This window comes from Mucilaginibacter achroorhodeus (assembly GCF_007846095.1).
GTDB lineage: Bacteria > Bacteroidota > Bacteroidia > Sphingobacteriales > Sphingobacteriaceae > Mucilaginibacter > Mucilaginibacter achroorhodeus.
The window spans coordinates 1,210,452-1,268,122 of sequence record NZ_VOEI01000001.1 but is presented as its reverse complement, the minus strand read 5'-3'; the positions used below and the strand labels follow the sequence as shown (position 1 = coordinate 1,268,122).

The window sequence follows — 57,671 nt, the reverse complement described above, 5'->3', positions numbered from 1 at the left end:
TACTGCGGATTTTGGGGTGCATTATTACCGCGTTCCTGGTTGCCACCGCCACCACCCCGGTTGCCGCGGTGCCGTCTATTACGGTTGCGGTTACCGCCTTCAGCTCTTTGCGCCTCATTTTGTGCACCATCAGGTCTTTCGGCCTGGTTTGGCTGCGGGCGATTAGGCCTATTTTGCTGTTGTGGCTTGTTGCCGCCATCATTCGGTTTTACCTCGGGCCTTGGCTGGTTTTGCGGGCGGTTATTGCCTTCAGTTCGCTGCGCTTGCTGCTCGCCACCCTGGCGGGTTTTATTGCGGCTTTTTTGTTTTTGCTTGTTTTTGTTGCGGCGCTCGTCCAGGCGGGTAAGGCTGTCCTGCCCAACAACGTTCTCATAGTCGAGCACTTTTGCGGGCTTGGTTTCTACCTCTACTACCTCACCTAAATTCTCTACCAGTACACCTTCTCTGTTAAGCTGCTGTATCTCTTTAACCCGTTTTATAGGCAGCGGTATCCATGATTCTGCACCAGGGTAGCTAAACCACATTACACGTTTAAAGATGTCTGTTTTTTGCAAGCGGGCATCACCGTTTTCGGTTTTTAGCACATTCACATTATCAGGGATGTGTTTCAATGCATCCATGTAAGTGTCTAACTCGTAGTTGAGGCAGCATTTTAATTTACCGCACTGGCCCGCAAGCTTAAGGGTATTTAAAGATAGATTTTGATAACGCGCAGCAGCAGTAGAAACCGTTTTAAAATCGGTTAGCCAGGTACTGCAGCAAAGTTCGCGGCCGCATGAGCCAATACCGCCTAAACGGCTTGCCTCCTGGCGCATACCTATCTGGCGCATCTCAATACGGATGCGAAAAGCCTCAGCCATTTTTTTGATCAGTTCCCTGAAATCTACACGGCCTTCGGCGGTGTAATAAAAAGTAGCTTTGGTTTTATCGCCCTGGTAATCTACGTCGCTTATCTTCATAGATAAGTTTAGGCTAAGTGCCAGCGTGCGCGATTTGTGCATGGTTTCCCATTCCAAACCCTTTGCAGCCTGCCACTTATCCACATCAGCAGGTGTTGCACGACGGTAGATCTTCTTCACAACATCGGCTTCTTTAACATGGCGCTTGTGCATTTGCATGCGCACTAACTCGCCGGTTATGGATACGTTACCAATATCGTAACCGCCCGTGTTGGTTTCAACGGCAACCAGGTCGCCGGCCTCCAGGTAAATATTGTCGTTGTTATGATAAAATTCCTTTCTCGATCCTTTAAATCTTACTTCAACTATCGAAAAAGGCTTATAATTAGTTGGCATGTCCATGTGCGACAGCCAATCGTGTACATCAAGTTTGGCGCAACCATTAGTAAGGCATGAGCCATTACTTTTGCAGCCTGCCGGCGTACATCCGCCGGATGAGCAACTTCCGCATCCCATAATTAGTTCGGTATATAGTGATTCCCCTGGGGGACAATTTTCAAATGTAATATTTTTATAATCTGCAAAGATACGTCTAAAAACAAGATTTTTGGATTGGCGTTCCTTTCGATGTGGTAATGTGCAGTTTCTAACTCAGCTATTACCGCCTGCCCCATCGACAGATTGATAACGCCCGACATTTTTTTCGCAATCTCCATCTCATGCTCGGGCAGCTTAACAATGCGCTCGGCACCGGCACGCAGCAGGCAGCATTCCCTTAAAAAACTTATACCGTATCTTATAAAATTCTTTTGATTCTCCCGCCCCATCTTGGCTGCCTGGTCTACAAAGCTTAGTACCTCAAGGCCTTTATTGCTAACGCACAGGCGCAACCATTGCACAAAAAGTTCATGGTAGCTTTTGGTGTCCTGCTGTAGCATAGCCAAAGCTTCGGTCATGTTTCCGTTTGCCAGGTAGGCTATTTCTGAAGCCGCCGTTTCTGTTTGATGGTGGCGCGTGAGCATCTCGGTTTTAATGTCCTCGAAATTTAAACAAGGAATTTTCACCAGTTGCGTACGCGAAAGAATAGTGTTCAGTATCTGGTCCTGGTTTTGCGCCACCAGCAAAAACAACGTATTTGGTTGGGGTTCTTCAATTACCTTAAGTAAAGCGTTGCCTTCTTTGTCCAGATACTCGGGCAGCCACAGGATCAAGATCTTGTAAACAGACTCGAACGGCTTAAAACTTAGCTTCTTGATGATCTGGTGGCACTCGGCAATGTTGATGTTAGCTTGTTTGTTTTCGGCATCCAAATAACCCCGCCAGATATCAAGGTTTAAGTAAGGATTAGCCGTAAAAGCCTGGCGCCATTGCTCAATAAAAGTAAGGGCGTTGTCATCTTTGTGCTTGGCAAAAAAAGGATAGGAAAAATGCAGATCGGGATGCATCAGTTTATGGTACTTGCGGCATGATGAACATACACCGCATGAATCATCTGGCTGCTTATCCTCACAAGAGAGATACTGCGCATAAGCCACGGCCAAAGCCAAAGAACCAGAGCCTTCCGGACCTAAAAACAGCTGCGCATGGCTTACCCTGTTCTCAGTTACCGAATTGATCAGTCTTAGCTTTACCTCCTGCTGCCCTATGATCTCCTTAAACTGCATTTGGTGCAAGGTAATTATTAGATGCGAGATTTGAGATATGAGATTTGAGACCGCAAGCCGTTTCCTGTATCTTTGACTTATCTAATTTAATTAAAATGACAATTCATCTCTTATCTCAAATCTCACATCTCATATCTGCGAAGTCATGAGAGTCATGGCTTTCGACTATGGTACAAAGCGAATTGGCATTGCCGTTACTGACCCTATGCAGATCATTGCAACAGGGCTGGATAACGTGCACCCCATGCACATTGTTGATTACTTGAAAAAATACCTGCAGGCAGAGCAGGTGGAGCGTTTTATTGTAGGCGAACCCAAGCAAATGGATAACACCCCATCTCAATCGGCTATTCATGTTAGGGGTTTTGTGAATTTGCTGAAAAAGACCTTTCCTGAGATCCCTGTCGAAATGTTGGATGAGCGATTTACCTCGAAAATGGCATCAGCAGTAATAGCCCAAAGCGGCATGGGTAAAAAAGCAAGGCAAAATAAGGAGCTCGTAGATACTGTGTCGGCGGTGATATTGTTGCAAAGCTGGATGCAGAAATTCTGATTACCTGTTAAATGATGTTAAACCTGTTGCAAGCGAAGGTTAAATAGATAGTTTTGGATTAAACTCCTTTCCTAAATGAAAACTTTAAGCGCCTTACTTTTCGCATTGTCATTTTCCCTGCGCCTGTTTGCCCAGACTCCGGTAGCGGATACTACGTATAATTTTGGTTTTGAATCTCGTACAGAAGGCAAAGAGCTTCCTGACAAATGGCTTGATTTCCACAAAAGCGATAAATATAAATTAGCACAGGTAGGCGATGAAAAACATGGCGGTAAAAGTTCGGTGCTCATACAACAGGTATCGCCCGGCGATGAAAGATCATTTGGTAGCGTAGCAGAGAAAATTCCGGCAAAATTTATTGGCAAAACCATCACGTTTAAAGCCTGGATGAAGATAGCTGATGTTAAGGATGCAGCAATGCTAATTATAAGGGTAGATAACGCGATACCGCGAATGTCGGGTTATAAGAATAACTATGATCAAAAAATAAACGGCACCCGCGACTGGGCGGAGTATTCTGTTACGGTTGATATTCCTATAGACGCGCAAACTATTTACGTGGCAGCGGTATTAAACGGCCCCGGTAAACTTTGGATGGATGATGCGCAGGTTCTCATAGATGGGCAGGATATTTCAAAGGCAAAGATAAATCCTGATTATGATCCTAAACCGATAGCTTATGGTTACAATAAAGCAGCATCGGGGACTGTAAAATTAAAAGATGCCACGCTTTACTACGAAACTTATGGGCAGGGTGAGCCATTGCTTTTATTGCATGGCAACGGGCACGAAATTTATGCCTTCAATTTCCAGATAAAGGATCTTGCAAAGAAATTTAAGGTGATTGCTGTTGATACCCGTGGGCATGGTAAAAGTACAGATGAATCTACCGGACCATTGACCTATGACCTATTCGCCGAAGACATGAAGCAACTGCTTGATTCATTACATATAAAAAGGACAAATATTTTAGGGTGGAGCGATGGCGGTAATACCGGGCTAATAATGGCTGTAAAATACCCGCAGTATGTGAATAAACTTGCTGTAATGGGCGCAAATCTTTTCCCGACAACTGATGCCTTGCCGAATACTGTACTTAATGAGGTTAAACAAAGAATAGCGTATTACAAAGACAAGACAGACAAAGCATCGCAATTTAAACTACGCTTAACAACGTTACTATTACAAGAACCGCATTTAACCTTTGATGACATCCACAAGATCAAATCGCCTGTTTTGGTAATGGCCGGGGAACACGACCTGATCCTGGAAAAACATACCCGCGCTATTGCTCAAAACATACCTAATAGCAAGCTTATAATATTTAAAGGAGCATCGCATTATGCGCCGTTTGAGATCCCCAAAGTTTTTACGGAGACAGTAGTAGCGTTTATGAAGTAAATCCTTCTCACAATGATGGGGTTTGACGTCAAAAAGCGATAAAAAATAAAATCCTTATCTTTGGCGCCATGGAAATTCTTGACGCGGCCCTGCAAGGCTACCTTGATAACCATTGCGACCCCGAGCCGTTAGGGTTGCAAAAGATAAATCGGGTTACTCATCTGAAGATGCTGAAAGCAAATATGCTGTCAGGTCATTATCAGGGCCGGGTGCTGAGCATGCTCAGTAAAATGATGCAGCCTAAACTTATTCTTGAAATTGGCACTTTTACCGGTTACTCCGCCATTTGCCTGGCCGAGGGATTGGTTGATGGAGGCATTTTGCATACCATAGAAGTAAATGCAGAATATGAAGAAATGCTTAATTCACACTTTGAGTCAACAAATGTGGATAAAAAAATAAAGCTTCATATTGGCCCTGCAGAGGCCGTAATAGCTGATTTACAAGAAAATAACTTTGATATTGTATTTATCGATGCTGATAAACGGAATAATTTTAAGTACTTTGAGTTAGTACTTGATAAGATAAGACCCGGAGGGTTAATAATAATTGATAATGTTTTGTGGAAAGGGAAAGTGTACGATGACTATCAGAAAGACGCCGACACAGAAAGTTTTCGCAAACTAAATGACCAGATAGCTGTTAACAAACAGGTTGAAAAAATCATACTACCTGTTCGCGATGGCTTATTGCTCATCAGAAAAAAGTAAATTATGAAGAAACTCTTAACTATTGCTCTTCTTTCAGTTTCAGCATTAATTGCATCAACTTCAGCAGCTTCGGCTCAAAGTACCTCACAATCTTACATAGAGAAGTTCAAAGATAATGCCATTCGTATTATGCATGAGACCGGTGTACCAGCAAGTATTATACTTGGTGTGGCAATGCATGAGAGCGGAAGCGGTAAAAGTGCCATCGCAAAAAATTTAAATAACCAGTTTGGTGTTAAAGGCGGCGGCGGCGCGGTGTACTATAAAGGGAACAAAAAGGTTCGCTCGTCTTACAAAAAGTACGATAGCGTTATGGATTCTTTCAAGGATTTTGCACGCATCATGACAGAGCGTAAGCAGTTTAGCCATCTGGCTGATAAGTTTACTCAATATGACTACAAGGGTTGGGCTAAAGGTATACAACGCAGCGGTTACTGCAGCAGCAAAAAATGGGCGTCGCAAGTAATGGGTATTATCAAAAGATACAGCCTTAATGAATTTGATGACGATGCTGCCCCGGATACTACAGCTTCAAAAAAGCCCGAATTGGCAAACAACAATTAACCAGTTATTTAAAACCTTAAGTTTGGCTAAGCTATAAGCAAACTCATGCGTAAATTACTATTCCTGTTAATTGCTGCCTTCTGCTTTACTTCCTGTTCTGCTAAAAAAGGCACCATCAGCGCCAGCAAGGCCCGTGCAAACAACAAATACATACAGAAGCGCAACCGCGAAAGTATAGCTGCCCATAAAGACCTCACATCGCTTGAGTATATCGACAGGTTTAAGACCATCGCCATTGAAGAAATGAATGCGTATGGTATTCCCGCGAGCATTACGCTGGCGCAGGGCCTATTTGAAAGCGGCGCAGGCAACAGCGATCTGGCAAAATTTGCCAACAACCATTTTGGTATTAAATGCGGCAGCACCTGGACAGGTGAAAGCTATTACAAGAACGATGATAATGAGAACGATTGCTTTCGGGTTTATGTAAATCCCGAAGAATCGTTTAGAGATCATTCAACCTTTTTAAAGAAAAAGAACTACGCAAGGCTTTTTGAGCTGGATAAGAATGATTACACCGGCTGGGCTTATGGCCTAAAGGCTTGTGGCTATGCTACAAACCCTAAATACCCGCAGCTGCTTATCAACCTCATCACCAAATATCAGCTCGATCAGTACGACCGCCCTGAGGGCGAGATAGCCAAGATAAAACGCGAAGACCGGGTGCTGGAAGAGATCAACAACAAAGCTAATACTCCCCAACAGGACAGCATCAGCAAAACTCCCCCCGACGATAAAATTTACACTGTAAAACAAGGTGATACACTATACAGCATCTCCAAGCGTTTTGGTATCACTGTTGACGACCTTAGGGAACTCAACAAATTGCCTGATAACGGCATACGTATAGGCCAGAAGCTGGTAGTTGTGAAATAGTGTGTTAAAGATTGTTAAAGCATAATTTATCGTTAGCCAAAACCGTAACTTTAATCTCGCAAATGAAGTTATGGCTTGTTCCTTGTTTTTTAATGTTGCGTGCTGCCGGCTTTGCGCAATCAACCGTTAGCGGGATAGTATTTGATAAAAACAGCAGCGCGCGCATTGCCAGGGTGGGCGTAAAAAACCTTACATCAGGCAAATCGGTATACAACTCACTCAAGGGCGAATTTTCTATTGACGCAAAGGTTGGCGATAAACTGGCTTTTTCCCAGCCAGAGCATTTCAGCGATACCATCAGTGTAAAAGATTTTGAGCCATTAGCCGTATATCTTAAACCGGTAGCCATTCAACTGATGGAAGTTACCATCAAAGGCAAAAATCTATCGCCCGATAAACAGCTGGAAAATACTAAACGCGAGTACAATAAATTATATGGCCCATCCAATAACCCCGACCTTTTAAATTTAGGCCCTGGCGGTGTAGGTTTAAGTATTGACGCCCTGTATAATATGTTTAGCAGAAGCGGCAGGAACGCCGAAAAGTTGAGAGGCATTATTGATGCCGAATACAAGCAAAAGGTGATTGATTATCGGTTTAATAAAGCCTTTGTACAAGGTATAACCCACCTGGAAGAACCAAAGCTTACCGATTTTATGCAGAAATACCGCCCCGGTTATTACCTGGTTACCACAGCGGGTGATTATGAATTTATCTCCTATATACGCAACAATCTGAAACGCTATCTCCGCAGGCCAAGAGCCTATGAGGTACCGCCACTGCCCGAAATTAAATTAGACGTAAATTGATCATCGTAGTTCCATTTATGCGTGTGGCGGGAATGGCATTGTTCCCATTTATTTTAGTGAAGGAACAAACCTCCAAAAATGATCAAGTGCTCATTAACCATGAACGCATACACCTGCGACAGCAGGCGGAATTGCTGGTACTGCCGTTTTATGTGTTGTACCTTTTAAATTATGTAATTAATTTGATACACTATCGAGACCATAATTCTGCCTACCTTAATATTATTTTTGAAAGAGAGGCGTTTAAAAACGAAGCTGATCTTGAATACCCGGGCAAGCGTAAGTTCTTTGCTTTTCTTAGGTATTTTTAATTAATAGGATGAAATAACAGATTTTTACTTTTTATTTGTGCCATGTTGAAAACTGGTATTAAGCTTTTTTTACTGTCGTTTACTATCGCGATAGGTGCTTCAGCTCAAACTACCGATACAATTGCAAAAAAAGACACGGTTAAGATAGATACTGCTCTTCTTAATAAATACCGCATCAACACCAGGAAGAACGCCATTCCCGTACCACCAACATCATTGGAGATAAGGCAAGAGCTGATACCGGTAACCATGTTAGATTACAAGGTGAGTTACTGGCGAAAGGCCATTACCTTTGGCTTAAACTTTAATCAGGCCGCATTTACTAATAATTATGCTGCGGGTGGTGTATCATCTATTGCCATCGGTTCAACATTCATCTACCATACCGAATATAATAAAGCACCATTCAGTTACGTATCAGAGCTTAATCTGCAATACGGTAAATCGAAAAGTAAAGGTGTAGGATCGCGCAAAACCAATGACCGTATTTTTTGGGATAACAAGCTTGCTACCCAAATGTCTAAACATTGGTTCTTCTTCGGTTCATTAAGCTTTGAATCGCAGTTTGATAAAGGGTACAATTACGACCCTAACAACCAGTTGCCACCAACACAGATATCAAACTTTATGGCACCGGGTTATTTAACAGAGTCGGTAGGTTTTGAGTACAAACCGGTTTCTTATTTCGACCTGCGCTTAGGTACCGGTACCGCCCGCCAAACTTTTGTACTGGATGATAAGGTATTTGCGCCAGACCAAACCGATGCTTATGGCGTAAAGCGCGGAAGTACTATACGTAATGACATTGCATTCCAGGCAGTAGCCATATTTGATAAGGATATTGCACAAAACATGCACCTTAACACCCGTTATGAGATGTTTGTGCCGTACGGCCAACCGCTTAGCTACACCCGCCACCGTGTTGACGCGGTGCTTGCGGCCAAGGTTAACCGCCTTATAAATGTATCATTGAACGGCACGCTGCTGTTTGATAAAAACACCGGTATAAACTCGGTACAGGGTACTGAAGGCCTTGCGCTTGGCGTGCTGTATAAATTCCCGTGATACGGGGTTGTAATTGCCTCATAACAAGTTTGCAAAAGTGTTGATTGCTGCGGGCAAAATGTATTCACTTGCATTTAAAAAATCAAAAGCTATATTTGCGCATTAATATTCTCAAGGGGTGCCTTGCTTTGAGTAAAATCAAACTGAAAGACAGGCTGAGATCATACCCATGATCACCCGGACCCCCTGAAGGGGAGCAATTAAAACTCTAAAGTCGACTTAGAGTTCTTCTGCTCCCCCTTTAGGGGGCCGGGGGGCGACACCTGATCCGGATAATGCCGGCGTAGGGAGAGGTAAAAGTTAATTATGCTGCAGCTTTACCCTGACTGTGGTTAGTTTAACTAATTTATTGTTCAACACATTTTGAAAAACTTATTTGTGGCCATTGCGGCCCTGTTGTTGCCTTTTATGGCATCAGCTCAATTTTCCATCAAAGGGAAAATTACCGATCAATCCGGGCAGGCTTTGCCGGGCGCTACTGTTTCTATCAGCAATCCGAACGTTAACACACAAACAGACAATCGCGGCCTTTACACCATTGATAACCTAACTGCCGGTACTTATGTAATTAAAGCAAGTTTTGTGGGCTTTCAGCCGGTTACCAGATCTATTGCTGTAAATGGCAACCAAACCATTAACTTCTCATTAAGCAGTAACGTTTTTACCACCGAGGAAGTAACCGTGACAGCAACCCGTGCTAACAAAACATCGCCAACAGCCTTTACCAACCTAAGCAAGAAAGACCTGCAGAAAAACAATTTTGGCCAGGATCTGCCTTATTTACTTAATCAAACCCCATCGGTAGTTACCACATCTGATGCCGGTGCAGGGGTTGGTTACACAGGCATCCGCATCCGTGGCAGCGACGCAAGCCGCATTAACGTAACCATCAACGGCATTCCGTATAATGATTCGGAAAGCCAGGGCTCGTTCTTCGTTGATATCCCGGATATTGCCTCATCAGTAAATAACATCCAGGTGCAGCGTGGCGTAGGTACATCAACCAATGGAGCGGGTGCCTTCGGCGGTAGCATCAACATACAAACTACCACCAGGAGAGATACCGGCTATGCCGATATCAGCAGTTCGGCAGGGTCATACAACACCTTTAAGAACACCCTCAATTTTGGTACGGGTTTAATGGGTGGCAAGTTTGCTGTTGATGGTCGCCTATCGCAGATCACATCTGACGGCTACATTGATGCTGCATCGTCAAATTTAAAGTCTTACTTTGTGAGCGGTGCTTACTATGGAAATAACAGCACTTTAAGAGCTAATATCTTTACAGGAAAGGAGCGCACCTTCCAGGCTTGGAATGGTATTCCGGATTACATTATCAGCGATAACGCTATTCCCAATCATCGTACTTATAACGAGTTGGGCCTGATGTCTAACGGGCAACGTTATCGCGACCAGGTGGATGATTATCTGCAGAACCATTACCAGTTATTATATGACCGTAAGTTATCAGATAAATTATCTTTCAGTGGTGCATTACATTACACGCGCGGTAAAGGTTATTATGAAGAATACAGGAACAACGACCTGATCGCCAATTATGGTTTAAAAGCGCCGTCACCAGCAAGCGATACTACCAATCTTGCACGCCGCCGCTGGCTGGATAATTATTTTTATGGCGTTACCTACGCGTTGAAATATACGCCGCAAAGCAACCTCAACGTTACTTTAGGAGGTGCCTATAACCAGTACAAAGGCGCGCATTACGGAAATATTATCTATACAGAAAAAGGAGAAGGCATACCACCAAACTATCAGTACTACCGGGATGATGCAAAGAAAAACGACTTCAACATATTTACCCGCGGCGAGTGGCGACTGGGACAAGTGGTGCTAAACGCAGATCTGCAATATCGTCGCATTGATTATTCATTCCTTGGTTTAGACCGTAATTTAAATAACGTTCAGCAACAGGTCACCCTTAACTTTTTTAACCCTAAGGCGGGTATAACCTATGTGCTTGATGAGAACAGCAACGTATATGCATCGTATGCCGTTGGTAACCACGAGCCTAACCGGGATGATTATACGAACTCGACACCCAGTACCAGGCCAAAGCCAGAAACCCTGCATGATTTTGAAGCAGGCTACCGCACCTCCGGCGATGTTTTTAAAGGCGGCATAAACGGGTTTTACATGCTGTACAAAAACCAGCTGATATTAACGGGGGCACTTAATGATGTTGGTACACCTATCCGTGTAAACGTTGATGATAGCTACCGCGCCGGTGTTGAATTTGACGGGCGCGTGCAGGCTACAAAGCAGCTGAGTATTGCTGCAACTGCCACTTTAAGCGCTAATAAGATCAAGAATTACACGCAGCTGTTAAGCAACTATGACGACAATACCCAAGTACCGTTGTTTTTAAAGAAAACGGATATTGCCTACTCCCCATCGTTTATCGCCTCGGGCGAGATCGCTTATTCGCCGATCAAAGGTGGCGAGATCGCTTTGCTCAACAAATACATCAGCAGCCAATACCTGGATAACACTTCCAACACCAATCCGGCAGGCTTTACGTCAACAGGTAACAACCGCTTCGTGCGCGACCGCCTGCTGAAGAATTACTTTGTGAGCGACCTGCGTGTGCGATACAATTTTGCTGTAAAGCATGTTAAAAACATAGCTCTCGGCTTGCAGGTGAACAACATCTTTAATAAAGAGTACGAGGCAAACGGAGCAACCTATCCTGATATTGAAGGCGGGCAGGTGGTTAACTATAATTACTTTTTTGCGCAGGCTAAACGTAATTTCATGACATCGGTAACCATAAGTTTTTAAGCAATGGAAACCTGGGCACATATATTTTTAGAGCAGGTTAAGGCTACATCCTTATTAGAGTGGCTGGCTGTACTATTAGGTGTTGCCGAGGTTTTACTGGCGCGTGCCAACAAAGTGGCGCTATACCCCACCGGTATAGCGGCCACTTTGATATCGATCTACCTGCTGCTAAATGCACATCTCTTTGCAGAGAGCGCCCTCAATGTTTACTACGTAGTAATGAGTGTTTATGGCTGGTATCATTGGGTAAAAAAGCGGAACGAACCGCCTGTCAAAGTAAGCTTTGCCACCAGGCAGGAATGGATCATAACGCTGTTGATCTCATTTGTTGGCTGGGGGCTGCTCTATATTTTGCTGGTGAAATATACGCCATCAACAGTGCCGATAATGGATGCCTGGGTATCGTCAACTGCCTGGGCGGGTATGTGGCTGCTGGCGCGCCGGAAGGTTGAGAACTGGGTGCTGCTCAACGTAAGTAACCTGTTCGCTATTCCGTTGCTGTTCCATAAGCACTTGGTGATGTTTTCGGTATTAACGCTTATCCTGTTCATCGTAGCTATTTTCGGTTATGTGGATTGGCGTAAAATTGCGAAAGGAGAAAAAGCATGAGCGCAATTCATCATCCCTCGCAGCTGTTAGATGCTGCCTGGGTAAAACAGATAAGGGATAACGCGGCCGAGGCGGAAGCCTTAGGCATGCTGCATCCAAAGCAGCTGGAGTTAGTTTATCAACAGCAATGGTTTAATATGCTGGTGCCTGAGGCATACGGCGGATTGCAATATTCTTTACCAAAACTGATTGAAACGGAAGAAGCGCTGAGCTGGGCCGATGGCAGTTTGGGTTGGGTAGTAACCCTATGCAGCGGGGCCGGTTTCTTTGGCGGATTTATAGTGCCGGAGGTTGCCAAAGAGATATTTGCAGATAAAAAGACTTGCCTTGCCGGTAGTGGTGCCGATACCGGAACAGCTACTGAACATAACAATGGCTTTATCATCAACGGCAACTGGAAATATGCAAGCGGTGTTCATCATGCTACGCACATCACCATCAACTGTCGTATTGTTAATGCTAAAGGAACTCCGTTAACTGTTGATAGTGCCCCGATTATCCGGTCTTTTGTATTAGACAAAGCGGATGTACAACTGCAAAGCGGCTGGAAATATATGGGCATGGTTGCCACAGGTAGCGATGCTTATACTATAGATAACGTATATGTTGATAAGAACTGCAGTTTTGAAATAAAGCCGGAAGCGACGGTAATTGATGCAACAATTTATAAGTACCCATTTCTCCAGTTAGCAGAAGCCACGCTGGCAGCAAACCTATCCGGCCTGGCTGTTAATTTTGTAGACCTGTGCAAAGATGCTTTTGTATTTAAGGCAACCAATGTGCGCAGGGTAAGCGAGGCCAACGCCGCTTTGATGATGGAAGAGCGAGAGTCGGCGATCATATTGTTGAACGATGCCCGCACTGCTTTTTACAAGGCCGTGAACCTTTCCTGGGAAGACATCGCTAATGAGAATTATCTGAAAGATGTAAGCAGGGCCAGCAGAATGCTAGCCCGCGTTGCCCGTGAAACCGTTGACGGGCTCTATCCTTATTGCGGCCTTCTGGCAGCATCGCCCGACACCGAACTTAACCGCGTTTGGCGCGATATCCACACGGCAAGCCAGCATGCCTTGCTTACATTTTTGGAGTAAAAGGTTTTAGTTTGCTTTAGCTGCCGGGTTATCAAATGTAGCTTCATATACAACCCTGTTAGTGTTTGGGAAATCAAGTCTCCTGTTGGGTTGTCCTTTAAGCTCCGCTTTGTCATCGACAGTGAATTTGATTTCAGTAAAATTATACCCGGTTTTTGTGGTATAGGTAACCGTATACAGAGAATCTTTTATAATGGGGTTCATCGGCAAGCCTTGGTCCCAGCTCAAAGGCTTATCGTTGCCCTTTACACCAACCCGCTGCACATCTTTCATACCTTTCAAATGCAGTTTAAGGGTTATGTTAATGTTTCTGGTTGGCTGAACGCAGCTGCTTGTGAATAAAACAATCATAACAAGCGTTGATATATAATACTTTTTCATAAGCTATTTTGTTACTAAGTGATCAATACCGAAGCGGCCGCTTCCGATAACAGAGGTATAAAGAGCTACCCAGGCAAAACCCATTGCAGGCAGCATGTTCCATAAGCCGTTTTGCCACTGCTGCATAAACATGGCAACAAGCATGGTCAATAAAATGAGTGTGCTGAAAAGCCGGGTTTGATAACCTGCCAGCAGAAATATCCCGCCGACGGCTTCACTAAAAGCGCCCATCCAGGCAAAAAACACGGGGAACATTTTAAATATCCCGCCGTAGGCAGCTACATCGTGCGGAAACCAAAATGCAACCTCAAATAAATGTAGGTTATTATCTTTTGGGCTCCATGGGAGCCCGAATTTAGCCGAGCCAAAGTCGGCTGTCAAAAGATATCCGCAAACCAAACGCGGAATAGCCAAAAGTAGGTCCTGGTACCAATGCGGTAATAACAGCGGCTTGGTTAACTTTTTAATAAGAGTGATCATATAGGCGATTTTTTAGCGCAAATTGCCACAACTCCTAAGCATAAGCGCTTCAGAACATGTTATGAGGCAACATTTAGTTTATCGCTGAAGCCTGGTTTGGTAATCAGATGGATTTTCTCCGGAGAAACGTTTAAAGGCCCGGTTAAAAGTAGCCTTCGAATTAAAGCCGGCTTCAAAGGCAATGGCCAGCATGGTGAAGTGCTTGTGAGCAGGGCTTGCCATCAGCCTTTTCGCTTCTTCAACCCTATGATTATTTATCAGATCGTTAAAAGAAATGCCAAAACCGGCATTGATAACTTTGCTTAAGAGCGATGTGTTTGTGCCCAATTTTTTGGCGAGGTCGGTAAGCGTTAATTCCGGGTCAAGAAATATCCGTTCATGGTCTAATTGCCGTAGTACGGCGGGTTTCCATTTTTGGACAAGCTCGTAATTTAAATTGGAAGGTTCCTCAAAATCATCCGTTTTTAATGGAACAGTTCGGTTTACATCCCTTGCCGGCTCTTGTACAGGAACGTAATGAAGCTTAGCCAAGATACGGCCTTGTTGCCCATAGGCACTAACAGCAATGTAATAGCCAACAACAGCAAAGCCCATAAAATAGTACCACGAAATAACATAATTTGATTCGTGGAAAATAGCCACAAATTGTTCTACAACAACGATGACCGCCAGGCACAGGTAGGCCAAAAGAAAATTCCTTAACCACCTGAAACTTGCCTGATCGGCAAATGATAGTTCGTCGATGATATAGGTCCGATAGCGTTTGTAATACCTGTATGTAAGGATCAAATAAACCACTATACTTATCGACCAAAGCCAGGAATACCAGTTATCGAAATCGGGATCGTTGCGGCCGTTCATTAAACTATAATGATGTACCACTAAATTATCGTAGACAAATACGATCAGCGCCCAGATCACAAATAAACAGCCGGGTATAAAATGCAGATAATCATTGTAAGCGATTTTATAATCGATGTTCAATAAGCTTTTTACGTACAGGTAGATCAAAGGGCCAAAAAATAAGGCATGAATAAACGGGGTGTAAAATAAAATATCCCTGTACGGCTGATTGTCATACCAACCGGCAAAACCAACCATCCAGGGGAAAACAAATAACGCTGATAGCAGCAAGAATATGCCGAGCAACCTTGATGACAGAAGTTGATCTTTTAAACCAAGGTACAGCAGCAAAAACCCGAAGATCATAAGCTGGCTAAAAAACACCAGTAAAACAGAGCTGTAAAGGTTAAATTGAAAAAGCATAATCTGGATTAAACTTACTAAAAGGAAATGGATGGCTCATATAATAAAGCAAGCTTTTCGGCAGTGGTATTTATAATACGGCCGGCATTAACTCCTGTGCTTTGTAACACCTTTATAACATAAATATCACGTAGGATATATATGTAAAATGTGATATTTGCCTTTTACCCATTTTGATGTTATGACGAGAAAATTATTGCTTTTAATAGGTTTTGCTGCTGCCACACTTATTTCATCGGCACAAACAAAAAAAGCGCAAACAACAGCGCAAAGCACGCTGCCGCGGCCGAAATTGGTTGTAGGTATAGTAGTTGACCAAATGCGTTGGGATTATTTATATCGCTACTTTGACAGGTACCAGGCCGGAGGTTTTAAGCGCATGCTTAACGAGGGTTTTACCTGCGAGAACACGTTGATCCCTTACATACCAACCGTAACTGCTGCTGGCCACACCTGCATCTATACCGGTTCGGTGCCCTCCATACATGGTATTGCCGGTAACGATTTTATTGTACAGGCAACCGGTAAATCAATGTATTGCACAGATGATAGCACGGTTGTAGCAGTTGGTAGTAACTCAAAGGCCGGCAAAATGTCGCCGCGTAATATGCTTACCAGCACAGTTACCGATGAGTTGCGTTTTGCAACAAATTTCCGTTCAAAAGTTATTGGTATCGCGCTTAAAGATCGAGGCGGCATTCTGCCTGCCGGTCATGCTGCTAACGCGGCTTATTGGTTTGATGATGCAAATGGCAGCTGGATAAGCAGCACTTATTACATGACAGACCTGCCCGCGTGGGTTAAAAACTTTAATGCCGGTAAACCAGCCGAGAAGTATTTGAATCAGGATTGGAACACACTTTATCCTATCAACACCTACGTACAAAGCGAACCGGATAACACCCCGGGGCACGAAGGTAAATTCAGCGGTACCGAAGCGCCAACCTTCCCGATCAAAACATCTGCGCTTTACAAAGGTAATGCCGGGCTTATTCGCTCTACACCTTACGGTAACAGCATGACGCTTGACTTGGCCCGCGCTGCCGTAGATGGTGAGAACTTAGGCAAAAATGTAGTGACAGATTTCCTGGCAGTAAGCCTTTCTTCTACAGATTACGTCGGTCACCAATTTGGGCCTAACTCTGTTGAGGCAGAAGATACATATTTGCGCCTTGATAAAGACCTGGCTGCTTTCTTTACTTACCTCGATGGCAAAGTAGGCAAAGGCAACTATACGGTATTCCTTACGGCAGACCACGGCGCTGCACATAACGCCAACTTCCTGATAGATCATAAAGTGCCTGCCGGTGTTTGGAATGACGGACCAGCGTTGACAGGCCTAAATAAAATGCTGGAAGAAAAATACAGTGTTAAGAGAGCTGTTTTAAGTTTCAACAATTACCAGGTGAACTTTAATAACACAGAACTACGTAAGCAAAAAGTTAGCGATGCAGCCATTAAGCTTGACGTGATACAATACCTGATGGAGCAACCTGCTATAGCTTACGCCGTTGATATGCAGCGTGTAGAAGAAGCGAACATTCCGGCGGCCTTGAAGGAAAGGATCCAGAATGGTTACAGCCCCGAGCATAGTGGTACTATTCAAATAGTATTGAAACCGGGTTGGTACAGTGGCCATGGCCAAACGGGTACAACCCACGGTACATGGAATCCTTATGATGCCCATATCCCGTTGGTATTTATGGGTTGGGGTGTTAAACATGGCAGCCTCACCCGCGAAACGCATATGACGGATATTGCACCAACCGTAGCACAACTCTTGCATATCCAGGCACCGAACGGCAACGTTGGTACCGCCATTGGCGAAGTGTTGAAATAAAAATTTTTAGAGTGATATAGAAAGGTCGCAGTTAACCCTGCGGCCTTTTTTATTTTACAGAAAATCCAGGTGTCAATTTTTAATTCCCTCCCATAGGAGGGGGCGGCTGTATAATGTAGTGGCAGGAAGGGGTTTTAGTCGCCATGAAACTCCTCCCTACCGGAACGTGCAATCGGCGCTCTTTAGCGCCCGGAGAAGTTTCTCGTTATTTTTCCTTTGGATAGGCTGCATAAATATGCTCGTCCATCACCACACCGCGTTTGATCACCGATTGCCTGATAATACCTTGCTTTTGATATCCGGCTTTTTCAAGCACCCGCATAGATCTCGTGTTTTCGCTGAATACAAAGGCTTGTACACAAATGGCATCAAGTTTTGTGAAAGCGTAATGTGTTAAGATTTTCACCGCTTCCACCATAATGCCCCTGCCCCAATGCTCCTCACTTAGCCAGTAGCCTATCAGTGGCGAATAGCGGTAAACATCACGGCGCAGTTCCAGCCCAATGCCGCCGGCTGCTTCACCATCCACCTCAATTGCAAAAGTGGTTAGCCGCTCCTGGCGGGTAATATGTTGCAGAAATTCTTCAGCATCAATAAGGGTATACGGATAAGGGAACCGATTAAGCAGGTACTTGCTTACGCTGGGGTTATCAGCGTGTCTCTGTAACGACGGTGCGTCTTGCATTCGCCATGGGCGAAGCTTGAAATTTGTACCTTCTAATTGCATATTTGTAACAATTACGGCAATAAAAATAGCAATCTTAGGTAAAGTGCTAAATTGCAGCGGCTAACTTACTCACATGAAACAGATATTTACCCTGTTGTTAGTTTTAACAGCATCAGGTACCATGGCGCAAAACCTTGCGCCGCTTACAGTAGAAAAAATAATGCGCGACCCAAAATGGATGGGAATCTCTCCCTCAGATATCCATTGGAGTGCTGATAGTAAAAAGATCTATTTCGATTGGAACCCCGACAAGGCAGTCCGCGATCAAACTTACGCTGTAACACCAACTGATCTAAAGCCTCAAAAGGTGAGTTTAACGGAGCGCCGGGATATGCCTGCAGATGGTAAATGGAACCGCTCGCACAGCATGGAGGTATTTGAAAAGGGCGGCGACTTGTACCTCTATCAGCTTTCAGGAGGCAAAACCATGCAATTAACCAATACCACAGAACGGGAGAGTGCGCCAACCTTTAATACGGATGAGACAGCGATAATTTTCACCCGTGAGAATAACCTTTACTACTTAAAACTTGCCAAAGGCGAACTGATACAACTTACAAACTTTGTAAAAAACGCAAGCGACAAGAAGCCTGCAAAAGATAACGAGCAAATTGCCTGGTTAAAAAAGCAGCAACTGGAGTTGTTTGATGTAATAAAGAAAGAGGCAAAAGACAAGAAGCTGGATTCAGTTGAGCGGGCAGAAAACGACGGTGACAAATTAAAAGAGATTGTTATCGGCGATAAACGCGTAAACTTTCAGCAGGTCAGTCCGGATGGCAGGTATATTACCTATCGTTTAACACAAGCTGCGGAAGGCGCAAAAAGTACCATTGTTCCTAACTATGTAACGACATCAGGTTTTACAGAGGACATCCCAAATCGTACAAAAGTAGGCGCACCGCAGCAATCAAGCGAGTTATTTATTTTTGATGTAAAGCGCGATAGTGTTTATAAAGTGATCACTAAAGACATCCCCGGAATAAAAGACATTCCTGATTTTTATAAGGATTACCCTAAGGAGTTAGCAGCTCTGAAAAAGGCCGATGCCGACCGCAAAGTTGACCTGGTAGGCCCTTACTGGAGCCCCGACGGAAAATACGCCATTGTTAACGTAGATGCACAGGATAATAAAGACCGTTGGCTGATGAAGCTGAATGCCGAGACCGGTAAACTGACCTTGTTAGACAGGCAGCACGATGATGCCTGGATAGGCGGACCGGGCACCGGTGCATGGTTCGGCAACAGTACCTTAGGTTGGATCGACAACACGCATTTTTATTACCAAAGCGAGGCAACGGGCTACTCACATTTGTACGTTGCCGATGTTGCCAACGGCACAAAAAAACAGCTGACAGCAGGTAGATGGGAAGTGCAAACGCTGCAGATCTCTAACGATAAAAAATCGTTTTACTTCACCGCTAATATGGAGCATCCGGGGATTACCCACTTTTATCGTATCCCGGTAACAGGTGGTGCCCCGGCAAAACTCACAGGCATGAAGGGGGGTAATGAGGTTACCCTATCACCAGATGAAAAATGGCTGGCCATACGTTACTCTTTCTCCAGCAAACCATGGGAGCTTTATGTGCAGCCTAACAAGGCTGGTGCAAAAGCGGTACAGGTTACCCGTTCAACCTCGCCTGAATTTGACTCTTATGCCTGGCGCGAGCCGGAAGTGATCAGCTTTAAAAACCGCAGCGGTAAGGATATTTATGCCAGGGTTTACGTACCTAAAAACGCCGATCCTGCCAAGCCTGCCGTAATATTCGTACATGGTGCCGGTTACCTGCAAAACGTGCATTACTGGTGGAGCAGCTATTTCCGCGAATATATGTTCAATAACCTACTGGCAGATAATGGGTACACGGTGATGGATATCGACTACACTGCCAGCTCGGGATATGGCCGTGATATTCGTACAGGTATTTACCGCCACATGGGTGGCGCCGATCTGGACGACCAGGTAGATGGCGCTAAACTACTGGTTGAGAAATACGGTGTAAATGCTAAGCACATCGGTATGTACGGCGGCTCTTACGGTGGGTTCATGACGCTGATGGCTATGTTCACCAAGCCGGATGTTTTTGCTGCAGGCGCAGCGCTCCGTTCAGTTACCGATTGGGCACATTACAACCATGGTTACACATCAAATATCCTTAACGAGCCATACACTGATGAAAAAGCCTACCGCGAAAGTTCTCCTATTTATTTTGTGGATGGCTTAAAAGGCCGCCTGCTGATGTGCCATGGCATGGTAGACCAAAACGTGAACTTTCAGGATATTGTGCGTTTAAGTCAGCGGTTGATAGAGTTGCACAAAGAAAACTGGGAATTAGCCCCTTACCCGGTTGAGGACCATAGCTTTGTACAACCCAGCAGTTGGACGGATGAGTACAAACGTATCTTTAAATTATTCGAAGAAACTTTAAAGAGTAAATAACAGCAAAGCCGCAATCCAAATTGCGGCTTTGCTGTTTATGAATTATATACTTGCCCCTGCCGAAGTATTGGTTTTCTTCATGGAGAGAATAAATACCGTTGCAATGATGAGCAGCGCACCAATCCAATCCATAAATTTAAAAGACAGGCCCAATATTACTACAGAAATGAGTGTTGCCGAAAGCGGCTCTGCCGAAGTAAGTACGCTGGCTTTTTGTCCGCCAATAAGGTGTACAGCTTGCAGATACAAGTAAAAAGGGAACAATGTGCCGAATATCACTACAAATAACGTGTTGGCATAAGTATAAATGTCCCACACGCCATCCGGCCTCCAGGGCGCTTTAACAAACGAAATGGCAACGCCGCCAATGAACAGTCCCCAGCCGATAACACTTACCGCGCTAAACTTTTTAAGCAGTGGCACGGGTAATAGTGTATAAGTAGCCAGGCTCACCGCCGATGCCATACCCAAGCCAAAAGCCAGCGGCGAAATATTTAAAGCCCTTAGGTTACCGTGCGTTACTAACAATATTGTCCCAAGCACGGCTAATGAAATGGCAAGGTACTCCTGCTTTACCAGGCGTTGCCCGTGGCGTATGGCAAGATAGATAGCGATCATCACCGGGGCAGAGAATTGCAGGATGGTTGCCGTAGCTGCATTAGAAAATTTAATGGCAGCAAAGTAGGTGTATTGTACGGTGAGCATCCCAAAAATGCCAAACATCAGCAGTTTGCTGCGCGATGGCTTATCCAGCCAGATGTTACGCACATCTTTGTCCTTCTTAGCAAGAGCAAATACCAATAACAGCCCGCCTGCCCCTAACATCCTTACAGACATTAGCCATTCAACGCTTATCTCTCTTTGCTGAAATAAAAATTGTCCGCATGTACCGGATATACCCCAAAGCGTAGCTGCTACCACAGCCATCATTATCCCTTTGCGGGTGTTGTTAGTTTCAATTGCCATGGCGCAAAAATAAATTGACAAACGTGCATTTTTTCATCAATTTTGAACTGTTTATGCAATTTTATTTCATATTTTAGCGGTTAAATGGAACTTTTAGACTCTTTAGATCATAAAATACTCGAAATACTGCAATTGAATAACTTAACATCGCAGCGCGAGATAGGCAATAAGATAGGGCTTTCTGCACCAGCTGTGCAGCGGAGGATAACCCGCATGCGCGAACTGGGCGTTATAAAAAAAGACATCGCCGTACTCAATCCGGAACACCTGGGGCAACTTATTACTATTGTTGTGCAGGTAGAGATGGAGGCCGATAAGGTAGAGATGGTCACCAAAACCAAACGCAAGTTTGAGCAAACGCCGCAGGTGCAGCAATGCTATTATGTAACCGGAGAAGCAGATTTTATGCTGATAGTAGTGGTAAGCAATATGAAAGAGTATGAAAAACTTACGCACGAATTGTTTTTTAATAACCCCGGCATACAGCGCTTTAAATCATCTATTTGTATGGATATTGTTAAAAGCGGCTTGGCCCTGCCGGTTCCCAAGTAATTATGATATGAAGATCTTTTGTTTGTTTTTGTTGATCTTATTAACCGCTTGTTCCCGGCCACAGCCGTCAACATCGAGGATCAGCTTATTGCTATCGCCCAATCACCGGTCTGTACAGTTTAATGGTTTAGATAAGTTGGTCATAGGAGAATTATCGAGAGATACCAATACCAAGGTATGGCAAAGCCTTGTGCCGGTTTACGCTATGCCCGCAGATACCGATCTCAAAAGTTATCAGCCGATACAGCCAGGTAGATACGAGGTAAAGGATTCGATCATTACTTTTACACCGGATACGCCTTTCGTAAAAGGAAAAACATACTTTGTGCGTAACTATCAGCTTGATGCAGCCAATCATCTGTCAGACTATATACGGGGCGGTGCCAAAGTTGGCTCGCGTAAATACATCGATTTGATTTTTAAGCCCTAAGGCTTTGAAATTATCTTGAAACATGTTATATTTGCATTGAAAATTAAAAAAGAGGGGGCGATTAGTCCCCTCTTTTCTTTTATCGATCAATTTTTCCTGGCGTAAAAACGGGACGAAAACACAACGATAATGAATATTGAAAAGCGAGTAACAGAGCTGGTTGAAGAGAAGTTAGCAGAGTTGCCCAACATCTTTCTGGTTGATGTAAAGATGCACCCGAACGGTAAGTTGATGGTGTTGGTAGACGGAGATAGCGGTGTAGGAATTGCCGATTGTGCAGCCATCAGCCGCCATGTTGGCTTTCATCTGGAAGAAGAGAATGTAATAGAAAATGCCTACAACCTTGAGGTATCATCGCCCGGAGTAGATGCGCCGCTGAAGTTGACAAGGCAATTTACCAAGAACATTGGCCGCAACCTGAGTATAAAAATGGATGACGGCACTAAACGTGAGGGTAAACTAATTGCTGCAGGCGATGAAGCTATACAGATAGAGGAGACCATAAAGCAAAAAGGAAAAAAAGCAGAAATTGTGGAAAGCACAATCCCGCTTTATAAAATAACAGAAACAAAAGTTTTAATATCATTCAAGTAATAAGAGAAGATGAGCAATATTAATTTAATTGATTCTTTTCAGGAGTTTAAAGACTTCAAGAATATTGACCGCCCAACCATGATGAGCGTACTGGAAGACGTTTTCAGAAGCATGATCAGGAAAAAATACGGCACAGACGAAAATTGCGACGTAATTGTAAACACCGACAACGGTGACTTAGAGATATGGCGCACGCGTGCCGTAATGGAAGATGGTTTTAGCGAGGATGATGACCTTGAAATTGAACTGGCAGAAGCACACAAAATTGATCCTGACCTGGAAGTTGGCGACGATTTTATTGAGCAGATCACTTTAGAAAGTTTTGGCCGCCGCGCTATTTTGGCAGCACGCCAAACATTGGTTTCAAAAATTCTGGAATTGGAGAAAGACGAGATCTTCAAAAAATATAAAGACCGCGTTGGCGAAATTGTTACCGGCGAAGTTTACCAGGTTTGGAAAAAAGAAACCTTGGTACTGGATGATGAAGGTAATGAGTTGCTGCTTCCAAAAACCGAACAAATTCCTGCAGACTATTTCAAAAAAGGCGATAGCGTACGTGCTGTAGTAAGCAAGGTGGATATGATGAACAGCAACCCCAAGATCATTATTTCACGTACTGCCCCTGAGTTCTTACAGCGTTTGTTTGAGCTTGAGGTGCCGGAAATATTTGATGGGTTGATCACTATCAAGAAGATCGTTCGTGAACCGGGCGAGCGTGCAAAAGTTGCCGTTGAGTCTTACGATGACCGTATCGATCCGGTTGGTGCGTGTGTGGGTATGAAAGGTTCGCGTATCCATGGTATCGTTCGCGAGTTGAAGAACGAGAACATTGACGTAATTAACTACACCAATAACATACAATTGTACATTCAGCGTGCCTTATCTCCGGCAAAGATCACTACAATTAAGCTGGACGATGAGAAAAAAACCGCTGCAGTTTACTTAAAACCAGATCAAGTGTCATTAGCCATCGGTCGTGGTGGCCATAACATAAAACTGGCAGGTAAATTGACAGGCTATGAGATTGATGTTTACCGTGAGGCAGATGAGCATGATGAGGATGTGGACATCGAAGAATTCTCAGACGAAATTGATAGCTGGATATTAGACGAGTTTAAACGTATTGGTTTAGATACGGCAAAATCGGTATTGGAGCTATCTGTTGGCGAATTGGTTAAACGTACCGACCTGGAGGAGGAAACGGTAAAAGAAGTTTTATCAATTCTGCAGGCTGAGTTTGAATAAAACCGAATAACAAATTAAAAATCGTATTTTTGCGATAATTAGAGAGAAAATTTAATAAATGTCAGAAGACAAATCCATAAAATTAATTAAAGCGGTAAAGGAACTTAACATTGGTATGGGTACCATTGTCGACTTTCTTGGATCAAAAGGTTACAAAGTAGAAAAGCAGCCTATGGCCAAGTTAGATGGCGAAATGTACAACGTGCTATTGAAGGAATTTGCTGCTGATAAAGTTATTAAGGAGGAGGCCAAACAGATCAGTATCGGAAAGATCAGGAAGGAGGAAGCCCCTGCGGCTCCCGAGCAGCGCCCTGCAGAGCAGCGCCGCAACCGTGATTTTGAGAACGAAGAGATACTGATCAAAAATGCAGGCCAGTTTACTTCGACGCCTGCTGAAAAGCCAAAAACGGCAGCTCCTGCAGAGGAGAAAGCCGAAGAACGTAACGAGGCGTTACCGGGCGTTAAGGTAGTTGGTAAGATTGACCTTAATAATTTGAACAAGCCGGCTGCGAAGCCTGCCCCGGAAACAAAGCCCGAGCCCGTTGTTGAACAGGCTCCGGAAGCTCCTGCTGCACCTGTTGCTGAGAAAGCACCGGAGGTTGAGAAGCCACAAGCAGCTGAACCCGCCCCTGCACCTGTTGTTGAGAAAGCCGTTGAGGTTGAGAAACCGAAAGCGCCTGAACCTGCACCAGTTGCCGTAGCCGAGACGCCTGCACAAACACCTGTTGCAGAAGTTGCTGAAGATGATGAAGTGATCCGTGCCAATGCTGAGCGCCTTTCGGGCCCTAAGATCATTGGTAAGATACAATTGCCTGTTGAGCAGCCAAAACGAGGCGGCCCGGTGGCATCATCATCCAATGCGCAAAGCAACGCCGATCAAAAACGCAAACGTAAGCGTAAAGAAGGTGGTGGTAACCAACAGCAACCGCTTAGCGGCACCATCAATCCAAATCGTCCGGATTTCAGGAACAGGCCGCCGCAACCGCAAGGTGGTGGCAACGCTAACCGTCCCGATTTTAGGAATAACAGGAATGCGCCGCCTTCAACACCAAAAGAAGAACCTTCAGAAAAGGATATACAAGACCAAATTAAGGCAACCCTTGCACGCTTAAGTGGTGCAGGTAAGTCTGGTAAGTTCTCACAGCGCGCTAAGTTCCGTCGCCAAAAACGTGACGACGTAGCTGCAACTGCTGAAGAACTGGCAATGGAACAGGAGCTTCAATCGAAAATATTGAAGGTTACCGAGTTTGTTACGGCAAACGAGTTAGCATCAATGATGGATGTTCCGGTTACGCAGATCATTGGTACTTGTATGAGTCTGGGTATGTTCGTGTCTATCAACCAGCGTTTGGATGCAGAAACCCTGAGCATTGTTGCTGATGAGTTTGGCTACCAGGTTGAGTTTGTGAAACCACAGGACGAAGAAGCTAACCTTGATCAACCGGATGATCCGGAAGACCTGGTTCCGCGCTCTCCTATCGTGACCATCATGGGCCACGTTGACCACGGTAAAACATCATTGCTTGACTTTATTCGCAAAACCAATGTTATTGGTGGCGAGGCAGGTGGTATAACCCAGCACATCGGGGCTTATGAAGTAACCCTGCCGGAGAATAAAGGAAAGATCACCTTCCTGGATACACCGGGCCACGAAGCGTTTACCGCTATGCGTGCACGTGGTGCACAGGTTACAGATATTGTTATCATCGTAATTGCTGCTGATGACAGCGTGATGCCGCAAACCCGCGAGGCTATAAACCACGCGCAGGCTGCCGGTGCACCTATCATCTTCGCATTTAATAAAATTGATAAACCGGGTGCCAATGCCGATAAGGTGCGCGAGCAGTTATCAGGTATGAATATCCTGGTTGAAGAATGGGGTGGTAAATACCAAACCCAGGAAATCTCTGCAAAGAGCGGCTTAAACATCGACCTGTTGTTAGAGAAAGTATTGCTTGAAGCAGAGTTGTTAGAACTAAAAGCTAACCCTAACAAACGTGCCGTTGGTACCGTAATTGAAGCCGCCTTAGATAAAGGCCGCGGTATTGTTACCACTGTATTAGTACAGGCCGGCCGTTTAAAAGTGGGCGACCCTATATTAGCAGGTTGCTACAGCGGCCGTGTTAAAGCATTAACCAACGAACGTGGCCAGCGTGTAGAATCTGCAGGCCCGTCAACACCGGTACAGGTATTGGGTATGCAGGGCGCACCAACCGCGGGCGACAGGTTCAACGCACTTGACAGCGAGCCGGAAGCACGTGAAATAGCTAACAAACGCCTTCAATTACAACGTGAACAAGGCCTGCGTACGCAGAAACACATCACGCTGGATGAGATCGGTCGTCGTTTGGCTGTGGGTAACTTTAAAGAACTTAACGTTATTGTTAAGGGTGACGTGGATGGTTCAATCGAAGCGTTATCAGATTCATTGCTGAAACTATCTACAGAACAGATACAGGTTAATATCATCTCTAAAGCAGTTGGCCAGATCTCCGAGTCGGACGTCTTGCTGGCATCAGCATCAGATGCGATCATCATCGGTTTCCAGGTTCGCCCATCGCAAAATGCGCGTAAACTGGCCGAGCAGGAACAGATCGACATCAGGTTGTACTCTATCATCTACGACGCGATCAACGAGATCAAAGCGGCGATGGAAGGTATGCTTGCACCAACGTTTGAAGAGAAGATCGTTGCTAACGTTGAGATCCGTGAGACATTCAAGATCAGCAAGGTAGGTACTATTGCAGGTTGCATGGTGTTAGATGGACAGATCAACCGCAACAGCAAGATCCGTATTATCCGCGATGGTGTGGTAGTACATACCGGTGAGCTGGCTTCATTGAAACGTTTTAAAGACGATGTTAAAGAAGTTAAGCAAGGTTACGAGTGTGGTTTGAATATTGCCAACTACAACAACATTGAAGTAGGTGACATAGTTGAGGCATACGAAAACGTAGAAGTAAAACGTAAACTGGCATAAGCCGGGTTAACAGATAAATGGAAAGGACGGCTAAACAGCCGTCCTTTTTTGTTTAAATTTTTTTTGCCTTTCAAATTCCCTCGCTACATCCGCCAATTGGCGGATGATAATCGCGCAGGCTCGTGTCAACAAACTATGTCATTGCGAGCGATAGCGTGGCAACCTCCTCGCAATGACATTTTGATACATCTAAAGCGTAAACACTACCTTAAAACTCACATTCCTTCCCATATTATAGATTCCCGACCGGCCATTGGGTGAAGCAGTGTAATATTCAAAATATTTTAAACGATTGAGGTTAGATTGATAAGCCACATCAAACAGATTATCTGCCTGGATAAATAACTCGCATATCGGTTTGCCTGATTTCCGTTTGATAGTTGAACCCACACCTGCATGTGCTAAAGTATATCCAGTGGTGGGCGTTTCGGTATCGTTTAAGGCGTAGAAACGGTTTTGCGCCGCGAAAAAATCCAATCCTGTTCTTAACCAGAATTTGGAGAACCATCCCAAACTGGCATTCCATTTAAATTTAAGATCAGACTGCCAATGCAAAGGAGGAATGAAGGGGAGATACTTAGCTGCGCCGTTACTTTGTTCAATAAGCTTTTGGTTTTTATTCAACCCAATTACATAAGCCAGGCTATTATCAAACTCAACCCATTTTGTAGCCTGCGGATGCAGATTAAATGTAAATTCTGCACCATATAAACGCGCTTTTGATTGCTGGTACTGGTAAGTGGTATTGCCGGGGACGATGATTACCGGGTTTCCGTTCTCATCATTCAAGCGCGATTGGTAAATGTAATTCTCTATGTTGTTGTTAAACACTTCCAGCGCAAGGTCTGCGTTTTTTAAGTAGGCAATAAAGCCAAGGTCCTGCTGCAGGCTAAACTCCGGTTTAAAGTTTCGGTTACCCAGGTAAACAATATGTGCACCGGGGTCGAGGCCATTACTGCCTATCTCGGTAATATTTGGTGCACGGTAGCCCCGGGCAATATTTGCCTTCAACAGCACGTGTTCACTAATGTTATAGGTAAACCCTAAACTGCCGGAGATGCCGTAATAATTATGGCTGAATGCCGGAAACTGCAATTTCCCAGCCGGGTCACTGGCCGATACCTTCTGCTCAAAACCGTTAGTGGGGTTTGATCCCACATAAAAATCATTCCAGTTGATGTGTCGGGTATCATAACGGATCCCCCCGGAGATATCTACTTTGCCAAATGTCTTCTTGGCGAAGGCGAAGGCTCCGATATCAAATAACCCATAATCGGGGATGGGAAAATCTGTTGCATCCTTGCTGGCATTGTTTTGATAGATGCCGTTAAGGCCGAAAGATGTTTCCCAACCATGCCAGACCTGCGGACTGTAGCGAAAATCGTAATTAATGGTATTTAGCGTTACATATAATCCTGGCTGCTCTGGCTGCGTTGGATGGTTATATTCGCGACGAACGCTTTGCTGCCAGCCCAACGAAGTTGAAAAGATGCCGCTGCCGGCTTTTATCTCTGTTTTATTATATATACGATAATGTTGTATATGCTGGTGCAAAGGCGTAATACCGTATGAGGTAAGCCATTTAACAGGCGCAAAAGGGCGGTTCTTAATATCGTCATTTGCCCCCTCTGCTACCTGTATCGTAAACCTGCGGGTAAGCGAGTCGCGGCTACCATCTGGTATTTCCTGCTTGTTGTTATAAGCTGCAGCACTGAACTGTGAGTACCCCCAGGGTTTATCAACCCTTGCCATACCGGAGAATATATATTCCTGGTAAGCGGTATTGTAAACATAACCGTCTACCTTATTGTAATAGTTATGAGCCGTTTTGCCGGTTGCCCAAAACGCGTACTTCCAGTCGTTTTTTTTGTAGGCTAAGCCAAGCGAGGATGCTATAAGGCCGTTGTTGGTGTGGTATTCCGTCGTCCAATCCCCGTTAAGTTTGCCGTTCTCTCCGGCCGGGATGTACGGGATCAAGTTGATCACACCCGCCAGTGCATCCGACCCATAGGTTAAACTTGCAGGTCCTTTTATTACTTCAGCGCGGGCCATGGCATATTGGTCAACCTCAATACCGTGTTCATCGCCCCATTGCTGGCCTTCCTGGCGTATACCATCGTATAAGGTAAGCACCCTGTTGTATCCCAATCCCCTGATAAATGGCTTAGATATGTTGGGCCCGGTAGTTACGGCCGTTACGCCGGGCACGCCTTTGGTAATCGCATCTATGATGTTGGTGTTTATGCTTTGCTGTATTTCTTTTCTGGTGATAACCGCAATGGGAACGGGATTGCTGCGGAGCTCGGTAGCGCGCGATACACCGGTAACAATCACCTCGCTGAGCTTTGAGCTTCCCTCTTGCAATTCGGCGTTTTGGATAACGGTATCGCCTGATATTTTTACCCGGATGTGCTTTGCAAAATAACCAATGCTTGAGCATACCATTACGTATTCGCCGGGCTTTATGCCAGCCAGCTTAAATATGCCATACTGATCTGTAGTGCAGCCATATGACGTTCCTCGCAGGCTGACTGAAGCATAAGCAAGCGGATTGCCGGAAGCAGAAATTGTTCCCGTTAACACGCCGTTTTGTGCGTAAGTAGTGGCAGACATTAAGAATGAAGACAAAATTATTAAATAACGCATCGAATTATATTTTGAACAAACATATATATTAAATTTAATATGTTAAATAAATAAAATTAGGTAAGGCTAATTTTATTTATAACTGTAACTAATTGTTTATGTTTGTATAAGCAGATAAAAAAATGAACACCCTTTCAGAAGAGAACTATTTAAAATGCATTTATCGCCTTTGGCAGGACAAGGGACAGAAGATATCACCTACGGCAATTGCAGATGCACTGGGCAATAACCCGGCATCGGTTGTAGACATGATAAGAAAGCTTACCGATAAACAACTGATCAGCTACGACAAAAAGAAAGGCGTTGAATTAACCGCTCAGGGCCAAAAAGATGCAACCATGATCGTTCGTCGACACCGGTTATGGGAGGTGTTCCTGCTGGAGAAGCTGGGATATCATTGGGACGAGATACATGATATAGCCGAAGATCTTGAACATATAAAAGATGCAACACTTGCCGATAGACTGGATAAATTTTTGGGCTTCCCGGAATATGACCCTCATGGGGACCCTATTCCAAAGGCAAACGGAAAAATGGCCAAACGCTACTCTACCACCCTGGCTGATGTAAAAGTTGGCGGCAGTTGCCGTGTTGTAGCCGTTAGGGATACTACAAGTCAATTCTTACAATACCTACAGAAGCTTAGCATCAATATAGGCACCAAAATACAACTGCTGGAAAAAATCACCTTTGATAATTCGCTGGTGATCAGTATTAATGGAGAAGAGCCTAAGACAGTTTCCCAAAAATTTGGAGAGAGCCTGTTGATAGATATGTAAACGGAAAAAGCCATGGCGACTGACCATGGCTTTTTTGTATAGGAAACCTGTATACTTAATCTAAACTTATCTGGCGCTTAATGCTTTCTTCCAAAGAGATGAAAGTTTCGGTACGTTGTATACCGGATACGCTTTGGATCTGCTCATTCAACACCTCGCGCAGGTGGTTGGTATCATGACAAACAATTTTCGCAAATATGCTCCAGCTGCCGGTGGTGTAATGCAATTCAACAATTTCCGGTATCTTCTTCAGTTGTGCCACTGCATCGTTGTATTGAGAACCTTTTTCAAGAAATATGCCCAGGAAAGCGGTAACATCATAACCAAGTTTTTGCGGATTAACCTCAAGACTTGCTCCCTTTATCACTCCCATCTCCTCTAATTTCTTCATGCGAACATGGATGGTACCACCAGAAACGATCAGTTCTTTAGCAATTTCTGTATAAGGAGTGGTAGCATTCTTCATTAAGATGGATAAAATCTGTATATCCAGATTATCAATTTCTAAATTTTGAGGTTTCCTGTGAGGCATAATTTTAAATATCTTTATTTATAGACAAGTTTAATTAAAATAAAACTAAAAATAAAAATATTTTGTTGAAATATTTGCAAGGAAAAGACATGTCCGTTACTTTTGTATTAAGCAATTGACAGTTGCCGACCGTACTTTAAAATAAAAAACATTGTTGGGTGGTGAAATTTTTGGCAGACACACCTCCTTGTCCCGGTGGCGGAGAGCATAGGAAACCCGAAGCGGGCTAACTACTCCTTGAAGGTTCGAACCCTTCCCCAACAGCTATTAATAAGAAAGTACAAAGTTTTTGAATTTTGACTTTAAACTTTTGAATTAATACAATCCTGTAGGATGGTGAAATTTTTGGCAGACACACCTCCTTGTCCCGGTGGCGGAGAATAATGGGAAACTCTTAGCAATAAGAATAACCACTCCTTGAAGGTTCGACCCCTTCTCCTACAGCTCTTCTCATAATTTAGGTTTATAATTGGTTAGTAAAAGCTCCTGCCCATCAGGAGCTTTACTTTTATAAGAAGATTTCTAAAGCATTCAATTAAGTTATTAATGACATGATTGAAGTAACAAAACAGCAAAGCCGCGACGTATTATGCCGCGGCTTTGCTCATTATACAATAAGACACAGATCCGTTAGAAAAACTTAAAGCCTACACTCAAAGCCCACAGGTTTTGGCGCTGGCCAAAGTTTTGGTTTATCTTGGTAAGGCCACCTTCATATCTAAAATCAGCTGTAATATGCCCGATATCAATACCCGCACCGGCCTGGAAACCCAATGTGCTTTTCTTATAATCACCAAAATCGTTATACGCACCACTCACGTTATCGCTAAAACTCTGGTTTTTATCAAGCAGATAGCTGTAAACGGGGCCTGCCATCACTCTAAAATTGAGGTTGTCTCCGCCCCAGCCTTTACCTACCAATAGCGGTAAGTTAAGGGATGTGAAAGTTACTTTACCGTTTGCGGTAGTTGTGCCGTTGTTATTATTAAAATCAAATTTACCACCGCTGCTGCCCAGGTAAAGCTCGGGCTGTAAATACAATTTGCTGCCAAAACGCGCAAAAGCCCCTACCTGGTAGCCCGTTACTGATGATTCACTTACATTATCGGCGTTGATCTTTGAAAAATTGATGCCTGCTTTTGCGCCCAGCGAGAATTGGGCTTTGGCGCTAAACGCCGCTGCTAAAATAATAGCAAAACTTAAAAGGTACTTTTTCATAGTTGTTAGTTTTAATTACCGCTTATGCCATTGCTTAGGCAGTCTAACCTGTACGTAAAGCATAATTGGTTGTTGGTAAAACGTTTTGATGCGCATTTATGTTAAAAGTTTAACGCGATGCAACATCTTAAACGTTAAGCGGTGCGTTTTTTATATTTTTGCTTCAACAAATTCTTTTTATGGCAGAGATCACTATAAGCGATAAGGACTGGAAGCGCGTTAAAATAAAGCTTCAGCGAAAATACAATCACCTTACCGACGAAGAACTACAATATACCGCAGGCCAGGAAGACAGCCTGATAAACCGCATAGCAGAACTGGTGAACCGCGACAGGGAGTACGTGGTTTTCACTTTAAAAAAAGCGCTTGTAAATATTGATACTAACAGGCTGTAAAAACAGTTTATAGTAAAAAGTCGTTCGGCTTTTTATATATTAGGGTTCATGCGCTTACCTATGAAGGAAGAACGTACATTAAATCGATTAAAAAAACCTGCGCTTTGTGTGGGTGCCTTAGGCTTAGCTATAGGGCTATGGAGCTTTCAGGACGATCTCTTTCAGATATCAAAGAACCTTGATGTATTTGCATCGGTATATAAAGAGGTAAATCTTAATTACGTAGATGACATTAACTCGGCCAAGCTGGTAAAAACCGGTGTTGATGCTATGCTTGATGGCCTTGACCCATACACCGAGTTTGTACCCGAGTCTGAAGTAGAGGATTACAAATTACACTACGTTAGCACGCAGTACGGCGGCATAGGTGCAGGAATTTTCCTGAGGGATAACAAAGTATTTATCTCTGATATCTTTGAGGGATTTGCTGCGCAAAAAGCAGATATACGCCAGGGCGATCAGTTACTTAAGATTAATGACATTGACCTTGCCGGCAAAACCAACGATCAGATAAGCACCCTGCTCAAAGGTTCAAAAGGAGCTGCTGTTAAGCTTTTACTAAAACGCGGCGAAGAAGCGCCCGTTGTTAAAAACATTGTTAGGGATGAGATAAAACAGCCAAACGTAGTTTATTACGGCATGGTTGACGGCAATATGGGCTACATTAAACTGAATAAGTTTTTAGAGAACTCTGCCGATGAAGTAACCACAGCATTAGTAGCGCTTAAAAAGAACAATCCCAACGGCATTATTCTCGATCTTCGTTCAAATGGTGGCGGTATCTTACAGGAAGCTGTAAAAATTGTTAATCTTTTCGTAGCAAAAGATGTACTGGTAGTGTCGCAAAAAGGAAAGATAAGAGGGAAAAATTTCAGCTATAATACCGTGGCTACACCAATGGAACCTAATTTACCTCTCGTGGTGGTGGTTAATGGTCGCTCGGCTTCAGCATCAGAGATCACGGCAGGAGCGTTACAAGACTTGGATAGGGCTATTGTGATCGGTCAGCGCAGTTATGGCAAAGGCCTGGTGCAGCAAACGTTTAATCTTCCTTATAATAGCCTGGTGAAGATCACGGTTGCAAAGTACTACATTCCATCTGGCAGATGTGTGCAGGAACTTGATTATGCCCACCGTAAAGACGATGGTAGTGTGATCAAGGTAGCAGACTCATCCATCCACGAGTTTAAGACCCGTAATGGCCGTTCTGTTTATGATGGAAGCGGTATCTATCCGGATATCCCGGTAAAGCAGGAGCGCTTTGCTAACATCACCTCAACACTGATAAGCAAGTTATATATTTTTGATTATGCAACCTTATATCGCACCGCTCACCCGCAGCCAATTGATCCAAAAACTTTCAGGCTGACGGATGCTGATTATGCAGATTTCACCAAATACCTGCAAGGCAAAAATTACACTTACACCCCGGTATCTGAAAAGATATTAAAAAATCTTAAAACTGAAGCTACAAAAGAAAAACAGTTTACCCAGATACAGGCAGAGTATGATGCTTTGAAAGCCAAGATGGCAAGCAACAAACAAAGCGACCTGCAGATGCATAAGGATGAGATAAAGCAGGTGCTGGAAAACGAGATATCATCCCGCTATGCTTATGAAAAAGGCCGTTACGAAGCCAACTTTAAATACGATAAAGAGTTGGCAGAAGCTGTAAAAACCATGCAAAGCAAAACCCAATTGGCATCTATCCTAAAAGGTGAAGGGAGCTTTAAAGTGATAGGTAAACCAGTGTTGGCAATGGCCGGTAAAAAGGAGAAGGAAGACAACGACTAAAAGAATAAAGTGCTTTATAAAGGGGTGGCGTATAACACGTTACCCTTTTTGTTGTTAAATGGTGTTGTAACATCGATGCTACAAACTAAACCGTTTATTTAGCGTTAAGTCATATCTACAAAATCTATACAGATATGAAAAAGATGATTTTAGCAGCGGCGATATTTTTAAGCTGCGCAGCATACAAACAAGACGCAAAAGCGCAAATTAGTTTAAACATTAATATAGGCAGCCAGCCTGATTGGGGCCCCGTTGGCTATGATCATGTAGATTACTACTACTTGCCGGACGTTGGTGCTTATTATGATGTACCTGCTCACCAATATGTATATTACGATGATAATTCATGGGTACGCAGAGCATCTTTGCCAAGCAGATACAGCAATTACAATTTGTACAATGGCTATAAGGTGGTAATAAACGAACGCCAGCCCTGGTTAAGCGACAACGTGTATCGTACTAAGTACGCGGGTTACCGTGGCCGTGGCGGACAGTCGATCATTCGTGATAGCCGGGATGTAAAATACCGTGATCATTGGATGGCCAATAAAGAAAGGCAGGCTTATCACAAAGAGATACAACGCGATCGCAAAGATGCCCGTAAGGACTACAAAGAATATCGTAAAGATGTAAAACGATATGAAAAAGACCGCAAGCACGGACATTAATTTATTAAGAGTTATATAACAGAATTAAGGGTTGCCATAATAGGCAACCCTTAACTTTTACACTGCAGATACTAACCTTTGTTTAAAAAGGTTAGTCAAATTATACAACCTTTGGCACGGATTTTCGTTGAAAGACAAAAACATTTAACCTATGGATAATTTGAAAGGAACGCTGCATGCACGTGTGCATAAGTGGATGGATGCTATCGGCTTCAGGCTCAATGCATCACAAACGAGCGGAAAGAGTAAAGTGACAACCAATCATTATTTCTTTGAAACCTTTAATTTTTTTGAAAGGGAAAAAGATAACGACCATTCAAAGGCTAGGTTTCTGTGCTTTGATATGTATGGAGAGAAAATGAATGTTAAAACCCTGCTCGATCTTCAGACTGCTTTTTTCGACAATATAAGTCAGTTAAAATAGATGTGTAAAAAGAAAGCCGCCAGTATAAACATGGCGGCTTTCTTTAATTTGAGCGTCTGCATTTACCACGTTTGTGGCCAGCAGTTGTTATCCTGCTTAGGTGCGGCATCGTCTGTTAAACGGCCCGGCATACCGGCAGACATATTTACCACAGGGCGCGTTGGGTTAAGTGCCTCCTTGATACGCAGGCGCAGATCTGCATAATGTGCTGCAGTAAGAGCATCTCCACCAGCAGGCAGGCTCTTGCTTATCTTAGCCAACTCTACACGAACCATAGGCCTGATATCTGATAAGGCAATATTTATAGGTGTCATCCCCATGTTAGCAAGTTGTGCAGGCGGTACACCCGGGAAGCTACGACTTGCATCATCATTAAGCAGATTTTTAAGGTTATCTACATAGCTGCGTTGCAGGTTACGTTTAAACTCATCCGGTTTTACTTTACCAAATATACCTGTACGCAGGTCATCAAACAGGTTATTTACGGTGTAAGCATTTAAGCCATTCTTTGATTGGTTATCATACATACGCGCCAAACGTGAAGGGTTAAGCACATTAGCAACAGCGTTTACCTGCACCGCCTTAATGCGATTTAAGGTTACACCGTTATCAAATTTACCAAGCTCTTCGCGGTTTACCAGCCAGGTTGGTGTGGTAAATACCTGCTGGTCTAAGAACATGACCGCATCGTGCTGCAGGTTTTTATTGACGAACCCATAAACCGGACCTTTCTGATCGTAGGTTTTAAAGTTTTCGTTCATGCCGCCTATGTTTGTAGTTACGTGACCAATGTAACGATTGTACTGGCCAATAACTTCGTTGTATAATGTCTCAACATCATCATACTCTTCGCCTTTTTGGTAGGTCCATTTCTCAATGTTTGGCAATATGCGTTTTAGGTTAGCAATACCATAGTTGCTTGCTTTCATAGCGTTATCGCCCAAGTCCTCGTTTTGCAGGCGCGGATCGATAGATGTACCCTGGCGGCCATAGTAATAAAGCGGGTTGCCTGCTTTAGCCTTAGTCCAGGTATCAAGCGTTTCCTTTTCCTGCTGGGCCGTTTTATTGCCCGGGAAGTAGCTGTAACCCCATTTGATAGACCACAAGTCGTACTCGCCAATTTGCGGATACAGGTGTGTTACGCCATCGCCTGGTTGGGCAATATAATTAAAGCGCGCATAGTCCATAATAGATGGCGCTGTACCATGCTTAGCAGTAAAGGTTTTAGAGCGTAAAGAATCAACCGGGTAAGCATAGCTCGATCCAAAGTTATGTGGCAAGCCAAGCGTGTGGCCTATTTCGTGTGATGACACAAAGCGGATCAGTTCGCCCATTTGTGCATCAGTAAATTTAGCCATGCGTACGTTAGGGTTAACCGCTGCGGTTTGGATGAAGAACCAATTACGTAGCAGGCTCATTACGTTATGGTACCATCCTACGTGGCTTTCCAGTATCTCGCCCGTGCGGGGGTCTGAAATGTGCGGACCATAAGCATTTTGCACGTCTGAAGCAAAATAGCGGACTACGCTGTAGCGCGCATCTTCTGTACTAAACTCGGGATCTTCTTTTGCTGTTGGAGCTTCTTTACCAACTATGGCATTTTTAAAACCTGCGGCTTCAAAAGCTTTGTTCCAATCATTTATGCCTGCAATTAGATATGGCACCCATTTCTTCGGCGTAGCCGGATCAATGTAGTAAACTATCTGTTTCTTAGGTTCAACCAATTCGCCACGGGCGTATGCGGCCTCATCTTTTGGCTCAAGTTTCCATCGGTGGATATATGCGGTAACCTCAGCTTTTTGAGCATCGGTGCCGTAGTCAACCTGCCGCTGCCCAAAGTAGCCGATGCGTGAATCATTTAACCGCGCTTTCATCGGCGTTTTAGGCAACAGCAGCATAGAAGTATTGAACTCAAAAGTTAACGCTGCATTGCTATTATCTGTCGGCGATTCGCCTGCACGGAAGGTTTTAAGTGTACGAACCTCAAGATTTATAGGGAAGCTCTTTACAGTATCAATGTAAGAACGGCTGTTATCTATACCGGCTAATTTGTACTGTTTTTTTATTGCATCCGGAGCGCTGATGGCAGCGATATCTCCGTTGTAGAAATCGGTAACGTCAATCAAAACACCAGTAGTGTCTTTGTTGTACGCTTTGATGTCAAAGGCAGCCAGAACAGCATCAAGATTTGAGTTTTTTACAGATTGGTACATGTCTGATGTGCTATCAGCCCGTACAGAGTAGCTTGGCACACGCACAAATACCTGTTTATCATGGCGCTGCCATTTCCAAACCTGATCGTTAACTTCTTCGCCACCATACTGCTGGCCAAATGATTTTAAACCAACCGGCGTTTTTACAAAGCGGGTTACCACCAGCATTTCGCGGTTTAAAAGGCTATCAGGTATCTCAAAGTAATACTTACCATCTACTTTGTAAGTGGTGAAAAGGCCTGTATCGCCTTTAGTTTTACCAACAAGATCGCTGAATTTTTTGATGCCTTCTTTTTTACCGGCACCAACGGTTGCAGTTGCTGTAGCGCTACCGCCTGGGGTTGTAGTAGTTTTTAAGGTAACAGTGCTACCGGCCTGCTTTTTTGTGGCACATGATGATGCCAATGCCGCCGCCGCGATAGCTGCTACCTGTACATACGTTTTTAAACGCAGAGAGGTGGTCATGTTTTAATTAATTAGGGTTTTAGTAAAGAGTAAAAATATCTATTTATTCAGATATTAAGCGCAACATATTTATTACCAAAGCCAAATATTAAAACTGGCGTCTAAGATTAATAACAACCCTATCCCGGCGCCCATCATGAAAAACTTCGAGCAGCAAACTTTTACCCGGAGTTTTAAAAAAATTATCTATTTCTTCGGTCGTCATCCTGGCTACCGGTTTAAAATTTATCGAGAGGATCTCGTCACCTGCCAGCATGCCAATATCATCAGCTGCCGACTTTGGAGCTACCCGAGAAACTACTACACGTGAAAGATCTTTTCCAGCTAAGTAATATTCTATCCCGCTCATATCATGTTCAAACGGGGCGCTGAATGTTTTACTGGGTTTTATATACATGTAACCATTAGTATAGTCTAACCCGATATTAAACTTTTTTAAGATGTCCATGCCAATATTGCCATCCCGGGCCACAACAGATCTTGATTGATAATCGGCTGAGGGGAAAGCTGTGATGACATTCTTAAGTTTATATTTACCTAATTCGACGCCTTTTATGCGGCTTAAGTAGCCGGATATCGGCCCGTTTAACGCTATCCCTAAATTTGCAGGGAAGGCATTTTTGGGCAGACCATATTTTTTGATCATATTCTCTATCGAGATAGGATGCCCCGCCCCAAGGTCGATTACAAATTTGTTAAAAACCGCCGTTCCATCAGGCATGGTAACATAGGTTTGCAGGTATGGTTTATGTTCTTCTATAGTGATAGGTATCTTTTGGCTTCGCTTTAGCGGTTTCAGCTCATTGGGCCTGTAAACGGTTAAAAGGCTGTCGTTAAAATTGATGTTGACGCCCAGTGAATTAAAAAACTCGTAACCAAGCAAGCCATGAATAGGCATACCAATATGCCCCGAAAGATCAAACAAATCGGTCTTCAAAATCGCGGCAGCAACACCGTTACTTACCAGGCCGTCTATCCCGATATTTAAGGCTGGGGTAATAATGGCTTCAGAGGCATCTGCATCTCCCAATCCATTTAAGCGAATGAACCGGGATGGTACGATATTAAGCGTATCAATTAAGGTATGGTCGGTAATGATCATTAGACCAACACCGGTATCCAATATAAAGTTAAATGGCCCCTTGTTATTAATGCGCATTTTAACAATAATGGCATTGCGTATCATCTTAAAGGGCACGGTTACTTTTTTCCTGCCGGGTTCAAGTGTGAAGTACTGGGCACTTGCAAACTTAAAAGCACACGAGAGCAAGGCAGTAATAAAAAGGGCCTTTATGCAAACACTTATGGCTCTCCCGGCTAACACTGGTAATAATTGGTAATGCTAAATCTACATTTAAAATTTGTAAATTAAACATTGCCTCTTAGCGTTATGTCGGCTTCAACATTTAGGAGAAAAATCTATTTTTTGTCTTCCTCTTCAGTATCGCATTTAAGTTTTCCCTGTAGCTCGGGGTTTTGAACAGGTATTGTATTTAATCTCCGCTCAACCTCGGTTTGTTGGATAACAACCGCATATTCTGCAGGTTCAATATGGCTACCTTTTGCTTCGGCATAAACTTGTGTAAATTCTGCACCAATGTATAAGATGGCCGCAGTGTAGTATATCCAAACCAGGATAACGATAATAGAGCCCGCGGTGCCGTAAATCGAACCTTGTGCAGTAAATTGAATATAAAGACTAATGATATATTGGCCAATGATGAATAATATGGCTGTAAATATAGCGCCCGAACGCACATCTTTCCACTTGATCTTAACATCAGGCAAAACTTTAAAGATGATGGCAAAAAGCACAGAAATAACCAGGAGAGTAATCCCGAAATTGACAGCGAAAATAAACGTTTCGCCGACAACATTGGCAATATCTTTACCTAATAACCTGGGTAAATAGGCCACCAGTTTGTCGCTTATAGCACTGATAACAATGTTCACCAATAAAGACGCAAGCAACAAAAATCCTAAACTCACTATTAGAGAAAATGATAAAAACCTGTTTTTAAGCAGTTTTACCCAGCCTCTTTTTGGTTTGGCTTTTACACGCCATATGGTATTCAGCGAATCTTGTATCTCTACAAAGATACTGCTGGCACCCAGCAGCAACGTTGCTATACTGATCACAAGGCCAATACCGCTTTTCCCGGTAATGTCCTGAGATTGAATAGTTTTTTGGATCTGCTGTATACCGTCTTTTCCTATGTATTGTTGAATTTGATCATAAAAATCCTGGCGATAGCTGGGGTCTTTTAAAAATATACCGGCTAAAGACAATATCAATAAAATAAGCGGGGCAAGCGAAAAAATGGTATAGTACGCTAAAGATGCGCTTAGTTTTAACCCATTATCATCAGAGAAACCACTAAAGGTAGCTAAGATTACTTTCCAAAGTTGTTTGAAATATTCTTTACTAAAAACTTTCATGTCAAAATTGAGATATATTTGTTATACACTGCATGTACCTATTTAACATACAAGTATGAAAAACGCGATAAGGCCTGTACACTTTTTTGGAGTGCTTTTACTTTGCCTTGTAATAAGCAATTTTAGTGCCTCGGCTCAAAAAACAACCATTTATTTGGTGCGGCATGCAGAAACCCCCATTACTTTGCCCAAAGCAGACGACCCTGCTTTAAGCCAAACCGGGCAGCAGCGGGCAAACGAATTAGCCAAAAAGCTAAAAGGGAAACACATCAAAGCTATTTACGTTACAAAGCTTAAAAGCAGCGGTTTAACCGCCCGGCCGTTAGCTGTTAAAGCACGGATATTACCGAGGGTTTATGAAGCAGACAGCGCAGGCATAAGATACCTTGCAAAGGCTTTGCTCAAAAATTTTCAGGGAAGTAATGTTTTGATAATTGCTGATGCCAACTCTTTGATGCCGTTGTTGAGCGCATTAGGTGCCGACACCCCTTTTGCTGCCGTTAGTGAACAAGATTATGATATGTTGTACACTGTGACCATTAAAGAAAACGGCGACACGGAGCTTGATCTGGATTACTATGGCCAAAAACACCATGAGAACGAGATCCCGGAAAAATACCTGCCGGAAATAAGTCACCCGGAGAATATACGCCCTTTTACGAATTATTAGAACGCATGACATGACACAGTGAAGATTCGCTTTACATCCTCATCCTTAATGATACCGACCTGCCAAGTGCCTGCACAAATTCAGGGTCTAAAACAGATTCGGGTTCGCGAAGTTTCCAAACATTGTTCTCTTTAATAAGGTGCAACTTTTCACCATTGAGCATCAGCTCAAGCTCTGTAGTATTCTTATTAATCAAGTTGCTGTTGATGATCTGGTAAACGTAGTCCCGATCATTAAATGTTATTCGTAGCGGTAATCCCATACACAATTCTTCTCTGTTGTAAAGTTAAATTTTATAACGAACCACGAAAGTCTATTTAAAAACTAAGTCCTTGAGGCTCAATGCTGATTCTGTAAGACAACAAAAAAGCCCCCTAAAAGGAGGCTTTTAATATGCTTAAAGCTTGGTTAGCTTATGCTTGTTCTTCTTCTAAAGCCATTACTTCGTCTACAAGGATGCGGCCGCAATGCTCGCAAACAATGATCTTCTTGCGCTGACGGATATCAGACTGACGCTGTGGCGGAATCTGGTTGAAACAGCCAGAGCAAGAATCGCGCTGAATGGTAACTACCGCCAACCCGTTTTTAGCGTTTTTACGCAGACGGCTATAAGCAGTTAACAAACGTTCTTCAATGTTCTGTTGCGCTTTTTCAGCAGCAGCAGTTAATTCGCTTTCTTCTTTCTCAGTTTCGGCAGTAATGGTACCTAACTCTTCTTTTTTCGCATCAAGGTCGGCACGGCGAGCGTCAAGATCAGCCTGTGCTTTTTCAAAAATTGTAGTTTTTGAAGCGATCTCGTAACCATACTCGCGAATTTTCTTTTCGCTTACTTGTATATCAAGACCTTGAATTTCAATTTCTTTAGAGATAGCATCGTACTCGCGGTTGTTTTTAACCTCGTTAAGTTGTGCTTCGTATTTTTTTATGTTAGCCTGCGAATCTTTGATCAGGTTTTTGCGGGTAACAATTTCGTCCTCAAGATCGTCAAGCTCGTTTTTTATTTTCTGGATGCGGGTTTCCAAACCGGCAACATCATCCTCAAGATCAGCAACCTCCATAGGCAGTTCACCCCTTACCTGGCGTATCCTGTCAATTTTGGTGTGGACGGTTTGCAGTTCGTATAAAGCTTTAAGCTTTTGTTCTATAGTTTGTTCCATTAAATAAAATATTTGACGGGGTTTGTATTCACTTTTGTTAAACGGATGGCAAAGTTACTAAATTTTTTCTGAATAATTTCGCACAATAGTTGCTGCGTAAATTGCTCACTTTCAAAATGTCCGATGTCTGCGATCACAATTTTTCCCTCGGCATCAAAAAACTCGTGATATTTGTAATCCGCTGTAATAAAAACGTCGGCACCGGCAGATATTGCATTTTTAAGTAAAAACCCGCCTGAGCCTCCGCAAACAGCAACTTTTTTTACCTGCCGATTGCGTAAGGCGGTGTGTTTTATCACCTTACAATCCATTGCTGCTTTAACTTCGCCTAAAAAGTCCAGCTCATCAACGGCTATTTCTAATTCGCCTATCATGCCACTACCAATTTGCTGGTGCTGGTTAGTTAAGTTGTACAAGTCGTACGCAACCTGCTCATACGGATGTGCCAATACCAGCGCCATAATGATCTTGCTTTCCAGGTTAGCCGGGTAAATAGACTCTATTCTCACTTCGTCTTCATGGTGGCGGGCACCTATCTCTCCAACGTAAGGCACACTACCCTCCCCCGCTTTAAAAGTGCCTACACCCTCTGCATTGAAACTTACTTCGCTGTAATTACCAATGTTGCCCGCTCCTGCATGGAAAAGTGCTTTACGCACCTGCTCTGCCTGGGCAACAGGCACATAAGTAACCAGTTTTTTTAACAGATTGTGTTTTGGTGCAAGTATGCGCGTATTCACCAAGCCTAAGGTTTCGCAGATCCTGGCGTTAACGCCTGTTATGATATTATCCAGGTTGGTATGAATGGCATACAAGGCAATATCATGGCGGATGGCTTTTTCTACAACACGTTCTACATAGGTTTTACCGTTAAATTTTTTAAGCCCTTTAAAAACTATCGGATGGTGCGATATGATGAGCTGGGAGCCCGTTGCTATTGCCTCGTCAACTACAGCCTCTGTACAATCAAGAGACACTAATGCCTGGCTGATCTCCTGATCAGGATAGCCTACAATAAGGCCGCTGTTATCATATTCTTCCTGGTAAGACAGGGGAGCAAGCGTTTCGAGGTAAGCAGTAAGCTGTGAAAGTTTCATAGTTTACTAAGGTAGCAAATTTCAGGTTTAGCCCTTCTTAATCTCCCCCTAAAGGCGAGAATTTAAAAAGTCCCTCTCCTTTGGAGAGGGGTTGGGGAGAGGCCAAAAAAAGACCAAAACAGTAGTAATATTTTCTTCGGGTGGTCCGCAGTCGACGTCAATTTACGGCGGGCTCCCAATTCTTACAGCTGTTTCGGCCTTTTAAAATTGGATAGGTTGTGGTAGATATAGGGTGGCTTATGCGTTTTGCTTTTTAACTTTCTTAAGGTCGCCAAGCAAAATGTTCATTAGCTCTTTGTCAAATTTTGTTACCAGTTTGTGTGTTTGTTTATTGTTAGTTTTCATTGTTTTAGGATTTGCGTTGATTTATATTTAAACTCTATGTATTAATAACCGATGCCCATTTTAACGATCTGGTAGCTTTCATAAGCCATTTTTTGGTTGTATTCGTTGGCTAATGAACGGTGGTTTATCAGGTCAACAATGGTTCCTATTAAACAAAAGCCACCGGTGAAAAAGTAAAGCAAGCCCATAACGGTTTGGCCCAGCATAAAGCGCTGTACACCGGCAATGCCTAAGAAACCTACCAGGGTGAATATTAAGACATCCTGAGGGCTTTTGCGCCTGCCTGAGTAGATCATGTAAAAACTTTCTTTTTGCTGATCGTTAAGATCTTTTGTTGCCTGGTGCAAAACTGTCATCTCTTCATTTGTGATGCCCGGTAATGACATATATGGGTTGTAAGTGTTCATGACTTTTACTTTTAGTTTGTGATTGATGATGTAAAGGTAATATCGCTACAAAAATGAGCCTATACAAAATAGGCGGCAACACTTAAACCCTCGGTAAGCGGAGCAAAATGTTCGGCGAAAAAGAGTGGATGTTTTTTACCGACCTTAATTAAACCTGTAATGGCGTGTGTTCAGTAATACAACTATCCTATAGAACAGCGCTAAAACCACAGGGATACCCAGCCAATGGGCATGAAACGACGATCTGATATCGCCATGAAATAAATAGGATATAGCATGTCCAAGTCCACAACCCGGGCACCATGTTAAACCTATAGCTTTAAAGGGGCATAAACTAAAATGGCCCTGACTTGCCGGGTTAGTAAACGCCAGGCAAACCAAAGCCACAGTCCATATTGTTAATTCTGCGTATCTGTTAAACAGCCGTTTAATCAACCCTGTTAGATTTTGTTGTAAGTAACAAAGATACCGCAAAAGCCTCTATTACACCAACAAGCAGGGCACCAAAAATACGGCCGCTAAAGCTTTGAAAACTGGTATCGTTGCCGCTATTATTTATATTGATAAACAAAATGCCACCGAAAACGGCTATAGCTCCGCCTACCAATAATATCTTAAAGCTTTGGATAAGCGCTTCTAAAAAGCCCATGTTTCCTTTAAGCTCCCCGTCCCTAAATCTCTTTACCCCAAAAAATAAGCCGATAAGCGGTATCAGCCCGGATACATATTCAATAGGTGCGGCCTTGCTTTCAGTGAGGTTATACCCTGCACTGCGCATTATAAACAGCCATGCAATGCTCAAAATCCCGATAAGTATCCCAAATATAACTGAGTTCTTCATCTCTGTAAAGGTTGTAAATGTGTGTATTGTGTATTTATCATTAAAAAGTAAACATAAGGTCAAATTGTTTGCTTTAAAATATGATAATTGGCTACAGGTGGCCAAGAAGATGTAATTACTTTATATTTGCACCGATTTGAACATCCGTGATATTTTAGAGCGATATAAGGCTGATGAACGGATAACCAGGCTGGCAAAAGCGTTAAATGCCGGCAAGAGTCCAAGAGTACAGCTGCGAGGTTTAGTCGGATCGGGAGATGCGGCCATGGCCACTGCATTGTATTTTTTGCAGCATAAGCACATGATATTTGTGTTGCCAGAGCGGGAAGAGGCTGCCTATTTCTTATCAGACCTTGAGAATTTAACCGGTAAAGATGTTCTTTTTTTCCCATCATCATACCGTAAGCCGTTTGAGTTTACCCAGCCAGACAGTTCCAACGTTTTGGCCCGTGCCGAGGTATTGAACGAACTGAACCACTCTACCGAGTATGGCCAACTGATTGTAACCTACCCCGAGGCATTGGCTGAGAAAGTGATCGATCGTTCATCATTAGAGAAAAACACCCTTGAGATCAGTGTCAATAATAAACTCAGCATCGATTTCATCAACGAATTTTTGGTTGAATATGATTTTGACCGCGTTGATTTTGTTTATGAGCCGGGCCAGTTTTCAATCCGCGGAGGCATTGTAGACATTTTCTCATTCTCGCATGACCTGCCTTACCGCGTAGAGTTTTTTGGCGACATGATAGAATCTATCCGCACTTTTGAGATAGAAAGCCAACTTTCTGTTGAACAGGTAAAGCAGATCACCATTGTTCCTAACGTGCAATCAAAGTTCTTAACTGAACACAATATTTCGCTGTTGGAGTATGTTGAAGCAGGCACGCAGGTATGGATAAAAGATGTACAGTTTACGCTGGATATTATCCAAAGCGGCCATAAAAAAGCAACCGCTTTATGGAAAGCTTTATCTGCCGAGGAAAAAAATCAAAACCTCGATTGGATAGACCCTAAGTTTGCTTTTACAGATGAGAAACTGATAGCCGACCAATTGCATGATTTCCCGCTGGTAGAGTTTGGCAAACAGTTTTTTTATAATGATGCGCAGGTGATCAATTTTGATATGCGCCCGCAGCCATCATTCAATAAGGACTTTAACCTGCTTATCCACAACTTTAAGAACAACGAGGCAGAGAAGATAGAAAACTTTATCCTTACGGACTCTGCCAAACAAGTTGAGCGTTTATACGCCATACTGGATGACCTGGATAAAACGGTAAAGTTTACGCCGGTAAATATTTCCATCCGCGAAGGATTTATTGACAGGGAACAAAAGCTGGCTTGTTACACAGATCACCAGATATTTGACCGTTATTATAAGTATAAACTTAAAAAGGGGTATCAGCGATCGCAAGCCATAACGCTAAAAGAATTACGAGATCTTAAGCCCGGCGATTTTATCACCCATATTGACCATGGCATTGGCAAATACGCCGGACTGGAAAAAGTGGAGGTTAATGGTAAAACGCAGGAAATGATAAGGCTTGTTTATGCTGATAACGACCTGCTATATGTAAACATCAACTCGCTTAACCGCATCAGCAAATACAGTGGCAAGGAGGGTACCCAACCGCGCATGAATAAGCTGGGTACCGACACCTGGGAACGTCTTAAGAAAACAACAAAAAAAAAAGTTAAGGACATTGCCCGCGACCTGATAAAGCTGTACGCCGTGCGTAAAGCCCAAAGCGGTAATGCGTTTTCGCCCGATAGTTACCTGCAAACCGAGCTGGAAGCTAACTTTTTGTACGAGGATACCCCCGACCAGGAAAAAGCAACTGCAGACTTTAAAAAAGATATGGAATCGCCGCACCCAATGGATCGCCTTATTTGCGGCGACGTGGGTTTCGGAAAAACAGAAGTTGCTGTAAGAGCGGCGTTTAAGGCCGTTGCCGATAGCAAGCAGGTGGCTATATTGGTGCCAACTACTATCCTGGCGGCACAACACTATAAGACCTTTAGCGACAGGCTTAAGGGGTTCCCGGCTAATATAGATTACATTAACCGCTTTAAAACCAGTAAGCAGATCAAAGAAACGCTTGAGAAGCTTAAGGATGGCAAAGTTGATATAATCATTGGCACACACCGTTTGGTGAGCAAGGATGTGAAGTTTAAAGACCTCGGTCTGATGATCATTGACGAGGAGCAAAAGTTTGGTGTAACTGTAAAGGAAAAGCTTAAACAGATGCGCGCTAATGTTGATACGCTGACGCTAACGGCCACACCTATCCCGCGTACGCTGCACTTTTCGCTGATGGGCGCACGCGACCTTTCTATCATATCAACACCACCGCCAAACCGCCAGCCGGTAGTTACCGAGCTGCATGTGTTTAATGATACCCTGATTAAAGATGCCGTGCAGTACGAGATAGAACGCGACGGTCAGGTATTCTTTATCCATAACCGCGTGGCAGATCTGCCGCAATTAGGCGCCCTGATCCATAAACTGGTTCCGAAGGCCCGAATAGGTATTGCCCACGGTCAGTTAGATGGCGATGCGCTGGAAGACGTGATGCTGAAGTTTGTGAACCACGAGTACGACGTGTTGGTAGCTACCACCATTATTGAGGCTGGTTTGGATATCCCCAACGCCAACACCATCATTATCAATCACGCTCATATGTTTGGGCTAAGCGACTTGCATCAGATGCGTGGCCGCGTGGGCAGGAGCAATAAAAAGGCGTTCTGTTATTTGCTTAGTCCGCCGTTGAGTACTTTGACAAATGAGGCCCGCAAGCGTTTGAGTGCCATCGAGGAGTTCAGCGATCTGGGGAGCGGCTTTAACGTAGCCATGCGCGACCTGGATATCCGCGGTAGCGGTAACCTATTGGGCGCCGAGCAAAGTGGCTTTATTGCCGAAATAGGTTTTGAGATGTACCATAAGATCTTAGACGAAGCTATCCACGAACTAAAAGACGAAGAATTTAAAGGTGTGTTCCCCGAGGAAAAGCCAAGGCCATATATCAGTTTTACCCAAATAGATACCGACCAGGAGATTCTGATCCCTGATGAATATGTAACTAACATCGGCGAACGCTATAATTTGTACACGGAGTTAAGCAAACTGGAAAACGAAACCGAACTACAAGCGTTTCAACAGCAACTGCATGACAGGTTTGGCCCGATACCTCACCAGGTTAACGAGTTATTTAATTCCATCCGCTTACAGTGGTTGGGTAAAGCGATAGGATTCGAAAAACTGTCGCTTAAAAATAATGTGTTACGCGGCTATTTTGTAAGCAACCAGCAATCGTCATATTTTGAAACAGATGAGTTCCGGGAGGTGCTCAATTTTGTGCAACGCAACCCAAGGCGCACCAATCTTAAAGAGGTTAAGAACACACTACGTTTAAGCGTTGACCGGGTTAGTACTATTGAAGAAGCGCTGGAGTTGTTAGGTGAGATGAGGGTTATTTGGGCGTAGGTCTGTCCAATTCCTCAGTACTGGTTGAAGTTTCCAACTTCAACCAACAATGCGGCAAGAATTCTCCTTACGACACAAGCTGGAAGCTTTGATCGTTTTAGGTCTAAGTTACGCTGTCGCTAACTTAGACCAGTAGAGGGCTATAAGCTTTTGTATGCCTTTACAAATTCATCCCTGACTTTGATGAACTGCTTGCGCTGGATGTACTCGGGCAATCGTTCTGCAAACCAATCGGGTTCATAAGCGTCTATGGCAGTAAATTTGTCACCTGAGATCAACTCGAATCTGTAATTGGTGCCATCACTCAGGCTCGATGCAATACTGGAACCGTTGGCGTTGTAATGTATCTGATTATTTAACGAATCTGAGTTGATAATCCAAAGGTTTGCCGCGCTAAGCTGATCAAAAATTGCTTTTGCTTTTTTGTGTCAGTCGTTTTTATTATTAGCACCGGATCGGGCCAAGTTTCGTCGTCTTTTTGCTCGCACATGATAGTGCCTTTATAATAAACACCTTGCCTTTCCGCTATCAATGCATAATGTATTACGTTAGACTGCCAGTAACCTTCTGTTGTGTAGGCAACAATGCGGTCGTACTTTTCGTGCAACTGCGCAAAAGCCATCGAATGTTGAGAACTATCAATGACGCCGTAATTACGTGGCAGAGGCTGAGCCGTATCAGCAAAAGGTATCATCAATAACAATGCAATCAGAATTCTCATCACCCCACCTTCTGATAAATCCCCCTCAAATTCCTTCCCAATTCGCGGTAATCTAAGCCATAGCCTACCACAAATTTATTAGGGATCTGGAAGGCCACGTAACGCAGTTCTTCAATGCTATGTTCTATGGAATCGGGTTTTAGTAAAAGGCTGCAAACGGTGATTGACCTGGGTTCGCGTACCTGCAGTTTCTCGATCAGAAATTTGATAGTGTTACCTGTGTCGATGATGTCTTCTATCAGGATAATGTCTCGGTCCTTGATGTCTATTGTTAAGTCAAAGTCGTCGCGGATCTGGCGGGTACTTGACGTTCCACCGAAGTACGAAGCCAGTTTTACAAATGTTACTTCGCACGGCACCACAATCTCGCGTACCAAGTCGGCAATAAACAGGAAGCTGCCGTTAAGCACCCCCACAAATACAGGCTGGCGATCTTCAAAGTCATTATTAATATCCTGCGCAAGTTCTGCAACGCGCTGCTGTATCGCCTCGTGCGAAAACATGGGTTCAAACTCAAGGTCGGCTATTTGTAATTTCATGCTGTAAACATACTAATTGCGAAACAATTTGCGGCTTTATACGCTATCTTTGAACGTTTTATGACAGACCATCAGATACATACCTTATCAAACGGCATCCGCATCCTTTTTAAACATTCACCATCGCCAATAACGCATTGTTGTTTTGTTTTCAACGCAGGTTCGCGCGATGAATTGCCCGGTAAAGAGGGTTTGGCTCATTTTATTGAGCACATGCTGTTTAAGGAAACCAAACGGCGCAACACTACACAGATACTAAATTACCTGGAAATGGTGGGGGCGGACCTTAATGCATATACCACAAAAGAATACACCTGCATCCATGCTTCGTTGTTGAACCAGCACCTACAGCGCGCAGTTGATCTGTTTGAGGATATCATTTTCCACTCAACTTTCCCTGAGGAGGAAATGGAAAAAGAGCGGGGGGTGATACTCGATGAAATAGCCTCATACCAGGACCAGCCTGAAGAAGCGATACAGGATGACTTTGAAGAATATTTGTTTAAAGATCACCCTATAGGTAACAATATTTTAGGAACTGATGAAAGTGTGGCAGCCATTTCACAGCAGGATATTCGTCATTTTACGAAAGCAACCCACAACACCCATCAAATGGTTTTTGCCGTTTACGGTGATTACAAGTTTGAGAAGCTGATAAAAATGTGTGAAAAGTATTTTGGTACTATACCTGAAAACACATCGCATAAAAATCGAATTTCACCGAAAGCGGTAACAACGGGTATTTATGCAGTGCAAAAGCCTATTGCCCAAACGCATTGTATCATTGGTGGCAGGGCCTATCCCTCGGCGCATCAACATAAATACGGGTTGCTGCTGCTGAATAACATACTTGGTGGCATGGGTATGAGTAACCGACTGAATTTGGAGATCCGCGAAAAGCACGGTATTGCTTATACCATTGAATCAAACTATACTTCGCTTACTGATACCGGCATCTTTTCAATTTATCTTGGCACCGATGCTGAAAAAACAGACAAAGCCACAAAGCTTGTTCACAAGGAACTTAAAAAGTTACGTGATAATCGCTTAGGCGAAGTACAGCTTAAACAAGCAAAAGACAAATTTATAGGCCAGATTGCCCTTGCCGAGGAAAGCCGGATGAGTCTTATCATATCTATGGCCAAAAGCTTAATGGACTTTGACCGTATTGATACGCTCGAAGATGTTTTCGCTAAAGTAAATGCTGTTACAGCCGATCATCTGCTAGAAATTAGCAACGAAATATTCGATATCAATGGTTTAATAACCTTGCTGTTTGAGCCTAAATAAATAAACTTTTACCTTTGTAAAATGAAATATCCTATTGTTGCCTACGGCGACCCTGTTTTGAGAAGAAAAGCTACCGCCATTGAAGCCGACGAATATCCGCATATAAAAGAACTGGTTGAGAACATGTACGAAACCATGTATGGTGCGCGTGGCGTCGGCTTAGCCGCTCCACAGGTGGGTATGTCTATGCGATTGTTTGTAGTTGATGCTACCCCGTTTGATGATGAGGAGCCTGAACTTAAGAATTTCAAAAAAGCGTTTATAAATGCTATCATATTAGAAGAGAGCGGCGAAGAATGGTCTTTTAACGAAGGATGTTTAAGCATACCGGATATTAGAGAAGATGTCACCAGGAAATCAACCGTTCGCTTATCGTATTACGATGAGGATTGGAAACATCATGAGGAAACATTCACAGGTATGGCAGCCCGTATCATTCAGCACGAGTATGATCATATTGAGGGCAAGTTGTTTACAGACAAGCTTAGCCCGTTGCGTAAACGATTGATAGAAAAGAAACTAAACGATATTTCAAAAGGTGCTGTAGACGTTGACTACCGCATGAAATTCCCGGCAGCGAAGAAAGGTCGTTAAGAAGAGAATAAAGACAGCACGAGTCAGGAATCAAGATAAAAGAAAAGCCACTTAGTAACTAAGTGGCTTTGTTATTTTAATGGTTTTGATTCTTGCTTCTAACTATCCTGAATCTCTTACTTCCCTCCTCCATCTGTGATGGATTTAATTAGGCTGCCCCAGGCAAGTGGGTTAAGCAGTGGATTTGTGATGGAGTGCGAGTTAACGATATTGGTATGTTGCTGCTGAGAATTAGCAGTAGATATCTCCTGGCCATCACGCGGCAGGGTGTTGGTCATAGCTACTATTGAAGCGCGGCTAATGTTTTTGCGCGCGATTTCAAGATCATCATCAGCTATTTTAGCGTTGACAAAGTCTTTCCTAAATTCATCGGTAGTAGCCCATGGGAAAACCCGAACCATTGGCAGGTTGGTAATCTGCGGTTTAAGCATCACTTTGGCCGTATAGCTTTTACTGCTAATGTTTTGCGGCAAAACCACCGTAACAGGCGCATAACCTATCGCTGTAAATTGAACAGAGTCCTGCTCGTGCGCAACAAAAGAAAAGTAACCATTATAATTACTTATCACTACTGACTTTTTTTGGCTAAGGTTAGTTACCGTTACATAAGGCACTATCATCTTAACGCTATCGGCATTGTATACCACCCCGCTGAATTGTACCAGCGGCTTTTCCTTATCCTGCCCAAGGGCAGATAAAGAAAGCAGTAAAAACAATATGCCAATTAATCTTTTCATTTTAAAAACACACACCAATTACGTGCCGCTTTTAATAATATTATGTTAGGAGCGTACAAAAATACACTAAGCATTGATGCTATAGGCGTATTTAACAAATCTTAACACTATCTCAAATTCTCAGGAAGCACCGCATTGGGGTCATCAATGTCGGTTAGGTTTATTGCTTCAATAGCAGTAATCTCGGGCACAGCCTTTTTAATAGCCTGTTCAATGCCCGCCTTAAGCGTCATGATACTCATGGGGCATGAGCCGCATGATCCCAATAGCTTAAGTTTTACCACATTTTCAGGGGTTATCTCTTCAATAGACACGTTGCCACCATCAGCCTCTAAATAAGGCCTTATAGTGTCTAACGCTGCTTCCACCTGATCGTTTAAACTCATCTTTTATAAATTATTAAGTAAAGATATTAATTATTTACCGCATTCAAAATATGCGCCTTTTCAGCATTTCTTATCGAAACCTGCTGTGCTACACGCTGTGCCATATCAATAAATGCAGTGGTCATCGGACTTTCCTCTTCTAATACTATCGGCTTGCCGGCATCGCCAGAATCGCTTATGCCTTTTATCAATGGTATCTCGCCCAAAAATGGAACGTCAAGTTGTGCAGCCAACTTTTGTCCGCCGCCCTGGCCAAATATGTAATACTTGTTTTCAGGCAACTCTGCCGGTGTAAAGTAGGCCATGTTCTCTACAATGCCCATGATAGGTACGTTGATAGCTTCCATCATAAACATACCTATACCTTTCTTAGCATCCGCAAGGGCAACGTTCTGCGGTGTAGTTACCACAACAGCCCCGGTTATCGGGAAACTTTGCGTAACGGTTATATGTATATCACCTGTGCCCGGCGGCAGGTCTATCACCAGGTAATCCAGTTCGCCCCAATCCGCGTCGTTGAACAACTGTTTAACTGCCGTGGAAACCATTGGCCCACGCCATGGTACAGGTTGATTAGGGTCGGTAAAAAAACCTATCGACAAAAGCTTTATCCCATATTTTTCGATCGGCTCTATCCTTGTTTTGCCGTTCTCTTGTGTCGCCATAGGCCGTGCACCTTCCAAACCAAACATGATTGGTATTGACGGACCATATATATCTGCATCTATTAAACCAACCTTGGCACCTGTTTTCGCCAGCGCTAAGGCCAGGTTTACAGATACGGTTGATTTACCCACACCGCCCTTACCGCTGGCAACGGCGATAATGTTCTTAACGCCCGGCACGCCGGTATTACGCTGCGTGGTTACCTGCGATGTCATAATCACAGTAACTTCAACCTCTTTGCTGATGAAGTGTGCAATAGCGTTGCGGCAGGCATTTTCTATTAGTCCCTTTAATGGGCATGCCGGGGTGGTAAGCACAACAGAAAAGGCCAGCTTATTGCCCTCAATATGGATGTCCTGTATCATGTTCAGGGTTACCAGGTCTTTCTTCAGATCAGGCTCCTCAACATGGCTAAGGGCTTGTAATACTTGTTCTTTAGTAATATTCATGTTTATTTACCGCCAAAAATACGAAAACAGGTAGCAGCATGCGTTTGTTAAGAAAACAAATTGCTCGCCACATCCGTTTGCAGCACATTATATTTAGTTTAGTTTTGATGCAAAAATCATCTATGCGCCGTATAAACATTAACCCCAAATATCTTCGTATTGCACTTATAGCTATTGCTGCCCTGGTAGTGATAGTGTTGATAGGCGGATACGTTGCCTATACTAAGCGCGAGGTTTTGCTTCAAAAAGCTATTAGCAAAGCTACGGCAAAAGCTAAACGGGATTATAATTTAGATGTAAAAATAGGTTCAGCGAAGTTCATCGGCATGGCTACCGTTGCTTTTAGCGATATCAGCGTAGTGCCAGAACAACGCGATAGCCTGTTCTCTGTTAAGCGTTTTGATGTTAGCGTTAAGGTAATGCCGCTCCTCTTTGGCAACATCAAACTTGGCGATGTGGTGCTGCAAAACGCCCACTTAAACCTTACCAACGTCAAAGGCGTTAAAAACTTCGACTTTCTTTTCAAAAAGAAGAAAGACACCACAGATACCAAAAGTAAAGTAGACCTCTCCGATGTATCAAACCGCTTGGTCAACGAAGTTCTTTACAAAATACCCGACAATCTTTCTCTGCAAAACTTTTTGATGAGTTTTAAAGATGATAGTACAACCGTTACCTTGTTAACCAGCACGGCAACCATCAAAGATGGCAAGCTAAAATCAACCATCAACGTTAACAACGGCGAATCTACCTGGCATATCGATGGTAAAATGGTGCCATCAGACAAGAACATAGACGTTCACCTTTATGCCGATGGTAAAAAGGTAGAGCTTCCGCTGATAGAGAAAAAGTTCAAGCTTAAACTTAATTTCGATACCATCAGCACAAAGCTGAGCGATGTAAGCCATAGCAGCGGCGAAACAAAAATAAATGGCTCTTGGTCTATCCGTAACTTGCTACTTAATCACAAAGGGCTTTCCACGCAGGATATTATTGTTCCTAGCGGCTCTATAGACGCAAACGTGGTTGTAGGCTCTAACTTTATCTCGTTAGATAGCTCATCGGTTATCCACCTTAAAAAGCTTACTGCCAATCCTTATATCAAGTACACGCTTAACCCGGTAAAGATCTACGAAGCTAAAATAAAAACCAGTTGGCAAAACGCGCAGGATGTATTCGATTCTTTTCCAACCGGGATGTTCGAATCTTTGGAAGGAATACAGGTTACTGGTAAGTTGAACTATAACTTTAACCTTTATCTTGACAATTCGCATCTGGATGATATGGTGTTTAACTCCGGCTTGCAAAAAAGCAATGATTTCAGGATAGTAAAATACGGCAAGGCCGATCTGGGTAAGCTGAACAATACTTTTGTATACGTGCCTTATGAGCAAGGTAAACCTATGCCACCGCACACCATTGGCCCAAGCAACCCGGAGTTTACCCCGCTTAACCAGATCTCGCCTAATCTGCGCAATGCAGTAATGACTGCCGAAGACCCCTCTTTTTACACTAACCGTGGCTTTGTTGATGAGTCGATCCGCAAATCATTTATTACCAATATCAAGGAAAAGAAATTTAAGCGCGGGGGTAGCACCATATCCATGCAGCTGATCAAAAATGCGTTTTTAACCCGCAATAAGACGTTATCTCGTAAGATTGAAGAGATATTAATTGTATGGTTGATTGAGAACAACCGAATCATGAGCAAGAACCGGATGTTAGAGGTTTACTTTAACATCATAGAGTGGGGCCGGGGTATCTATGGCATCAGCGAGGCATCACATTACTATTTCGGTAAGGCACCATCAGATCTTACCTTGGGCGAGAGTATTTTCCTGGCAAGCATAGTGCCTAATCCTAAGGCCGGGCTTTATGCCTTTGAAGCGGACGGCACATTGAGGCAGCGCCTGCATGGCTATTTCAATTTGATCGGTCGCCTGATGGCTAAAAGAGGGCTTACAGAACCCGACTCAAACGCATATGGTTTTTACACCGTGCGCTTACGCGAAGGCTTACGAAGACAAATTGCGCCTATTGATACCGCTACCGCAGATAGCCTGACCAGGCAAACAGCAAACGACGACGATGCGCCTAATGATGCTGCAGCAGCGCCGGTTTATGAGGAACCTAAAAAACCAAGCTTTTTCCAGCGCTTATTTGGTAAAAAAGATACCGCGCAGGCTAACGCAGAGAAAAAGATAGAGGAAACCAATGATGCTATCAAAGCCCGCTTAAAGGCCGAAATTGAACGTGTAAAAGCGGATTATAAAAACCGGATAGATAACATTGATACCGCAGGTAAAACCAAAAAAGAAATTAAAGCAGAAAAGAACCGGTTGAAAGACGAGGGCAAGGAAAAAGTTCGGGAACTTAAAGATCGTATGCCTTAATGAACCAGTCATTCAATATCGACCTGCCTGAAGGTTTTGTAAAGCCGGAAAGCCTGGATGACATGGGCAAGTTTATAGAAAGGCTCTTTTGTGATAATAGTAAGGCCTACGCTTTCCTGCAATCGGCATTGCAATATGAGAATAAGCCAAAATTCGGCCCTTCATCTATTAGTAACACAACTTTCAGCATCGAACATTTTGATGAACACACATTAAAAGGCCGGATGCGTGTTAATTATGATATGCAACTTACGTTTGGCTGTGAGGATTTTACCAAAGATCACCGCAATCAGCACTCGTATTATGAATTCGGCATTGATCTGCAGAAAAATACCATCCATTTCGATGGAGATGTTATTGAAGAAAGGTCAACGGCTGATGAGTTTTAAACCATTAGCGTATTTAATAAAGCTTACATTGCCCTGACTGGAATGTATGTTGCAACACATATGTTTGTTTAACTAAAATTGTATGACCATGACATTAGTAGATAAATTAAACTGGCGATATGCCACTAAAAAATTTGACACAGACAAAAAGATACCTGTTGATAAACTAAATTACATCTTGGAAGCTACAAAGCTTTCTCCATCTTCGTTCGGCTTGCAACACTACCGTGTGATAGTGGTAGAGAATCCGGAAGTACGCGCTAAACTTCGCGAAGCTGCTTACGGACAGCCCCAGGTAACCGATGCATCGCACCTGGTTGTTTTTGCTGCTGAAACCGGAATTGATGAAGATTTTGTGAAAGATTACATCGACCATGTAGCCGAAGTACGCAACGTTCCTCGTGCAGACTTAAAAGGCTTTGAGGATACGATAGTGGGCACAATTAATAGCCGCACACCAGAACAGCTTACTACCTGGGCTCAAAAACAGGCTTATATTGCATTGGGTATTCTAATTGCAGCCGCATCAGAACAGGGCGTTGATAGTGGGCCGATGGAAGGCTTCGACGCTGCTAAATTTGATGAGATCCTTGGCCTTAAAGATAAAGAGCTAACGGCATCGGTTATTGTTGCCATCGGTTACCGTGCAGATGATGACCCTTACGGCAAATTGGTCAA

General features: G+C 43.5%; 56 protein-coding genes and 1 tRNA gene (2 of these 57 cut by a window edge). 32 read left to right on the top strand and 25 right to left on the bottom strand.

Features of this window, described 5'->3' with window-relative positions; translation table 11 throughout:
* Together ricT and FPZ42_RS05885 are read right to left on the bottom strand one after the other, a co-directional pair.
* Positions 1–1,415, bottom strand: the 5' portion of a protein-coding gene (ricT, locus tag FPZ42_RS05890) for a regulatory iron-sulfur-containing complex subunit RicT (RefSeq protein WP_146269527.1). Its footprint begins 1 nt before the window's first position; the window shows 1,415 of its 1,416 coding nt (coding positions 1–1,415); the start codon lies at positions 1,413–1,415; only part of the stop codon is in view: it crosses the left edge, with 2 bases visible at positions 1–2.
* A gap of 2 nt (positions 1,416–1,417) precedes the next feature.
* Entirely contained in the window at positions 1,418–2,563 is a 1,146-nt protein-coding gene (locus FPZ42_RS05885) for a DNA polymerase III subunit (protein ID WP_146269526.1), read from the bottom strand.
* 145 nt (positions 2,564–2,708) lie between these two features.
* On the opposite strand from FPZ42_RS05885, the gene ruvX reads away from it, so the two are divergent.
* From ruvX to FPZ42_RS05830, 11 genes are all read left to right on the top strand, one after another.
* Entirely contained in the window at positions 2,709–3,116 is a 408-nt protein-coding gene (ruvX, locus tag FPZ42_RS05880) for a Holliday junction resolvase RuvX (protein WP_146269525.1), read from the top strand.
* A 75-nt stretch (positions 3,117–3,191) separates the two neighbouring features.
* Positions 3,192–4,517: an alpha/beta fold hydrolase gene (locus FPZ42_RS05875; RefSeq protein WP_146269524.1), complete on the top strand. Its 1,326-nt coding sequence runs from the start codon at positions 3,192–3,194 to the stop codon at positions 4,515–4,517.
* A 68-nt stretch (positions 4,518–4,585) separates the two neighbouring features.
* Positions 4,586–5,227, top strand: a complete 642-nt coding sequence (locus FPZ42_RS05870) for an O-methyltransferase (protein WP_146269523.1) — start codon at positions 4,586–4,588, stop codon at positions 5,225–5,227.
* A gap of 3 nt (positions 5,228–5,230) precedes the next feature.
* Complete coding sequence (locus FPZ42_RS05865; RefSeq protein ID WP_146269522.1) at positions 5,231–5,791, top strand: glycoside hydrolase family 73 protein; 561 nt, start codon at positions 5,231–5,233, stop codon at positions 5,789–5,791.
* A 45-nt stretch (positions 5,792–5,836) separates the two neighbouring features.
* Entirely contained in the window at positions 5,837–6,667 is an 831-nt protein-coding gene (locus tag FPZ42_RS05860) for a glucosaminidase domain-containing protein (RefSeq protein ID WP_146269521.1), read from the top strand.
* A gap of 62 nt (positions 6,668–6,729) precedes the next feature.
* The gene (locus FPZ42_RS05855; RefSeq protein WP_146269520.1) at positions 6,730–7,476 is read left to right on the top strand and encodes a hypothetical protein; all 747 of its coding nucleotides are present in this window, start codon (positions 6,730–6,732) and stop codon (positions 7,474–7,476) included.
* Entirely contained in the window at positions 7,473–7,787 is a 315-nt protein-coding gene (locus tag FPZ42_RS05850) for a hypothetical protein (protein WP_261382231.1), read from the top strand. Before FPZ42_RS05855 ends, FPZ42_RS05850 begins: the two co-directional genes overlap by 4 nt.
* A 42-nt stretch (positions 7,788–7,829) precedes the next feature.
* A complete protein-coding gene (locus FPZ42_RS05845; RefSeq protein ID WP_146269519.1) occupies positions 7,830–8,852 on the top strand; it encodes a DUF3078 domain-containing protein in 1,023 nt (340 codons plus the stop codon).
* Positions 8,853–9,215: 363 nt separating this feature from the next.
* Complete coding sequence (locus tag FPZ42_RS05840; protein ID WP_315898389.1) at positions 9,216–11,651, top strand: TonB-dependent receptor; 2,436 nt, start codon at positions 9,216–9,218, stop codon at positions 11,649–11,651.
* 3 nt (positions 11,652–11,654) lie between these two features.
* Complete coding sequence (pnuC, locus tag FPZ42_RS05835; protein WP_146269518.1) at positions 11,655–12,260, top strand: nicotinamide riboside transporter PnuC; 606 nt, start codon at positions 11,655–11,657, stop codon at positions 12,258–12,260.
* Positions 12,257–13,351 (top strand): acyl-CoA dehydrogenase, encoded by a 1,095-nt coding sequence (locus FPZ42_RS05830; protein WP_146269517.1) that lies wholly within the window; start codon positions 12,257–12,259, stop codon positions 13,349–13,351. The genes pnuC and FPZ42_RS05830 overlap by 4 nt, the downstream gene beginning before the upstream one ends.
* A 6-nt stretch (positions 13,352–13,357) precedes the next feature.
* Here the strand turns inward: FPZ42_RS05830 and FPZ42_RS05825 are convergent, their stop codons facing one another.
* The 3 genes from FPZ42_RS05825 to FPZ42_RS05815 all read right to left on the bottom strand — a co-directional run bounded on the left by FPZ42_RS05825 (position 13,358) and on the right by FPZ42_RS05815 (position 15,478).
* Positions 13,358–13,732: a hypothetical protein gene (locus tag FPZ42_RS05825; protein ID WP_146269516.1), complete on the bottom strand. Its 375-nt coding sequence runs from the start codon at positions 13,730–13,732 to the stop codon at positions 13,358–13,360.
* A 3-nt stretch (positions 13,733–13,735) separates the two neighbouring features.
* Complete coding sequence (locus FPZ42_RS05820) at positions 13,736–14,212, bottom strand: DoxX family protein (RefSeq protein ID WP_146269515.1); 477 nt, start codon at positions 14,210–14,212, stop codon at positions 13,736–13,738.
* A 78-nt stretch (positions 14,213–14,290) separates the two neighbouring features.
* On the bottom strand, positions 14,291–15,478 hold the full coding sequence (locus tag FPZ42_RS05815; RefSeq protein ID WP_146269514.1) for a helix-turn-helix domain-containing protein: 1,188 nt from the start codon (positions 15,476–15,478) through the stop codon (positions 14,291–14,293).
* 181 nt (positions 15,479–15,659) lie between these two features.
* On the opposite strand from FPZ42_RS05815, the gene pafA reads away from it, so the two are divergent.
* A complete protein-coding gene (pafA, locus tag FPZ42_RS05810) occupies positions 15,660–17,318 on the top strand; it encodes an alkaline phosphatase PafA (protein ID WP_146269513.1) in 1,659 nt (552 codons plus the stop codon).
* 205 nt (positions 17,319–17,523) lie between these two features.
* Here the strand turns inward: pafA and FPZ42_RS05805 are convergent, their stop codons facing one another.
* Complete coding sequence (locus tag FPZ42_RS05805) at positions 17,524–18,045, bottom strand: GNAT family N-acetyltransferase (RefSeq protein ID WP_146269512.1); 522 nt, start codon at positions 18,043–18,045, stop codon at positions 17,524–17,526.
* A gap of 73 nt (positions 18,046–18,118) precedes the next feature.
* Between FPZ42_RS05805 and FPZ42_RS05800 the strand changes: the two genes are divergently transcribed.
* Entirely contained in the window at positions 18,119–20,485 is a 2,367-nt protein-coding gene (locus tag FPZ42_RS05800) for a prolyl oligopeptidase family serine peptidase (RefSeq protein WP_146269511.1), read from the top strand.
* A gap of 42 nt (positions 20,486–20,527) precedes the next feature.
* Here the strand turns inward: FPZ42_RS05800 and FPZ42_RS05795 are convergent, their stop codons facing one another.
* A complete protein-coding gene (locus FPZ42_RS05795; protein WP_146269510.1) occupies positions 20,528–21,451 on the bottom strand; it encodes a DMT family transporter in 924 nt (307 codons plus the stop codon).
* 84 nt (positions 21,452–21,535) lie between these two features.
* Between FPZ42_RS05795 and FPZ42_RS05790 the strand changes: the two genes are divergently transcribed.
* From FPZ42_RS05790 to infB, 5 genes are all read left to right on the top strand, one after another.
* Positions 21,536–22,003: an Lrp/AsnC family transcriptional regulator gene (locus FPZ42_RS05790; protein ID WP_146269509.1), complete on the top strand. Its 468-nt coding sequence runs from the start codon at positions 21,536–21,538 to the stop codon at positions 22,001–22,003.
* Between the two features lie 7 nt (positions 22,004–22,010).
* On the top strand, positions 22,011–22,433 hold the full coding sequence (locus tag FPZ42_RS05785; protein WP_146269508.1) for a hypothetical protein: 423 nt from the start codon (positions 22,011–22,013) through the stop codon (positions 22,431–22,433).
* Between the two features lie 129 nt (positions 22,434–22,562).
* On the top strand, positions 22,563–23,027 hold the full coding sequence (gene rimP / locus FPZ42_RS05780; protein ID WP_146269507.1) for a ribosome assembly cofactor RimP: 465 nt from the start codon (positions 22,563–22,565) through the stop codon (positions 23,025–23,027).
* Positions 23,028–23,036: 9 nt separating this feature from the next.
* Entirely contained in the window at positions 23,037–24,272 is a 1,236-nt protein-coding gene (nusA, locus tag FPZ42_RS05775) for a transcription termination factor NusA (protein ID WP_146269506.1), read from the top strand.
* A 58-nt stretch (positions 24,273–24,330) separates the two neighbouring features.
* Positions 24,331–27,252 (top strand): translation initiation factor IF-2, encoded by a 2,922-nt coding sequence (gene infB / locus FPZ42_RS05770; RefSeq protein WP_146269505.1) that lies wholly within the window; start codon positions 24,331–24,333, stop codon positions 27,250–27,252.
* A gap of 189 nt (positions 27,253–27,441) precedes the next feature.
* Here infB and FPZ42_RS05765 read toward each other — a convergent pair whose 3' ends face one another.
* Positions 27,442–29,880 carry a TonB-dependent receptor gene (locus tag FPZ42_RS05765; protein WP_261382230.1) on the bottom strand — a complete coding sequence of 813 codons (2,439 nt, stop codon included), beginning with the start codon at positions 29,878–29,880 and terminating at the stop codon, positions 27,442–27,444.
* A 140-nt stretch (positions 29,881–30,020) separates the two neighbouring features.
* Here FPZ42_RS05765 and FPZ42_RS05760 point away from each other — a divergent pair, with 140 nt between their 5' ends.
* Positions 30,021–30,677: a metal-dependent transcriptional regulator gene (locus tag FPZ42_RS05760; protein WP_146269503.1), complete on the top strand. Its 657-nt coding sequence runs from the start codon at positions 30,021–30,023 to the stop codon at positions 30,675–30,677.
* A 55-nt stretch (positions 30,678–30,732) separates the two neighbouring features.
* Here FPZ42_RS05760 and FPZ42_RS05755 read toward each other — a convergent pair whose 3' ends face one another.
* Entirely contained in the window at positions 30,733–31,209 is a 477-nt protein-coding gene (locus FPZ42_RS05755) for an Lrp/AsnC ligand binding domain-containing protein (protein WP_146269502.1), read from the bottom strand.
* A gap of 152 nt (positions 31,210–31,361) precedes the next feature.
* On the opposite strand from FPZ42_RS05755, the gene FPZ42_RS19130 reads away from it, so the two are divergent.
* Positions 31,362–31,473: transfer RNA gene (locus FPZ42_RS19130), tRNA-Asp, on the top strand.
* Positions 31,474–31,839: 366 nt separating this feature from the next.
* Here the strand turns inward: FPZ42_RS19130 and FPZ42_RS05750 are convergent.
* Positions 31,840–32,427 (bottom strand): porin family protein, encoded by a 588-nt coding sequence (locus tag FPZ42_RS05750; protein ID WP_146269501.1) that lies wholly within the window; start codon positions 32,425–32,427, stop codon positions 31,840–31,842.
* A gap of 179 nt (positions 32,428–32,606) precedes the next feature.
* Between FPZ42_RS05750 and FPZ42_RS05745 the strand changes: the two genes are divergently transcribed.
* The 4 genes from FPZ42_RS05745 to FPZ42_RS05730 all read left to right on the top strand — a co-directional run bounded on the left by FPZ42_RS05745 (position 32,607) and on the right by FPZ42_RS05730 (position 35,708).
* Positions 32,607–32,822 (top strand): hypothetical protein, encoded by a 216-nt coding sequence (locus FPZ42_RS05745; RefSeq protein WP_146269500.1) that lies wholly within the window; start codon positions 32,607–32,609, stop codon positions 32,820–32,822.
* A 60-nt stretch (positions 32,823–32,882) separates the two neighbouring features.
* A complete protein-coding gene (locus FPZ42_RS05740; RefSeq protein ID WP_146269499.1) occupies positions 32,883–34,616 on the top strand; it encodes a S41 family peptidase in 1,734 nt (577 codons plus the stop codon).
* A gap of 134 nt (positions 34,617–34,750) precedes the next feature.
* The gene (locus FPZ42_RS05735) at positions 34,751–35,284 is read left to right on the top strand and encodes a hypothetical protein (protein WP_146269498.1); all 534 of its coding nucleotides are present in this window, start codon (positions 34,751–34,753) and stop codon (positions 35,282–35,284) included.
* A 151-nt stretch (positions 35,285–35,435) separates the two neighbouring features.
* The gene (locus FPZ42_RS05730) at positions 35,436–35,708 is read left to right on the top strand and encodes a hypothetical protein (RefSeq protein WP_146269497.1); all 273 of its coding nucleotides are present in this window, start codon (positions 35,436–35,438) and stop codon (positions 35,706–35,708) included.
* 62 nt (positions 35,709–35,770) lie between these two features.
* Here the strand turns inward: FPZ42_RS05730 and FPZ42_RS05725 are convergent, their stop codons facing one another.
* Positions 35,771–38,386, bottom strand: coding sequence for a zinc-dependent metalloprotease (locus FPZ42_RS05725; RefSeq protein ID WP_146269496.1), 2,616 nt, complete (start codon positions 38,384–38,386; stop codon positions 35,771–35,773).
* An 88-nt stretch (positions 38,387–38,474) separates the two neighbouring features.
* Entirely contained in the window at positions 38,475–39,545 is a 1,071-nt protein-coding gene (locus FPZ42_RS05720; protein ID WP_186458692.1) for an aspartyl protease family protein, read from the bottom strand.
* 10 nt (positions 39,546–39,555) lie between these two features.
* Between FPZ42_RS05720 and FPZ42_RS19125 the strand changes: the two genes are divergently transcribed.
* Positions 39,556–39,726, top strand: a complete 171-nt coding sequence (locus FPZ42_RS19125) for a hypothetical protein (protein WP_186458691.1) — start codon at positions 39,556–39,558, stop codon at positions 39,724–39,726.
* A gap of 79 nt (positions 39,727–39,805) precedes the next feature.
* On the opposite strand, the gene FPZ42_RS05715 is transcribed toward FPZ42_RS19125, so the two are convergent.
* A complete protein-coding gene (locus tag FPZ42_RS05715; RefSeq protein WP_146269494.1) occupies positions 39,806–40,825 on the bottom strand; it encodes a YihY/virulence factor BrkB family protein in 1,020 nt (339 codons plus the stop codon).
* Positions 40,826–40,880: 55 nt separating this feature from the next.
* Between FPZ42_RS05715 and FPZ42_RS05710 the strand changes: the two genes are divergently transcribed.
* Positions 40,881–41,495, top strand: a complete 615-nt coding sequence (locus FPZ42_RS05710) for a phosphoglycerate mutase family protein (RefSeq protein ID WP_146269493.1) — start codon at positions 40,881–40,883, stop codon at positions 41,493–41,495.
* Positions 41,496–41,526: 31 nt separating this feature from the next.
* Here FPZ42_RS05710 and FPZ42_RS05705 read toward each other — a convergent pair whose 3' ends face one another.
* The 6 genes from FPZ42_RS05705 to FPZ42_RS05680 form a co-directional block, all read right to left on the bottom strand.
* Positions 41,527–41,757: a hypothetical protein gene (locus tag FPZ42_RS05705; protein WP_146269492.1), complete on the bottom strand. Its 231-nt coding sequence runs from the start codon at positions 41,755–41,757 to the stop codon at positions 41,527–41,529.
* 151 nt (positions 41,758–41,908) lie between these two features.
* Positions 41,909–42,652 carry a zinc ribbon domain-containing protein gene (locus tag FPZ42_RS05700; RefSeq protein WP_146269491.1) on the bottom strand — a complete coding sequence of 248 codons (744 nt, stop codon included), beginning with the start codon at positions 42,650–42,652 and terminating at the stop codon, positions 41,909–41,911.
* Positions 42,652–43,749: a Nif3-like dinuclear metal center hexameric protein gene (locus FPZ42_RS05695; protein ID WP_146269490.1), complete on the bottom strand. Its 1,098-nt coding sequence runs from the start codon at positions 43,747–43,749 to the stop codon at positions 42,652–42,654. The genes FPZ42_RS05700 and FPZ42_RS05695 overlap by 1 nt, the downstream gene beginning before the upstream one ends.
* A gap of 386 nt (positions 43,750–44,135) precedes the next feature.
* On the bottom strand, positions 44,136–44,501 hold the full coding sequence (locus FPZ42_RS05690; protein WP_146269489.1) for a TM2 domain-containing protein: 366 nt from the start codon (positions 44,499–44,501) through the stop codon (positions 44,136–44,138).
* Between the two features lie 144 nt (positions 44,502–44,645).
* Complete coding sequence (locus tag FPZ42_RS05685; protein WP_255563247.1) at positions 44,646–44,888, bottom strand: DUF2752 domain-containing protein; 243 nt, start codon at positions 44,886–44,888, stop codon at positions 44,646–44,648.
* A 40-nt stretch (positions 44,889–44,928) separates the two neighbouring features.
* Positions 44,929–45,342: a DUF4199 domain-containing protein gene (locus tag FPZ42_RS05680; RefSeq protein ID WP_146269488.1), complete on the bottom strand. Its 414-nt coding sequence runs from the start codon at positions 45,340–45,342 to the stop codon at positions 44,929–44,931.
* A gap of 136 nt (positions 45,343–45,478) precedes the next feature.
* Between FPZ42_RS05680 and mfd the strand changes: the two genes are divergently transcribed.
* Positions 45,479–48,829, top strand: coding sequence for a transcription-repair coupling factor (mfd, locus tag FPZ42_RS05675; protein ID WP_146269487.1), 3,351 nt, complete (start codon positions 45,479–45,481; stop codon positions 48,827–48,829).
* 140 nt (positions 48,830–48,969) lie between these two features.
* Here the strand turns inward: mfd and FPZ42_RS19120 are convergent, their stop codons facing one another.
* The 3 genes from FPZ42_RS19120 to hpt all read right to left on the bottom strand — a co-directional run bounded on the left by FPZ42_RS19120 (position 48,970) and on the right by hpt (position 50,089).
* Complete coding sequence (locus FPZ42_RS19120) at positions 48,970–49,107, bottom strand: hypothetical protein (RefSeq protein WP_186458690.1); 138 nt, start codon at positions 49,105–49,107, stop codon at positions 48,970–48,972.
* Positions 49,108–49,184: 77 nt separating this feature from the next.
* Complete coding sequence (locus FPZ42_RS05670) at positions 49,185–49,550, bottom strand: hypothetical protein (RefSeq protein WP_146269486.1); 366 nt, start codon at positions 49,548–49,550, stop codon at positions 49,185–49,187.
* A complete protein-coding gene (gene hpt / locus FPZ42_RS05665; protein ID WP_146269485.1) occupies positions 49,550–50,089 on the bottom strand; it encodes a hypoxanthine phosphoribosyltransferase in 540 nt (179 codons plus the stop codon). Before hpt ends, FPZ42_RS05670 begins: the two co-directional genes overlap by 1 nt.
* Positions 50,090–50,149: 60 nt before the next feature.
* On the opposite strand from hpt, the gene FPZ42_RS05660 reads away from it, so the two are divergent.
* The gene (locus FPZ42_RS05660; RefSeq protein ID WP_146269484.1) at positions 50,150–51,379 is read left to right on the top strand and encodes a M16 family metallopeptidase; all 1,230 of its coding nucleotides are present in this window, start codon (positions 50,150–50,152) and stop codon (positions 51,377–51,379) included.
* A gap of 21 nt (positions 51,380–51,400) precedes the next feature.
* Positions 51,401–51,973 carry a peptide deformylase gene (gene def / locus FPZ42_RS05655; RefSeq protein WP_146269483.1) on the top strand — a complete coding sequence of 191 codons (573 nt, stop codon included), beginning with the start codon at positions 51,401–51,403 and terminating at the stop codon, positions 51,971–51,973.
* 116 nt (positions 51,974–52,089) lie between these two features.
* Here the strand turns inward: def and FPZ42_RS05650 are convergent, their stop codons facing one another.
* The 3 genes from FPZ42_RS05650 to FPZ42_RS05640 all read right to left on the bottom strand — a co-directional run bounded on the left by FPZ42_RS05650 (position 52,090) and on the right by FPZ42_RS05640 (position 54,211).
* Positions 52,090–52,710, bottom strand: coding sequence for a hypothetical protein (locus FPZ42_RS05650; RefSeq protein ID WP_146269482.1), 621 nt, complete (start codon positions 52,708–52,710; stop codon positions 52,090–52,092).
* Between the two features lie 107 nt (positions 52,711–52,817).
* Positions 52,818–53,096, bottom strand: coding sequence for a NifU family protein (locus tag FPZ42_RS05645; protein ID WP_146269481.1), 279 nt, complete (start codon positions 53,094–53,096; stop codon positions 52,818–52,820).
* 26 nt (positions 53,097–53,122) lie between these two features.
* Positions 53,123–54,211, bottom strand: coding sequence for an Mrp/NBP35 family ATP-binding protein (locus FPZ42_RS05640; protein WP_146269480.1), 1,089 nt, complete (start codon positions 54,209–54,211; stop codon positions 53,123–53,125).
* Positions 54,212–54,249: 38 nt separating this feature from the next.
* Between FPZ42_RS05640 and FPZ42_RS05635 the strand changes: the two genes are divergently transcribed.
* The 3 genes from FPZ42_RS05635 to FPZ42_RS05625 all read left to right on the top strand — a co-directional run.
* Complete coding sequence (locus tag FPZ42_RS05635) at positions 54,250–56,604, top strand: transglycosylase domain-containing protein (protein ID WP_261382229.1); 2,355 nt, start codon at positions 54,250–54,252, stop codon at positions 56,602–56,604.
* Entirely contained in the window at positions 56,604–56,993 is a 390-nt protein-coding gene (locus FPZ42_RS05630) for a hypothetical protein (RefSeq protein WP_146269479.1), read from the top strand. The genes FPZ42_RS05635 and FPZ42_RS05630 overlap by 1 nt, the downstream gene beginning before the upstream one ends.
* 88 nt (positions 56,994–57,081) lie before the next feature.
* Positions 57,082–57,671: the 5' portion of an NAD(P)H-dependent oxidoreductase gene (locus FPZ42_RS05625; protein WP_146269478.1), read on the top strand. It continues 40 nt past the right edge of the window; only the first 590 of its 630 coding nucleotides appear in the window; it begins with the start codon at positions 57,082–57,084; its stop codon lies beyond the right edge, outside the window.

Bases quoted from the DNA above. Each gene is read 5' to 3' on its own strand.
- FPZ42_RS05885 (WP_146269526.1), bottom strand. From the start codon at position 2,563: ATGCAGTTTAAGGAGATCATAGGGCAGCAGGAGGTAAAGCTAAGACTG.
- ruvX (WP_146269525.1), top strand. From the start codon at position 2,709: ATGAGAGTCATGGCTTTCGACTATGGTACAAAGCGAATTGGCATTGCC.
- FPZ42_RS05875 (WP_146269524.1), top strand. From the start codon at position 3,192: ATGAAAACTTTAAGCGCCTTACTTTTCGCATTGTCATTTTCCCTGCGC.
- FPZ42_RS05870 (WP_146269523.1), top strand. From the start codon at position 4,586: ATGGAAATTCTTGACGCGGCCCTGCAAGGCTACCTTGATAACCATTGC.
- FPZ42_RS05865 (WP_146269522.1), top strand. From the start codon at position 5,231: ATGAAGAAACTCTTAACTATTGCTCTTCTTTCAGTTTCAGCATTAATT.
- FPZ42_RS05860 (WP_146269521.1), top strand. From the start codon at position 5,837: ATGCGTAAATTACTATTCCTGTTAATTGCTGCCTTCTGCTTTACTTCC.
- FPZ42_RS05855 (WP_146269520.1), top strand. From the start codon at position 6,730: ATGAAGTTATGGCTTGTTCCTTGTTTTTTAATGTTGCGTGCTGCCGGC.
- FPZ42_RS05845 (WP_146269519.1), top strand. From the start codon at position 7,830: ATGTTGAAAACTGGTATTAAGCTTTTTTTACTGTCGTTTACTATCGCG.
- pnuC (WP_146269518.1), top strand. From the start codon at position 11,655: ATGGAAACCTGGGCACATATATTTTTAGAGCAGGTTAAGGCTACATCC.
- FPZ42_RS05830 (WP_146269517.1), top strand. From the start codon at position 12,257: ATGAGCGCAATTCATCATCCCTCGCAGCTGTTAGATGCTGCCTGGGTA.
- FPZ42_RS05825 (WP_146269516.1), bottom strand. From the start codon at position 13,732: ATGAAAAAGTATTATATATCAACGCTTGTTATGATTGTTTTATTCACA.
- FPZ42_RS05820 (WP_146269515.1), bottom strand. From the start codon at position 14,212: ATGATCACTCTTATTAAAAAGTTAACCAAGCCGCTGTTATTACCGCAT.
- FPZ42_RS05815 (WP_146269514.1), bottom strand. From the start codon at position 15,478: ATGCTTTTTCAATTTAACCTTTACAGCTCTGTTTTACTGGTGTTTTTT.
- pafA (WP_146269513.1), top strand. From the start codon at position 15,660: ATGACGAGAAAATTATTGCTTTTAATAGGTTTTGCTGCTGCCACACTT.
- FPZ42_RS05805 (WP_146269512.1), bottom strand. From the start codon at position 18,045: ATGCAATTAGAAGGTACAAATTTCAAGCTTCGCCCATGGCGAATGCAA.
- FPZ42_RS05800 (WP_146269511.1), top strand. From the start codon at position 18,119: ATGAAACAGATATTTACCCTGTTGTTAGTTTTAACAGCATCAGGTACC.
- FPZ42_RS05795 (WP_146269510.1), bottom strand. From the start codon at position 21,451: ATGGCAATTGAAACTAACAACACCCGCAAAGGGATAATGATGGCTGTG.
- FPZ42_RS05790 (WP_146269509.1), top strand. From the start codon at position 21,536: ATGGAACTTTTAGACTCTTTAGATCATAAAATACTCGAAATACTGCAA.
- FPZ42_RS05785 (WP_146269508.1), top strand. From the start codon at position 22,011: ATGAAGATCTTTTGTTTGTTTTTGTTGATCTTATTAACCGCTTGTTCC.
- rimP (WP_146269507.1), top strand. From the start codon at position 22,563: ATGAATATTGAAAAGCGAGTAACAGAGCTGGTTGAAGAGAAGTTAGCA.
- nusA (WP_146269506.1), top strand. From the start codon at position 23,037: ATGAGCAATATTAATTTAATTGATTCTTTTCAGGAGTTTAAAGACTTC.
- infB (WP_146269505.1), top strand. From the start codon at position 24,331: ATGTCAGAAGACAAATCCATAAAATTAATTAAAGCGGTAAAGGAACTT.
- FPZ42_RS05760 (WP_146269503.1), top strand. From the start codon at position 30,021: ATGAACACCCTTTCAGAAGAGAACTATTTAAAATGCATTTATCGCCTT.
- FPZ42_RS05755 (WP_146269502.1), bottom strand. From the start codon at position 31,209: ATGCCTCACAGGAAACCTCAAAATTTAGAAATTGATAATCTGGATATA.
- FPZ42_RS05750 (WP_146269501.1), bottom strand. From the start codon at position 32,427: ATGAAAAAGTACCTTTTAAGTTTTGCTATTATTTTAGCAGCGGCGTTT.
- FPZ42_RS05745 (WP_146269500.1), top strand. From the start codon at position 32,607: ATGGCAGAGATCACTATAAGCGATAAGGACTGGAAGCGCGTTAAAATA.
- FPZ42_RS05740 (WP_146269499.1), top strand. From the start codon at position 32,883: ATGAAGGAAGAACGTACATTAAATCGATTAAAAAAACCTGCGCTTTGT.
- FPZ42_RS05735 (WP_146269498.1), top strand. From the start codon at position 34,751: ATGAAAAAGATGATTTTAGCAGCGGCGATATTTTTAAGCTGCGCAGCA.
- FPZ42_RS05730 (WP_146269497.1), top strand. From the start codon at position 35,436: ATGGATAATTTGAAAGGAACGCTGCATGCACGTGTGCATAAGTGGATG.
- FPZ42_RS05725 (WP_146269496.1), bottom strand. From the start codon at position 38,386: ATGACCACCTCTCTGCGTTTAAAAACGTATGTACAGGTAGCAGCTATC.
- FPZ42_RS05720 (WP_186458692.1), bottom strand. From the start codon at position 39,545: ATGCGCATTAATAACAAGGGGCCATTTAACTTTATATTGGATACCGGT.
- FPZ42_RS19125 (WP_186458691.1), top strand. From the start codon at position 39,556: ATGGCATTGCGTATCATCTTAAAGGGCACGGTTACTTTTTTCCTGCCG.
- FPZ42_RS05715 (WP_146269494.1), bottom strand. From the start codon at position 40,825: ATGAAAGTTTTTAGTAAAGAATATTTCAAACAACTTTGGAAAGTAATC.
- FPZ42_RS05710 (WP_146269493.1), top strand. From the start codon at position 40,881: ATGAAAAACGCGATAAGGCCTGTACACTTTTTTGGAGTGCTTTTACTT.
- FPZ42_RS05705 (WP_146269492.1), bottom strand. From the start codon at position 41,757: ATGGGATTACCGCTACGAATAACATTTAATGATCGGGACTACGTTTAC.
- FPZ42_RS05700 (WP_146269491.1), bottom strand. From the start codon at position 42,652: ATGGAACAAACTATAGAACAAAAGCTTAAAGCTTTATACGAACTGCAA.
- FPZ42_RS05695 (WP_146269490.1), bottom strand. From the start codon at position 43,749: ATGAAACTTTCACAGCTTACTGCTTACCTCGAAACGCTTGCTCCCCTG.
- FPZ42_RS05690 (WP_146269489.1), bottom strand. From the start codon at position 44,501: ATGAACACTTACAACCCATATATGTCATTACCGGGCATCACAAATGAA.
- FPZ42_RS05680 (WP_146269488.1), bottom strand. From the start codon at position 45,342: ATGAAGAACTCAGTTATATTTGGGATACTTATCGGGATTTTGAGCATT.
- FPZ42_RS05670 (WP_146269486.1), bottom strand. From the start codon at position 49,550: ATGAGAATTCTGATTGCATTGTTATTGATGATACCTTTTGCTGATACG.
- hpt (WP_146269485.1), bottom strand. From the start codon at position 50,089: ATGAAATTACAAATAGCCGACCTTGAGTTTGAACCCATGTTTTCGCAC.
- FPZ42_RS05660 (WP_146269484.1), top strand. From the start codon at position 50,150: ATGACAGACCATCAGATACATACCTTATCAAACGGCATCCGCATCCTT.
- def (WP_146269483.1), top strand. From the start codon at position 51,401: ATGAAATATCCTATTGTTGCCTACGGCGACCCTGTTTTGAGAAGAAAA.
- FPZ42_RS05650 (WP_146269482.1), bottom strand. From the start codon at position 52,710: ATGAAAAGATTAATTGGCATATTGTTTTTACTGCTTTCTTTATCTGCC.
- FPZ42_RS05645 (WP_146269481.1), bottom strand. From the start codon at position 53,096: ATGAGTTTAAACGATCAGGTGGAAGCAGCGTTAGACACTATAAGGCCT.
- FPZ42_RS05640 (WP_146269480.1), bottom strand. From the start codon at position 54,211: ATGAATATTACTAAAGAACAAGTATTACAAGCCCTTAGCCATGTTGAG.
- FPZ42_RS05635 (WP_261382229.1), top strand. From the start codon at position 54,250: ATGCGTTTGTTAAGAAAACAAATTGCTCGCCACATCCGTTTGCAGCAC.
- FPZ42_RS05630 (WP_146269479.1), top strand. From the start codon at position 56,604: ATGAACCAGTCATTCAATATCGACCTGCCTGAAGGTTTTGTAAAGCCG.